Raw genomic sequence first — 57,671 nt, forward strand, 5'->3', positions numbered from 1 at the left:
CAGGGAGGGGTTAGGGGTGGGTCCTCTGCTCAATAAAATGTAGAAAAGTTTTTGATAAATGGTATTAGAGCTTCTCGATCTGTCCGCGCCCTTTGCTTAGACTGCTGTACTTAGTTACTAATATTTCACCGTTGAAAAAGTGCTGAGATATGAATACTCTAAGTAGATTGATTTAATTGTATTCCTGAAAATAATTAAGTTGGCGGAAATAATTAAATTCTTTCTGATGTATTTATAAGTACCAGAAATAAAGTTATGAACAATAAATTTGATTCTCTTTTATTGGTAGCACTTTTCACAACAGCTATGACTTTTTTACAAGAGGATAAAATACTAATAAGTCAGTTAAATGGTAGTTTTGTTAAAGCTGAAATAGCTATTATTCAACAACAAAAAAATTATCGAGAGGACAAAAAACCACCTGTTCCATATAAAGATGGTAGCAGCCGTTAAAATTAATTAGCAGAAGGAAGAAGGAATTCCGTAAAACGGAATTCAAAAGTCAAAAGTCAAAAGTTAAAAGTCAAAAGTAAGATTTTATAGGTCAAAACTTTGATGCTTCAGTAATTTCAGCAAATTATTCGACATCTAAAGTTTGGAACTATTTGTAACATTCTTTTTTCAAATTGGTAGAAGAAGGAAGAAGTAAGAAAAAAGAAGGAAGAAGGAAAAAGGATAAATAAGGCGTTTATTTATCTAGTATAGAAGGTTAATAATGAGTAGTAATGGCAGTTGCTAGCTGTTGCCTGTTGCCTGTTGCCTATTCCTTATTAAAAATTTACTTAATATGACAACTGATAACTGATAACTGATAACTGATAACTGAATTGACACTAGGAGAATATTCAACCATGACAATTACAAATCAAAAATCTATCAAAAATCGTCGCATTTTATCTGGAATACTTACTTGTGCAGCATTAGCTTTAGCTTATGCACCAATTCCAGGATTAAATCAAAAAATCATAGTAGTTAGTGGCACAGAATTTGCCGAACCACTCCAACAAATAGAAACTCAATTTGAGCAAAAATATCCCCAGATAGACTTAGAATTAAAATTCCAAGGTTCCCAAGATATAATCAACAATTACATAGACCAAAAAAACGACTTTAACCCTACAGTTTTAATCCCGACAAATGCAGCACTATTAGATGAATTAAACCAACGCTGGCAAAGTCAAAATAATACCCAAGCATTCTATCAACAACCAACAGCGATCGCCAAAACTTTCCTAGTAGGAATTGCTTGGCCTGAACGTGGAAAAATCTTATTTCCCAATGGCAAATTTTCCTGGCAACAATTAGAAAAAGCAATGGCAGCAGGTAGCTGGCAAAAAATAGGTGGTAAACAACAGTGGGGTAGTTTTGATTTCGTCACCACCGACCCCACTCGTTCCAATAGTGGGCAAATAACCATGAATTTGTGGGCAAAGTCAAAAGGCAACAACAACTTGAATACACCCACCGTTGAATCATTATTTAGTAAAGTCAAACGGTCAGTATATTTGCCTCCCCGTTCCACCGATATATTGTTACAAGAATTTATTGCTCGCGGACCTAATGATGCGGATGTAGCAACAGTTTACGAAAGTATCGCCCTCTATCGTTGGCAACAGTCAGGAGCAGCTCAAAATAAACCTTATCAAGTTTATTATCTCAACCCCACCGTAGAAACTGTAGCGACAGCAGCGGTCGTGCGTCGGGATGTAAATGGGGCAACTGCTAATGCTGCTGGTAAATTTGTAGATTTCTTGACTCAACCAGAACAACAAAAAGTATTTGTGCAGTATGGTTTCCGTCCCTCCCACGGCAATATTGATTTGCTCTCAGTTGCCAATAGTCCTTGGAATCAGAATATTCCAGGCGCTCAAGTTAACCCGCAAATTTCCACTTTACCAGCACCACAACCATCAGTTTTAGGAGAAATTCAAAGGTTGTGGCAACGGGTGCAGTAGGGGAGTAGGGGAGTGGGGGAGTGGGGAGTCGGGGAGTCGGGGAGTGTGGGGAGTGTGGGGAGTGTGGGGAGTGTGGGAAGTGGGGGAGTGGGGGAGTAGGGAAGTGAGGGAGTGGGGAGTCGGGGAGTCGGGGAGTGGGGCTCAGATGGAACGTTTTTTTAGGCCGAATTATAGCAATGAGCGCTGGTATATTTACAAATTGCAGGAGGGGCCAAATAGCTAAAAGTCTTATATTATCGTTTTTTTATTCCCCTCCCAGGAGGGGAAGTCAGGAGTCAGGAGGGAAGAGGGAGGAAGACTATTGAGCAAGAAAAAAACCTAAATTTCCTGTAGATATTCACTCTTGGGTTTACGCAAACAATAGCAACGGACATGATATTAACTCTGTCATTAAATACAGATATTAATGGTAGCTCAATGAGGAATTAAATGCGATCGTAATATAGCAAGGAACGAGTTGGTTAGGACGTAGATTGATAATGAACCTGAGACATAGAAAAGCTTTTGTCCCTATTCCCTATTCCCTATTCCCTATTCCCTAGCGTGTAGCGCTATATAACCTGCGGAATGTGAGTTAAAACTATAACCAAAACCAATATCAATTAAAACTATGACAACTAGCACCAAATATAAATATGTACATCTCGACGAAAAAAACGTCCTTGTTATTACAGGAAGCACTATAAAAGTAGTCGAGTTAATTACCTCATTCAAAACTTACAGTCAGAAACCAGAAGAATTGCAGAAAAACTATCCTCATTTGAGCATGAGTCAAATTTATTCTGCCTTAGCTTATTATTGGGATAATCAAGCAGCAATAGATGCAGATATAGAAAAGCGTTCTCAGTATGCAGAAAAATTAGCCCAAGAAGCAGAAGAGTATTCCTTAGGCAAGGAACCGAAGGCAGAGAAAAATAGAACAAATATCAAGCTTAAAAAGAAGTTTTATGTTTTGCTAACTGTATTAACAATAGTATTAGTATTAGCAATTAACTACCTGGGAGTTCCTCCTAATAGATCGGATTTTATCAGACCTGTAGGTCATGGGGTAATAACTAGCGAATTCGGTAATAGACTCCATCCTATCTATAGAACAATGAAATTACATAAAGGCATAGATATAGGTTACTGTAATGGCAAACCAGTCTTTGCTTCAGCTGATGGAGTTGTGAATATTGCTAGTTGGATAAGTGGGTATGGTAATTTTGTTGAAATCAATCATAGTAAAGGTGTTCAAACTGCCTACGCACACATGGAAAAGTTTTTTGTGAATAAAAATGATTGGGTCAAACAAGGCCAGATAATCGGTATTGTGGGAGGAACAGGAGGAGTTACTGGTCCGCATCTACACTTTGAAGTGCTAAAACATGAAAAATTTATAAATCCACGCAAGAAAGTCAATTTTCCTAGGTTGGGTGTCAGTTTTTGACATATTATTGCTACATATCCTTGAGAGTAGGGAGCAGGGTTCAAATACATAAGATATCTTTAGTTTAATGCCGATAATCGTTACAAACATTACCGAATTATTAATTATTAATTATTAATAATTAAATAATTATGGTTTAAAGCCTCCCCTTTTAAGGGGAAAAAGAAATAATATTTCCTTATATTCAATCCTCTCGGTTAAAACCCGAGGTAATTATCAATTATCCATTATCAATTATCAATTAATGAATGAACCATTATTATTACTTAATAGCTAAAGTCGCATCGGAAGTATAGCATTAATGCATGGAAATTGGTATTAAAGAGTCTCAGAGATAGAAAGAAGGATTTTGCATATCTAAAGATAGCAGAGAAATATACTGTATTTAGACCGTCAAAATGTTGATTTAATATCATTTTAACTGGACATTGTCAGTTTGAGATTAGGAAAATTTGCTTTGTACTGTAACTTCCAGTATTTTTACATCTAGAATATTGTTTTTCAAAATTCTAAAATATAATTACAGACAAAAAATAAATCTCATACAAATATACATTGCGTAAGGATACTTAGGGAAAATGTTTTTTCTAGGAATTGGATTCTTGATTATAGGTCTAATATTAGCAATAGTAAGCGGAATATGGGGCTTAGTTCAAGCTTTTAGTGAAGGCACATTATGGGGTGTTGCTTATTTATTTATTCCTTTTGCTTTTGTCATTTTTTATCTTAAAAATTGGAGTAAGACAAAAATCAGAAAAAATTTTATCTTGATGATAATTGGTTTAATTTTATCTCTTGTAGGGAGTGGAGCATTAGGAAATCATATAACTAATAATTTTGTAGTTAATTCTGCCAATATTCCAGAAAATCCAACTATTACTACTAATTCCGAAAATACTTCAACAAAGATAGAAACAACCGAAGTTATTTCGGAAAAACAGATAGAAACAACCGAAGTTATTTCGGACCCATTTAGAGATGGAATAAATGCAGCAACAAAAGCAGCCGAACTTGCCCAAACAGCTAATACTCAAACACAGTGGAATGAAGTAGCAATGACTTGGCATCAAGCTTTAGTTTTAATGAAAGAAGTTCCTGAATCTCATACTAAATATGAAGTTGCCCAAAACAGAATTGATTTATATCGAAATAATCGAGAAATTGCTAAGAAAAAGGCTAGCTATTAATGAGGTCAAAAGTCAAAAGTCAAAAGTCAGAAGTTAGAATTTATATAGAATCCGGTTATATAATATATGTTGATAATTCTATAATTTCTTCAATATCCCCTTTATAAAAATATTTCACCTTAAAAGGCAAAATTTTAGACTCAATTACTTTGATAAATTAGGAAAAATCAGGAAATGCGTAAATCTAAATTAATCTTAGCCACAATTGTCTCATTATTTTTGGTTAATGAAGTTAGTATTAATCCCCATAGTAATGACATCAGTGAATTAATTAATACAGAGACCTCCATTGCTTACGCAGGAAGAAGAGGAGGAGGAGGAAGAAGTAGAAGTAGTTCTGGAAGTTCGAGTAGAAGTAGAAGTAGGAGTAGTTCCCCCAGTCGCAGTAAACCAGTCCGTTCGCAGTCTCAACCTCGTAACTCAAAACCCAAACCTAGCAGAAATAATTTAGTTAAACCGACCAATAACACTCGCCCCACAACAAAACCAGTCCCCTCTTCCGGTAGTAACTCTCAGCGCAGTGGTTCATTTTCCAAACCCAGCAACAATACCAAACCAAACAATACTACTCGCCCCACTACCAATAACACCAACACTGATGGACGGACTCGCAGTGGTTCCTTTGCTCCAACTACAAAAAAACGTTACTCTGTGGAACCTGCTACCGGACGACGTTATTATACCCGTCCAGGAACTCAAGAACGTTATTATCAGGAAACAGGTACAGGGCGATTTTATTATGTAGAACCAGCAACCCAACGACGTTACTACATTAATATTGATAATGGGCAACGTTATTTTATTGATAGTAGCGCCGGACGATATTATTATGAGCAACCAGGTACAGATAGATTTTATTATGTGCATCCAACTACGAGAGTCCGCTACTACTACGAACCTACTGTCCGCGAACGAGTTGTTTACAGCTACTACGATGGACCAGGAATATTTTTAGAAGAGTATCTTACTATACTTTTAATTGGAATTTTGCTGGTATGTATTTTTTATCTTTTAATTATGGCGATCGCTTCTGCTTTTGGTGGTCGTCGAGAAGTATTGGTAGCTGAGGAAGATGAATATATAGAGGTTATTGAGGAGTCACCAGGATATGTGGAAGTGATTGAGGAAACATTGCCAGTAGCAACTGTACCAGAAGATTTGGTTAATGATATTGTAACTGTGAGTAAGTTACAGGTAACAATGGTTGCACCAGCAAATAATATTCAATCTAACTTAGCAAAAATGAGTGAGGAGATCGATATTGATACCCCAGAAGGTAGAGTACAATTATTGTTAAGCTCGGCGATCGCTCTGCTGCAAACGGAGGAATATTGGACTGATGTTGCTGCTAGTTCAGAAACTGTGGAGACTAGACAGGAAGCTGAAAAAATTTTTGAGCAGTTATCTTTTGCTGAGAGGTGTAAGTTTGAGGTTAATACTGTTGATGATAATGTGGAAGTCGATAGTCATATTCTTGTGACTTTGTTGTTGGGAACGGAGGATGATTATCCTTTATTTGGTGAAGTTAATGATGGAGAAAGTTTAAAGCAAACTTTGAAAGAGTTAGGCAAAGTTACCCCAGATTATTTATTAGTATTTGAGTTACTTTGGACTCCAGTAACAGAAAGCGATCGCCTGATATCCATTTGAATAAAAAATGTTATGGCATTACTCATAAAGATGAGGTACATTTACGATCCCCCTAAATCCCCCTTAAAAAGGGGGACTTTGAAATATCCCCCCTTTTTAAGCGGTTCCCCCCTTACTAAGGCAGGGCTAATTCATTGTAGTCAGAGAATATTTATATGGATATGAAATACAAAAAATTGTGCAAATAGCAAATAGATATAAGAATCTCCCCATCTCCCCATCTCCCCATCTCCCCATCTCCCCATCCCCCATCTCCCCATCCCCCCATCCCCCCATCTCCCCATCAATTTTTCTAAGCGTGACAATAAATTGACCCTACCTTACTAAGGGGGGTTAGGGGGGATCTAAAACTGTATCTCACCAATTTGAGAAACGCTATATAAAATTGTGTCGCTCTGGAACAGGAATTTAATCAGTAGACCTCTCCAAAATAGAAATTAAGGTAAAATTGTAGTGCCCAATTATATATATGCTGTCCCCAAATGAATAATATATTAGAATATATTTATAATCATCCACTCATAAACAAAAAGGATTATTGGTATTACAGATAAACAACTAATAAAATTAATAGAAAATGCTCAAAAAGTTGAAGACAAAAAAAGACAGGCGATAATGCTCCGCATCGCTAACGCGAACGCCAGTGAAGAAAAAAGATTTAAATAGGGAGGAGGAAGAAAAAAGTCTTTAGGCAAGGCGGAAGAGATAATGTTGACATTATATTATTTGCATCATGTACCAACATTTCAACTGCTAGGAGCAACCTAAGCGAGTTAGTGAATCAACAGCAAATAATATTTTTCGCGCTTTGGAGCGATATTTTGAGGGAATTATTACCATCTAGTTTACTAGAGGAATTCTCGGGAAAAGAAAACGAATATTTATGGATAAAAGAAGCTTTGACAGAAATAGAATTGAGAGTTAATAGTACTTCAGCAGGATATATTCAGGTCAAAAAATGATGAAAAGCAGAAAAAATATTACTCAGTCAAGCCAAAAAGTCATACGTTAAAAAATCAAATAGTAATCACTAGCTTTGGGAAAAGAAATAGTTGATGTAATAGTAGGAGAAAGAGGTCCAGAGAGTGATATAAATTTATTCAAAAAACGTAAGCATTCAGCTATCAGCAGTCAGCTATCAGCAATTAGTAATGAATAATTACTTCTGAGGTTTTGTCCAGGAACTTTGGTAGTAACTTTTTATTATTTTTCAATTTCAAAGGTTGCTTTTACCTTCCCTAAAATTAATAGCTGATAGCTAATAGCTGACGGCTGTTTGCGCAGCATTCCGGAGGAAATGCTTACCAAAAAACAACAAAAAAAGTTTGATAAAGAACAAAGATTTCAAGGAGATAAAGGTGATCAAGGTGGGGAAAGAATTGACAAGCCAAAGAAAAAAAAAGAAACCATAAAATGTCATACAAAGTCAAGAAAGAGAATCAAAAAAAAGCTCAAAAAAGAAGATTTGTAGAACATGTAATAAGACTGATAAAAATCTGCGCGAGTGGCACGAGAAAGATTCAGATTAAAAGAGAGTAACCCGTGAAAAAGTAATTTTAACAATATGTGGTTTAGTGAGATTAAGAATAGGAACACTAATGTTAACATAAATCATAACTTTAGGTATAGTAAAAAGCCAGAAATAATTACATAAAAATGCTAAATAATTAACAATAACTATCTGTAATACTATAAATCTCATAAAAAATGACTATCTGGAGGAGCTGGCGATCGCTCTCTCAAAGATAGTTACAGTAAGTGCTTGATAATTTTTGGAGATGTCTAGTTAACAGTAAAAAGTGGCTTTGTTGCACAAAAGGTGATGTTTAGGATATAAATAGCATCAAGATGTGACAAATGTACCTCACAAAAGGTGAAAACTGCCATAGTAATTTAAAATAATGACAAATTTACCATTGTATTTACCAAGGCCAAAAAAAGCAGCAGGCACTTATCTAAGAATAGTGTCAATAAATGACGTTTACGACATCAAAAATTATCCCTATGTCGAAACAGTTATTCGATGCCTAAAACAGACAGCAGAAGATGCGATAGTGGTGGCCGTCCTCAGTGGCGATTTTCTTTCCCCTTGTTTACTAACGTCGTTGGATGGTGGTAAATCAATGTTGGATGTTTTAAAAGTAGTAGATATTGATTACATTTGCTTTGGGAATCATGAATTCGATGTCAATCTAGATGTGCTGCAAGAACGATTCAAAACTTACCAAGGTAAATGTCTAAATAGTAATATTCCTAACTTACCAATTGTTGGCCCAGAAGGCAATCCTCTGCCAAAATATGACATTATAGAAGTAGGAAACCACAGAGTTGTATTTGCTGGATTTTGCACTGATAACACCGATATTTTCAGACCTGGAACAAACTTAGCCATTGAACCTATTTTTGATGCCTTAAAATCTACCTGGTCTGAATGTGCAGAGGCAGCAACTATACTCATTCCTCTAACCCACCAAACCATTGTAGAAGACAGACAACTAGCGACGCAGATTGAGCAAGATGACCAACTCAAAGGCAAAATCCCAGTAATTATCGGTGGCCATGAACACGAAATCTACATTGAAGAAATTGCTCAAAGCTTTATTGTCAAAGCTGGTTCTGATGCGAAAAATGTCATAGTGACAGATGTGTGGTGGTCTACCGACGGTCAAGTGAATACTGCAGTTCATCTGTTGCCAGTTAGCCACTTCGATGCAGACCCCAATGCACAAATGTTCGTGGAAACAACACAAAAATTTCTGGGTTCTCTGATGGATGTAGAAATTTTTCAGGTCAAAGAAACCATGTCCTCAAAAAGAACCCGATATCAGCCGGAAAAAGTGGCATCAACTTTATGCTCTTATATCAAGAGAAGCTTACAAAATATAGATATTGTCATGCTTCAGGGAGGATGTGTCAGAGGTCAGGGCGACTATGAACAAGGTACGTCTTTTACTTATGGCGATCTAATGGAGGAACTGCCGTTTGAAACAGAAATTGCAACTATCCAAATACCAGGAAAAGTATTACAGGAGGCGATCGCTATTACCCGCAGTACCCCAGAGCAGGAAGCACCGAATTATTTACACACAGATATAGATGTCGTTATTGAAGACTACCCCAGTTTGAAAATAGTTAGTATTAACCACGAAGCTTTCGACCCCAACAAAATGTATAATGTGGGAATTTATCAATTTTTGCTGACAGGTTTAAACGAAATTAAACCACTTCTTGATTACATCAATGCTTATAGCAAAGTACCTCCTTTAGAACAGTGTCTTCCTGCTAAAAACTTAATCGTGGAAACTTGTATGAAAGATGCGTGGCGAATTTTAGTTAATTTTGATGAATGGGATAGCAACCACGATGGGTACATTTCTCATACAGAACTCGAACAAGCAGTAAAAAAAAGCATTTGCATATCTGGATAAAAACCAAGATGGACAGATTTCCCCAACCGAATTACAGGAAGCTCTGGCACAGAGGACAGGAAATACAGACAATGGTTTGCTCAATATGATGTTTAAGTCTCTCGATGCCAATAACGATGGTATGGTATCTATGGATGAGCTAGCATCCTTAGCGATCTAGGTAGGGTTTGCTGAAAAAAGCAAAGTATGGGAACCCACCCCTAACCCCTCCGGTGGAGGGGAAGACAGAGAAAGTAGGAGGAATAATTGTTCTTTGATTTTTCTGCCATACTCACCCCAAAATACTCACTTTTTTGAGGGTAAGTGAATTGAAACAGGCACACTTTTTTCGATTATAAAAAGGCCAATACCTTCCAAGAGCTAAAAGTCTTATACCAATTCCCAAAAGTATTGCTATACTTGAGCAATACTTCAGTTATCAATTAATCAGCACAAGCAAAATCACTTTTTTGCTAATTTTAGCTAAATTAATCTTAATTATTCTTATGTTTGCTTCCCCTCCCAGGAGGGGTTAGGGGTGGGTTTCCTGCTCAACAAAATGTAGAAAAGTTTTTGAGAAATGGTCTTATATTATCGGTTTTTTATTCCCCCAGATGAGCTGTTGCCAGATGAGCTGTTGCCTGCGCACAGCGCTATATAATGCTTTTGTATTATCTCAGGAGAAAAAAAAATGGTTAATGCTCAAAGTTCCCCTCGTCCAATTATTATTGATACAGATGGTGGTGTTGATGATGCTTTAGCAATTATTATGGCTCTAAATTGCGATCGCTTTGATTTGAAAGCTGTGACTGTACTGGCAGGAAATATTGATGTCCATCAAGCTGCTAATAACGTTCTGCGAGTAATTGATATTGTACAACCCGAACATCCTCCTTTAGTTGCGAAAGGTTGTGAAAAACCTCTGCTTCGCCCTCCATTTAATGCTGCAGGTATCCACGGAGCTGATGGTCTCGGAGAACTCCATCGTTTCAAAAATGCTGACGGCACGGATCGCTATCCTCAACTTACTGTACAACCTTCTTCAGAGAATGCTATAGAAGTATTGCTCAAGGCGGCTGAAGAGTATGGTAAGGACCTAACAATTGTAGCTTTAGGTCCTTTAACTAATATTGCTACCGCACTACAAACCAACCGCAACACTATGCAAAAAGTAGGGCGCATTATAATTATGGGGGGAGCAGTGATAGTTCCTGGTAATATCTCGGCAGCAGCAGAATTCAACTTTTTTGTCGATCCAGATGCAGCTCAAATAGTTATGGAGTCAGGTATTCCCCTAACTTTGGTAGGATTAGATGTGGCTATGAAAGCTCCTCTATCGCGCCAAGCTGTTGAAGAATATGCCAAACAGCATCCTTCTGTAGTTTCTCAGTTTATTGCTGACTGTACCGAAATTTACATGGCTTTTTACCGAGATAATGAAGGATTTTATGGTTGCTACCTGCACGATCCTTTAGCAGTTGGGGTAGCGATCGACCAAAGTCTAGTGTCCACTGAGTCAGTTTACATGGTGGTGGAGACAGAAGGAAAGTTTACCTCCGGTATGTCATTAGCAGACCGACGCGATCGCCGAGATGAAACAGCAGATCCTCCCAATGTGGATGCTTGTCTGGATGTAGATGCCGATCGCTTTCTTAAGCTGTTATATGAATTGATATAGCGTTTTCCGTTGTTATTAGATATCTCCAGAAAAAAGGGAATAGGGAATAGGGAATAGGGAATAGGGAATAGGGGGAAATAATTGATAATTTATGTGGGATAATTGATTTGATTTTTATTATTGGAGATGTCTAATGGTTGGTTAGCAAGCAGTTTCTCATGCTCTTTAATTAGGATAGACATCTCCAGAAAATAAACTTGCCCTTTATTTGCTATAAACTAGAGTGTAATAACTCAAAAAATTATTTTCTGTGTTTTTTTCCTAAAAACATCTTCCCTATTCTCTACTTTTACAAAAAGTCTATATTTTGGAGATATCTAGTGTATTTTTATCAAAATAATTGGGTCGCGCAACCCCACCTTTTACAGGGGTTTTCATTTCAGTAGACCACAGTAGGGGCGAATGGCATTCGCCCTTACGGCGTTGCACAGTGACGAATGATTTGAGATTTTTGATGAACAAAATTTTGGATTTGAGAATTGGTAGATTAATTAATGGTTTTTTTAGTCAAAATCTAAAGCAATTTTTTGCAGTATCATTCCATAATGTGCAACCCCGCCCTTACAGGGTTTTGGTTATGACGATGTGGTTTATCAATCAGCAAAAGCGCTGTAAGGCGAAATATTTTTGGAGGTTTGCTCAAGTCTCCGTTACAAAAATAACTTCTGACTTCTGACTTCGTTAAATTCTTTCTAGTTAGGAAATACAACAAATGCTTATTACTTTTGGGAGGTTGACTCATCGCCTCAAATTTTTATTACTGTTGCTGACATTATTAATCACAAGTTGTCAGCAAAAACCGATGGAAGTTAAGGTTATACAAAATCTTGTTTATGGAAATTATAATTCTCAAAATCAGGAAAAAGCACTGCTTTTAGATTTATATTTACCAGAAACAAAACCAGATAAACCTTTACCTTTATTAATCTATATTCATGGTGGTGGTTGGTTACGAGGAACTAAAGAATATTGCCCTGGAAAAATTGTGGCACAAAGAAATTATGCCATGGCTTGTATTAGCTATAGATTTAGTAATGAAGCACTATTTCCTGCCCAAATTCATGATGTTAAAAAAGCTGTTCGTTGGCTGCGAAAAAATGCAGATAAGTACGATATAGACCCTAACATTTTTGGTGTTTGGGGACCTTCTGCTGGGGGACATTTAAGTGCTTTATTAGGAACATCAGCAGGAGTAAAAGAATTGGAAGGAACAAATAACCCAGAAATATCTAGTGCTGTACAAGCAGTTTGTTCATGGTATCCAGTTACAGATTTTACGAAAGTTACTCCCGCTTTTGACGAACCTATTACTCCTGCTGTTGAGGAAAAGTATAAAGATAAAGAATGGTATGGTTATACTTTAGTAACTAATAAGTTATTAGGAGGACCTGTCTCGCAAAAATTAGAATTAGCAGCACTTGCTAACCCTATTAATTATATTGATGCTCAAGATCCACCTTTTCTGATTATGCACGGAGAAAAAGATAATGTTGTACCAATGAGTCAAAGTGTTTTATTAGCAGATGCTCTATCAGAAAAAGGTGTAGAAGTTCAGTTAGAAAAAAAAAACCTGATTGGGGACATTATCATGGTAGAAGTGAAGCTTTTGACCCTGCTTTAATAGATATGGCAATGGTTTTTTTTCGATAAACATTTGAAATATAGCAGGGAACAGGGAACAGCTGTGCGACCCCGCGACGACGACAGTCGCAAGGGAATGCGCACCAAGAGAGGGAACAGGGAACAGTGACAAAAGCTTTTCTGGTGTCTCAGGTTCATCATTAATCAGGGAACAGGGAACAGTGACAAAAGCTTTTCTCTATCTCAGGTTCATCATTAATCTATGTCAAATACCAACTCATTCCTTGCTATAATAAATAACTTAAGCATTTCGCAAGAAATGCTCCGCAAAGAGCTATTAGCGGTCAGCTCTAACTAAAAGTAATAGCTGATAGCTGATGGCTGACGGCTGAATGCTTACTAAATAACTGATGAACTCAAACTCCCAAACTCAAACTCGCAAAGCAGACCATCTTAGAATTTGTCTGGAATCAGATGTCCAATTTAACAACATTACTAATGGCTTAGACCGTTACCGTTTTACCCATTGTTGTTTACCAGAACTAAACCGCAACGAAATAACTACAAACACTACATTTCTGGGAAAACAATTAGGTGCGCCATTGTTGATATCTTCAATGACAGGTGGCACTGAACAAGCAAAAATGATTAATTATCGGTTAGCCAAAGTTGCTCAAAAGTATAAAATAGCAATGGGAGTGGGTTCTCAACGAGTGGCCGTGGAAAATTCTCAAGTGGCCGATACTTTTGCTGTGCGATCGCTCGCTCCGGATATTCTCCTATTTGCTAATCTAGGGGCAGTTCAACTAAATTATGATTATGGTATAGAGCAGTGCCAACAAGCGATCGACATCCTACAAGCAGATGCTCTGATTCTTCATCTTAATCCTTTGCAAGAGTGTATTCAAACTGAAGGCGATATAAATTTTCGTGGATTATTTGACAAAATATCAAAATTATGCTATAGGTTGCCAGTGCCAGTTATTGCCAAAGAGGTAGGTAATGGCATTTCCGGAAAAATGGCTCAAAAGTTAATAGATGCTGGAGTAGCAGCAATTGACGTAGCTGGAGCTGGGGGGACTTCTTGGGCAAAAATTGAAGGGGAGCGAGCCACAGATATACGTCAGCGTAGGTTAGGAGAAACTTTTGCCAACTGGGGAATACCAACAGCAAAATGTATTACTGACATCCGCGCCTTCAACTCAGACATTCCGCTAATTGCTTCTGGAGGTTTGCGGAATGGGGTGGATGTGGCTAAAGCGATCGCTCTGGGTGCAGACCTCAGTGGGCTAGCTTGGCCATTCCTTCAAGCTGCGGCTGAATCAGAAGAATCTCTCAATATATTAGTAGATATTTTAATAGCGGAAATTACAACAGTCCTCTTTTGCACGGGTAATGCTAATTTATCTGAACTGAAAAAATCTGGCAGTCTAGAAAAGAGGGAGTAGGGAGTTAGAAGTCAAAATTCAAAAGTCAAAAGTCAAAAGTTAGAAACCAGTCTACTACTGGAATGACATAATGGGACATGGGGCGGGTTTATCTAAATTTAATGTTGAGCAATTAACTTAACGCGGAACCTGCCCCTACTATTGCAATATTTTGGCGGCATGGGGCGGGTTTATCTAAATTTAATGTTGAGCAATTAACTTAATGCAGAACCTGCCCCTACTATTGCAATATTTTGGCGGCATGGGGCGGGTTTATCTAAATTTAATGTTGAGCAATTAACTTAACGCGGAACCTGCCCCTACTATTGCAATATTTTGGCGGCATGGGGCGGGTTTATCTAAATTTAATGTTGAGCAATTAACTTAACGCGGAACCTGCCCCTACTATTGCAATATTTTGGCGGCATGGGGCGGGTTTATCTAAATTTAATGTTGAGCAATTAACTTAATGCAGAACCCGCCCCTACTATTGCAATATTTTGGCGGCATGGGGCGGGTTTATCTAAATTTAATGTTGAGCAATTAACTTAACGCGGAACCTGCCCCTACTATTGCAATATTTTGGCGGCATGGGGCGGGTTTATCTAAATTTAATGTTGAGCAATTAACTTAACGCGGAACCTGCCCCTACTATTGCAATATTTTGGCGGCATGGGGCGGGTTTATCTAAATTTAATGTTGAGCAATTAACTTAACGCGGAACCTGCCCCTACTATTGCAATATTTTGGCGGCATGGGGCGGGTTTATCTAAATTTAATGTTGAGCAATTAACTTAATGCAGAACCCGCCCCTACTTTAGACTATCACCTACCACCTAAAACCTACCACCTGGAAACATGAAAGACTTCTTCAAATATACTTTTGCCAGCTTGATTGGCAGTTTACTGGGAATTGCTCTAATTATCAGCTTAGGATTTGGCGGACTAATATTTCTTGTTGGCTCCATCGCTAGTAAGGCCAAAGACATCGGGCCACAAGTTAAAGATAAATCGGTCCTAGTTTTCGACCTCGCTACGAATATTACAGACACCAGACCCATCTCCAGTACCGGGGAAGCACTCCAAGAAGCTCTCTCTGGAGACCAACCCGCAACTATTACTCTCCGAAAAGCAATTAATGCTCTTGATGCTGCTGCCCAAGACGAAAAAATTATCGGTCTTTACATTAAAGGTAGCAGTACACCAGGAAGAACAGGACTGGCAAATTTACAAGAAATACGTCAGGCACTGCAACGGTTCCAAGAAGCAGGCAAAAAAATCATTGCCTACGATGTAGACTGGACAGAGCGAGAATATTATCTGGGTTCGGTAGCAGATGAAGTTGTCATTAACCCCATGGGTGTCTTAGAATTCAATGGCTTAAGTTCGCAGACTATGTTCTTAAGTGGGGCGTTTGATAAGTTTGGTATTGGAGTACAAGTAACGAGAGTGGGTAAATATAAGTCCGCAGTTGAGCCTTTTACCCGAGAAACAATGAGTCCGGAAAACAAGGAGCAAAATCTCAAATTGTTACGGGATATTTGGGGTAAATACCTGCAAACAATAGCCCCCAGTCGTGGGTTAACAATACAGCAGTTACAGGCGATCGCTAATCAGCAGGGTATTTTGATGGCGGATGCTGCGGTAGATAGTAAATTAGTAGACCGATCTGGTTACTATGATGAAGTGCTAAGTGAACTAAAAGTGCTAACTGGCAAAGAAGAAGATGACAAAACTTTCACACAAATTAGTCTCAGCAACTATACAAGAGTGCCAGAAGTTGTAGAAGTTGCCAGCGCAGATGTTAATAGTAAAAATAAAATTGCTGTAGTTTATGCTGAGGGAGAAATAGTTAATGGTACGGGTACTCCTAGACAAATAGGAGGCGATCGTCTAGCAAAAGAATTGCGACGACTGCGATTTGATGACAAAGTTAAGGCTGTGGTTTTGCGAGTTAATAGTCCTGGTGGAAGTGCTTCAGCATCAGAAGTTATTGGTCGAGAAGTCAAACTTACGGGGGAGAAAAAACCTGTAATTGTATCTATGGGTAATATAGCTGCTTCTGGTGGATATTGGATTTCAATGAATGCGGACAAAATATTTGCTGAACCTACTACTATTACAGGTTCAATTGGAGTTTTTGGTGTTTTGTTCAATATTCAAGAGCTGGGCAATGAAAATGGTATTACTTGGGATACAGTGAAAATTGGTCAATTTGCCGATCTTAATAATAATTCTCGTCCTAAAACGGAGGAGGAGTTAGCCTTAATTCAAAATATGGTGGATTCAATTTATGAGCGTTTTATTACAGATATAGCAACTGCTCGTAATTTACCAAAGGAGAAAGTAGCTGAAATTGCTCAAGGTAGAGTTTGGTCTGGTGTTAATGCTCAAGAATTAGGTTTGATAGATGAGATTACTGGAATAGAGGGTGCGATTAAGTTTGCTGCAGAAAAAGCGGAATTGGGAGATAATTGGAAAGTTGAAGAATATCCTAAGTCTCGTAGTTTGGAGCAAAGAATTTTCCGCAGTCTTTCTGGTGTGGAGGCTGAAATATCTACTTCTCCTGTAGACCCACTGACGGCAGAATTTCAAAAGTTGCAGCAGGAGTTAGCTAGTTTGAGAGCTATGAATGACCCTTATGGAATTTATACTCGTTTGCCTTTTAATCTCAGAATTGAGTAAATAGGCGTTCAACAATTAATTATTAATTATTAATTATTAATTATTAATTATTAATTATTACCTCTCCTTGAAAGCGGATAGGATTGAGAGGTTGTCTGAGAAGTCCCATTTGCTACATCGCTCGCCCCCGCGCATCCCCCTTTCAACAAAAAGCGCAGCATCCTCTAGCTTCCCCCGATCCTGCGGGGGACGGGAGGGCAGGGTGAATTTATTGTCACCAGAGAAAAAAGAAGTAGGGGAGTGGGGGAGTGGGGGAGTGGGGAGTAGGGGATGGGGGAGCATTTGTCAATTCATCGTCCAGAGAGAAAAATTGTATCCTTTGAAATTTTGAAATTTTGTGCATCTTGCTAGTGAGTTAACCAAAAATATACAGTTGTAAATATTCTAGGCGCGACAATGAATTAGCCCTGGGACGGGAGGGGGATTAGTAAAGGGGGACTAGAGCAAGCAAATTGTCTTGTTCCCCCCAAAGTTGGCTTGCTCGGGGGGCAAAATTTAGTATCAAAAAACTTTTCAGATATCCTCTAACTCAAAGGAAAATGTTTTTCTTATTTCTACTTTAAAGAAGATACTTTAAACCTTAATTATTCGGTAACTATGGCAACTGATAACTGAAATGACTATCCCCATCCAATTTTTCCAAAAAGGTCAGTCCTAAATCTTTTTTTTCCTTCTTCCTTCTTTCTTCTTTCTTCTTCCTTTTTCTTGAATTTCAATGCTAGAAAATCTTAATATCAGAACAGCAAACTTATCAGAAAATTATATAATTGCCGAGCATTTTTATAAAATGTGGCAAGATATGAGTGTACCTACTGATTCTATAGAATCTAACTGGTTAGAAATTACAAGAGTGCATATTGATAATGCTAGAAAAGAACTATCTTATCAAGGTTTTATTGCTGAAGTAAATAATACAATAGTTGGTTCAGTTAGCTGTCAAATATTTGCTGGTTTGTCTCCCACTGTTCTTAAGCCGGAATATCGAAAATATGGTTATATTTGGGGTGTTTATGTTGAAGCAAATTATCGCCGTCAAGGAGTTGCTAAAAAGTTGATGGGAGAAGCGATCGCTTACCTTAAATCTCTTAGTTGTACTAAAGCTGTTCTTCATGCTTCGCCTGAAGGCAAATTTCTATATTCTCATCTTGGCTTTGATGAACATAATGAAATGTGGTTAGACTTGTCTTAGAATAATTTTTTCTTCTTCCCAATCTTTTCTTTTACAGGTTTAATACCATGTCCGGATAATTAATCATCAAAAACCTTCTCCCTTTAAACCTTTCTTTTCCTTCTGCCTTCTTCCTTCTTCCTTCTTCCTTATTAAAAATGTCAAAAAAACAAAAGTTTCCTCATCTTGTTGGTTCAAAATGGACAGCCAATCAAAAAACTTGGGGATGGCGACATTTCCAAGTAGTAAATCGTAAAAATCAAGGTCAATGGGTATTTGCTGAAATGGTAGCATCCTGTGACTCTAGTGTGAGATTTTGGTTAAATGCTAAACAACTCAAAGACCGCTCTCTTTGGAAACCTGGATGGCAATCAACACAAGAATTAGAAGCCATTGAATAATTAATAATTAATTATTAATTATTAATTATTACCTCTCCTTGAAATTCGTATTACTTCTTACTTATTACTTTTGAATTTTGACTTATAAAGGAGAGACTTTAAATCTTAATTATTTGATAAGTAGCACAATTTTTGTATTTCATATTACTTCTTATTTTTTACTTTTTACTTTTGACTTTTTAATTTTAACTTATAAAGGAGAGGCTTTAAACCTTAATTATTCGATAAAAATGGATTATGAACATCTCAAAAAAGCAATTCAATTATTAACAAATGCCACCCAAAAATTAGAAGATATTGTCAGTGAAAAATCGACAAATCAAGCTAATAATCAAACAGTTGAATTTGCTCAAGAAACTATCAAAAAAGCTATGGCAGAAATCTCTGCTGCCATTAATCCTCCTATCATAAATCATATACCAGATGAATTTTTAGCTAAAGCAGAAAGTTTAGGTATTCCCTTAGATGATATTGAGGTTATAGTCGCTATTTCTGAACATCATCCTAGTCAATTATTAGGTGTATTAACAGAAATTGAAAATCGAGCTGAAAATATCAGACGTAGACGAGAATATTTTCTCCTACGATTACCAGAAATGCCAATAGAAAAATTAGGTTCTCGACTACCAGTTATCAAAGCTAGCGATTTGAATTGGCCGGAAGAACCGATTTCTCAAGAATATCGAGAGGCAATTAAAGCTAAATACAAAATTAATCGACTGATGAAAAAACGACCTTATTCTAGGGCAACAATTTTTGAAAAAATTAAACAGGCAGAGGCAGTTTTTGCCGAATCTCAAGCACGGGAAAATGAGTATGATTTAGATGAAGAAATTCCGTTTTAATTTTTCTATGTTTCCAGAAAAAAGGCAATATTAATGGATTTATATCAATTTTATGTGAGGCTGCACAGAATTATGAAATTTGTGAACTTGTCTATCTTAATCTACAGTAAACTCTGATTAAAAGATTATTCTATGCAACTTCATATTAATTTGGTATTAAACAGTTAAAATACTTCATTAAAAGAGTTAGCTAAAAGCGATAGGGTGTAGGTTTATCTAAACTTCAGCAACTAAGTAACCTTGATTATTCAATACAAGACTATCCTTTCTTTCAAAAAGAGTTTGAATGAACAACGGGCAATTCCGATAACAAAAAACGACTTCTTTTTTACCTAAAATACTGACACTGTTCAAAAACAAAGGTAATTCTGCTAATAGATATTTAACAGCAATTTATAACCGATAATCACTAAGGTCTGTTTGAGTTTCCACTACCTGCTTAGAAGTTTCGAGACAGTTTATTCTAAATTCACTATCATTAGCATATTTATCTTCATAAAATTTGAGTGCTGAGAGATAATTTGTGTTTTTGTTCAAATACCGAAAATCTAATATTAGTTCTTTGGCTTCATTTATTGATAGGTCTAATCCTGTTAAGGCTCTGAGACATTTATTTCTTAAATAATTAGCTTGCCTTTTAGCTTTTTTGGTAGCTTTAACTTCATCATATCCTAAAACCATTAGTGTATACACATAGGGTTCGTCTGGGATAAAAAAATTAAAACTCTTAAAATTATTCATCGCCCAGTTTGATAAAATCGCTATATTTTTCTGAAAAATAGCTATTAAACGGACTAATACCTAAAAGTACGTGTTCTCCTCGTTCATATAATAATTGGCAATTGCTGGTAATCGGATATACTTTAGTTATTAGTTCTAATTCCGTCATATTGATAGAAATTATTATGTTATATGAGGCATTCTTGGGTTTTAGAGCTGATTTATCAAGTAAATCTTAAATTAACTAATCCCTCGAACGTTAGATGAATCTAGTGCTGCTACCCGGAAGTTAAAAATAATGCATTTAAAAGTCAATCATTTTTGATTGGTAAGGCTTTTATACCAATTTTATATGAGGTTGCATAGAATGATGAAATTCATTAAATCGATCTATCTTTATCTACGCTTACCTACGGTCAATTATGCTTAAAATATTATTCTATGCAGCTTCATTTCAATTTGGTATTAGGATTTTGTAACTGGTTAGTTATTTCTGCCATCCTGCACTAGGTTTTTGCAATATAATAATTGTTGAAGATATCTTCTGGAATTTGTTGAATATCCACATTGATAAACCCTGCTTCATTTAACATTTTCAGTGCTTTTTGTTCCCCCCACATTGCACCAAGTCCTGCCCCATTTTGCCCTAATGAAACAGTCATGCAATGCATACAAGATGTTGTGTATAACCACGATCCTAAAGGGTTGTCCAGATTTTCGTGTAGATGACTTGATGCTGCTAAATCAACCATTAAAAAAGTTCCGTCAGGTTGAAGTGAATCAGCAATTAATTTCAAGACTTTAGCTGGTTGTGCCATATCGTGGATGACATCAAAAGCTGTAATTAGTGCGTATTTGTTTGGTTCATTGAAAGTTGTCAAATCTTGAACTTCTAAATTAACATTGGTTAAACCAAGAGATTGTGCTTTTTCTCTGGCAGCATTAATCCCATTTTCTAAAAAATCATAGCCTGTAAAACGACTGTTGGGAAAGGCTTTTGCCATGAGGTTAAGTACATGGCCATCCCCACAACCAATATCAAGAATATCAACACCTTGACGCATCTTTTCAACCACATCAGGTATCAAAGGTAGAATTTTTTGGGTTATGGTGGCGTCAAATCTATCTGCATTAATTTCAGCCCACAAGTTCATGAAGTCTGGGTAAGCAGAATAGGAAACGCCACCACCTTTGTGAAAATGATTAACAATAGCCTTTTGGACTGATGCCAGAAATGGAATAACCAGTGTCAACCGTGCCATGTTATTGGGTCCTGCAACCTTTGTGAGGACAGAAGCGTGTTCGGCGGATAAACTATAGGTATTGGTTGTGGGGTCATAGTCGATGATTTGCCCAACGACCATTGCTGCCAACCATTCACGGACATATCTTTCTTTTAACTCAGCCACTACAGCTATTTGTTCGCTAGTAGAAGGTGGCAAATTAGCCATAACTTCAAACAACCCAGTCTGATACCCAATACCGATCGTCAGACTTAGCATAGATCCATTTAGGATATCGAGCATTTTCTCAGAAAAGGCATTTACCTTTGCTTGGTCTAGATCATTCATTATTGTTTCCTCATTTCTGCTTTAGCATTCTAGTATTAAGTTGTCGTGTATCTAGATTTTATCATCTAAAAATAATAAAGTAGTTCATTAATGGATAATGGATAATGGATAATGGATAATTACCTCTGGTTAAAACCGCTCTTGATTGAATATAAGGAAATATTATTTCTTTTTTTCCCCTTGAAAGGGGAGGCTTTTAACCAGAATTATTTAATTAATAATTAATAATGATTAATTATTCGGTAAAAACCTGGAGTAAAAATGCTAGCGCTCAACTACCTTAGTTAGGAACAACGTCAAAATTTACTGATTTTTTTTTGAGAAAGTGAAAGTTCCCTTATTTAGAGATATAGCTAATACCATGTATGAAAAAAGAATGTTACGAATTAATTTGCACCATAAAAAGACTTTCAGATAAAGCCTGTTTCACGAAAAAGGTAATTTGCAACATCAAAAATGGTATTAAATATATCCCCAAGTGCATTCTAAATTCGCGCATTCGCGCATTAAAATAAATACCCTAACTATTTGTAGCAGACATTTATCAATTTGGTATAATACTATTTGCTAAAAATAACTTATTTTGTTGTTCATAAAGTTCAATCGCTTGACTATAAGCTGACTCCATTGCCTGTAATTTTTGAATCTATCCATGAGAATTTTTAATATTTAATACCATGCATGAAAAAAGAATGTTACGAATTAATTTGCAGCATAAAAAGACTTTCAGATAAAGTCTGTTTCACGAAAAAGGTAATTTTAAACATCAAAAATGGTATTAAATATATCCATTATGCATTCTAAATTCGCGCATTCGCGCATTAGAATAAATACCCTAACTATTTGTAGCAAACATTTATCAATTTGGTATAACAACACCCACCCTAAATTATGATAAGCTTCTGCATAAAAAGAACATATTCCATATTTGAAGCCTCCTTATTGCAGAGGTACTGATAACTGATAACTGATAACTGATAACTGAAATTACCACTTTTTTTATTAGCTAAAATCCAGTTTTTTAATCCTAATGCAAAAGCAGAATTACTATCTATTTTTAAGGAGCGATCGCATACTATTAATGCTTCTTTCCATCTAGATAATTTTGCTAAACTCCAAGCATAGTTAGCCTGTATCCAAGATTCTTCTGGAGATAAATTTACAGCTTTTTCTAACTGTTGAACTGCCTCTGCCCAATTCTCTAGACGACAATTAATTAATCCCAAAACTCCATAACCTCTACCATCATTGGGATTAATTTTAATAGCTCGCTCGGCAGCCAAAATAGCTTGGCGATAGTCAATATAAACTAATATCATTGCCAGTTCTACAGCAGCAATACCATTATCAGATTCTTTTAACAAACATTGTTGATAAGCAGTGACTGCTTCTGTCAAATTTCCTTGTTTTAAAATCTGTCTAGCTTGCCTTAACTCTTGAGAAACAAACTTACCTTTCAGTGCATCAATTAATTCCTCAGCACTTTGAAAACGTTCCTCTATTTCCATCTTCATTCCTGTTAAAATAATTTGTTCTATCTGGGGACAAATTGATGGTTCTATTTGACATGGAGAAATCAAAGTTTCTGAACTTAATCTACCAGGTGATGCTACTGGTAATTTACCTGTTAAAGCATGATAAATTGAAGCACAAACAGCATATAAATCTGTACTAGCATTGGGTTTACCGAAGTTAGTATATTGTTCTATTGGTGCATATCCAGGTGTCAGCATAGAAGTCATTTTATTCGTGAGACCTGCCAAAAATTCTCTGGCGGAACCAAAATCAATGAGGATAGCTTTATCTAGGGAATTAATAATAATATTATCTGGTTTAATATCGCGATGTAGGAAGTTATTGGCATGAACCAATTGTAAAGCTTCGGCAATTTGAATAAAATATTTTTTGACAATATTTTCTGGCAGTTTACCTTTTTCTTGCAAAATTTTAGATAGGGGTTTACCTTTGACAAACTCCATTACTAAATAAGCTGTATTGTGAGCCTCAAACCAATTAATGACTCTGACAATATTGGGATGGATACATTTTTGTAAATATTCTGCTTCTGTCTTAAATTTTTGGATTTGTTCCTGCTTAATTTTGGCAGTAATAGAGGGAGGCCAAATAATATTTATGCCATGTCTCAGAAATTTATCTGGGCAAAGTTCTTTAATCGCAACATCGGTAAAATTTTCTAAATCAGTTGCTTTGTAAGTAATGCCAAAACCACCCTCACCTAATGTTTTTTCTATTCTATATTTACCTTGCTGAAGTAAAGTGCCACTAGGAAGTTGATATCCTACTGAATTTATATTAGTTAAAGGGAAACCACAAGCGCGACAGGTAATGGCAGTATCAGAATTTTCTGCGCCACAAACTGGGCAGTTTATCGACATTTTTTTATCCTTATTTTGCTGGAGAAGGAAGAGGGAAGAAGGAAGAAAGAAGAGGGAAGAGGGAAGAGGGAAGAAAGAAGAAGGAAGGAAGAAGAAAAAATGACCTTTTTATCAGAGTTTTAAAAAAGAATCTTACTAATAATAAGGGCGTTCATTAATTGATAATTGATAATGGATAATTGATAATTACCTCTGGTTAAAACCGTTACGGAATTGAATATAAGAAAATATCCTAGAACTTTTCTCTTGGTCGATTGGATATGGTTAGGAAACCCATCCATCCCTCGACCGCTTTTTCCCCTTAAAAGGGGAGGCTTCAAGGCGCGAATTATTTAATTATTAATTATTCGGTAAGGGCGAATAGCCATTCGCCCCTACTTTACAGCTCCTGACTCCTAAATTAAATATATAAATTAAATATACAGGACTTACGCAAATTGACTTTTAAACCACCATCTGTAGGGTGCATCTCAATGCGTGAATAAAGCAAAAAATTTATCGCTTTTAGGGAACAGGGAACAGGGAACAGGGAACAGGGAACAGGGAACAGGGAATATATAGGAAAAAAGTATTTTTGCAAATATGAGATGCACCCCATCTGTAGGGGGAAATAGTATTCTCGATCGCTATATATATATAGAGTCTCTGCGTAAGTCCTGATATATTTAAACAATCAGAAATAGTAATCGAATTTTACCTATAGCAATTTCATCTCCTGAGTTTAATATTTCTGGTTTATTCATCCGGTATCCAAACCTAGTTTTACCCATAGGTTTAATATAAATACCATGAGTAGAACCCATGTCTTTTATCTGCCATTGATTATTTTCAAAATAGATTTCTGCATGGGTAGAAGAAACTGTTTCATCTCCATAAAATCCATCTAAATCAATTTCTACAGGACCGATATTCGGGTCAAATTTACCAATCAGAGCATTGTTACTATCGATAATAAATTCTGGTACGGGCGAACCTACTTGTTTTGGAATAAGTTTAGCAATTGTGCCAGTAATTACAGTAGGATTAGCAGAGTTTGTAGGTAAAATATTTGCTTTTTTAGCAGTTTCTAGAGTTGGAGGTAAGCTAGTTTGAATATTTGTATGAACTGGTGCAGTGACAGGATTATTGTTAATATTTTGATTAATACTTTGATGAAAATTTACTGGTTGTTCATCTGTTTGTAAAACAGTTTGTGTTTCTCCCTCTTGAATTCCTTTTTCTGTAGCCTCAAACAAAGTGATTGATGGTTGTATTTCTGAACCACAAACTTCGCAAAATTGATTTTTGTCAGAATTTCTATCGTAGAAACATACATTACAATTAATAGCCATAATTATCCTCAAAAATAAATTTAGGTAGTGGTGCAAACTTCAATAATTTAGAATTTAGAATTTAGAATTTAGAATTACTTCTTCTTGAAAACGGAATTGATTGACTAATCATGAAAATCTTTTCTCTCTTGGTCAATTGGATATGGCGAGGAGACCCGCTCTTATCAGAGCCGCTCCGCTTTATATGTTGCGGAGCAAAACGCCATCCCACCCTACGGGAAGCTGTGCTACGACCGCTTGTTTCTCCTTTAAAGGAGAGGCTTTAAACCTTAATTATTCGGTAATGGTAGAGGGAGTAGGAGAGTAGGGGCGAATGGCATTCACCCGTACAGGAGTAGGGGAGACCTGCAGTGGAAAAAACTCTGAGTAGGAAAGAAACCTAAATACATTAATTTAGAATTTAGAATTTAGAATTTAGAATTACCTTTCCTTGAAAAGAAGAGGATTGAATCAAAGGAAAAATTTTTCTTGTTTCTCCTTTAAAGGAGAGGCTTTAAACCTTAATTATTCGGTAATGGTAGAGGGAGTAGGAGAGTAGGGGCGAATGGCATTCGCCCGTACAGGAGTAGGGGAGACCTGCAGTGGAAAAAACTCTGAGTAGGAAAGAAACCTAAATACATTTTCTCTCTTTTAATTCGAGCTGAGGTAATAATAGCTAACTAGATAATTTGTCCCCTGTTCAATCAATACTATTACGGTTGCACCGACTGCCAATTGATTTTAATTCCCTTCAGGACTTACACACGGGCGCTAAATTTAGTGAGCGCCAATGCCATTCGCCCCTACAGATGGCATTTTCAAGGTTAATTTGTGTAAGTCCTGTCCCTTTCTACAACATAATTTTTAATTTGATGTTTTTGTTTAGTAACAGTCTTGAGCTAACTACCTTCTTCCTTTTTGTCCCTTCATTCTTTCTTTAAAAAGCATTCAGCTTTTTAGGCTGATAGCTGATAGCTAATAGCTGATAGCTAGTTAAGAAAAATCTAAGGGGGGTAAGGCACCAATTTTTGGTTCTATATCAGATAAGTCTGGATAAATAAGTTGAGGAATTTCTTGATTTCCTGATTCTTTGAGACTGTTAATATTTTGATGATTAATTTTAGGTAAATCTAGAAGAATATTACTATCTCTATATCCTTCTTTGATATCTTGAATCCATGTTTTGATAATTATTTGTAGGTACATATCATTAATATGACAGCTACTTTTACTTTGTAGTTCATTTCTAATTTTATTGCACACTATAGGGGTAAAAAAACTGGCAGGCTGATTTTCATAATATTGTTCTAAATCTAAAGTATATCTAGATATTTGATTAGTATTTTTGTTTGTAAGAGTCAAAGAATATTTTACCATAATAATTCTAACTAATTCAGGCTAACTGTATCTATATTCCATTTTTTATCTGTAGAATTCCAAACTAAAAATAACTCCAGAGATTGAGCAATATTTTCTCCTGATTTTTTTGTATATTTTACCAGAATATTTACTGTAGCCGTGTCTGTACTTGTGCTGACCTGCTTAACATCTTGAATAGCAATATTACTAATTCCTGTCCACCAATCATAATAGGAATTATAACCATCTGGATGTAGTTGTTGATTATCTTGAAAACTTGTTGATAGTTGATTCCAAGCTTGCTCATATTTACCTTGATTAAGATTAGAGTAGTAATTTTTTACTGCTGTTTCACTAGAAGTTTTAGAGCTAGATTCTTGAGGTGTCGTTTCTGATTTTGGCGTTGATGAAGTTTCGTCTATATTAACTGTAGAAGGTTCTGGTGTTGGTAAATCTCCTAAATTCATTTCTAGGTTAAATTCTGTAGATTCACTAGGACTAGAAACTTGCACAATATATTCTCCTGTTAAGGGCAAGTCAATAGACATTTGTTCTCCAGAAATTGGTGAATCACTCTGTTCAGCGATGATTAATTCTCGACGTTGTAATAGTTTCGTATCTGGAGAAAATATCCAAATACAAACATTGCTAGTAATTCTATAGTTAAAGTCTTTGCCCCTTCTGGCATAGAATTTATAACTAAGTTGTTTTTCAGAGTTAACAGTATCAGATATAGTAATAATATTTTCAGTTAAAGATAAAGATTTAGCATCTGTTTTATCCAGACGAATTATTGGTTTTTGTGGGCATTCTACAAAGGTAGGAGTGGGCGATGTGCTAGACAAGTCTAATTGATTTTCAGCAGTAGATAAGTCACTGCACCCACAGATGATTGAAACCGTCAAATATAGTAGTAATTTTTTCATATAATTATTTGTGCATAGATTGCATAAAATAGATTAGTAAAAAATCAGATTTGCTGTTTTGATTTAATAGGCTTAATTAGCAGTAAATGATTAATTTTGATTAGCTTGCTTTATCTAAGTTCAAACATAAATTATCTGACTATTTTAGTTTTAGTTCTGCTAGATTAATTGAAGCATAAATCTGGTAGATTGTAATAATTTTTGTTGCCAGACACAGTAGTGGGAGCATCTTGCTCCCTTACTCGTATCTTGCTCCCTTACTCGTATCTTGCTCCCTTACTCGTATCTTGCTCCCTTACTCGTATCTTGCTCCCTTACTCGTATCTTGCTCCCTTACTCGTATCTTGCTCCCTTACTCGTATCTTGCTCCCTTACTCGTATCTTGCTCCCTTACTCGTATCTTGCTCCCTTACTCGTATCTTGCTCCCTTACTCGTATCTTGCTCCCTTACTCGTATCTTGCTCCCTTACTCGTATCTTGCTCCCTTACTCGTATCTTGCTCCCTTACTCGTATCTTGCTCCCTTACTCGTATCTTGCTCCCATGAAGCACCGTTGTTCATCTACATATCCGGACTTACGCACGAGGCACGAAAAAGTAGCGTTTGAGATTGCTTTCCGTTCCGGAATGCTCCGCAAACCCTATCGGTCGCTGCGGACAGAAATACGTTCTACTGGATAAGTCCTACATATCAGGACTTACGCACGGACACTAAATCCAGTGAGGGCGAATGCCATTCGCCCCTACATATGGCGTTTTAAAGATGAATTTGCGTAAGTCCTGATATATCATTACCATGCAGAACTACCGGGAGTAGAAAAGAAGAAAAACAGCCGTACCTCAGTAACTTGAAAAACGCTATATCTAAAATTGCTTGGCGTTTGTAGACACGGGTAGTCCTGCTCGCATAATGGTAGATGCTAGATGGGAATGAACAACACCACTTTCAGGGAGCAAGATACAATTAATAATTAATAATTAATAATTAATAATTAATAATGGCTTTGTTGCATGAAAGTATATAGCTGCCGCACTTGCTCCAGATATGTACTTCATAATGTGCGGAAACAGCTATAACTATTGGACAATAGATAATATAGAACATCAATATTTTACAGAAAAAGGTTGAAACTTTTACCAGTAAAGGCTTTGAAATTTAATCAGCATAGTAATAACTATTGGACAATAGATAATATAGAAGAGCAATAATCGCGATCGCTATCTTTCGCGAATCAGCACAGCAATAACTATTGGACAATAAATAATATAGAAGAGCAATATTTTCCAGAAAAAGGTTGAAACTTTTACCAGTAAAGGCTTTGAAATTTAATCAGCATAGTAATAACTATTGGACAATAGATAATATAGAAGAGCAATAATCGCGATCGCTATCTTTCGCGAATCAGCACAGCAATAACTATTGGACAATAGATAATATAGAAGAGCAATATTTTCCAGAAAAAGGTTGAAACTTTGACCAGTAAAGGCTTTGAAATTTAATCAGCACAGCAATAACTATTGGACAATAGATAATATAGAAGAGCAATAATCGCGATCGCTATCTTTCGCGAATCAGCACAGCAATAACTATTGGACAATAAATAATATAGAAGAGCAATATTTTCCAGAAAAAGGTTGAAACTTTGACCAGTAAAGGCTTTGAAATTTAATCAGCATAGTAATAACTATTGGACAATAGATAATATAGAAGAGCAATAATCGCGATCGCTATCCTTCGCGAATCAGCACAGCAATAACTATTGGACAATAGATAATATAGAAGAGCAATATTTTCCAGAAAAAGGTTGAAACTTTGACCAGTAAAGGCTTTGAAATTTAATCAGCACAGCAATAACTATTGGACAATAGATAATATAGAAGAGCAATAATCGCGATCGCTATCCTTCGCGAATCAGCACAGCAATAACTATTGGACAATAGATAATATAGAAGAGCAATATTTTCCAGAAAAAGGTTGAAACTTTGACCAGTAAAGGCTTTGAAATTTAATCAGCACAGCAATAACTATTGGACAATAGATAATATAGAAGAGCAATAATCGCGATCGCTATCTTTCGCGAATCAGCACAGCAATAACTATTGGACAATAAATAATATAGAAGAGCAATATTTTCCAGAAAAAGGTTGAAACTTTTACCAGTAAAGGCTTTGAAATTTAATCAGCATAGTAATAACTATTGGACAATAGATAATATAGAAGAGCAATAATCGCGATCGCTATCTTTCGCGAATCAGCACAGCAATAACTATTGGACAATAAATAATATAGAAGAGCAATATTTTCCAGAAAAAGGTTGAAACTTTTACCAGTAAAGGCTTTGAAATTTAATCAGCATAGTAATAACTATTGGACAATAGATAATATAGAAGAGCAATAATCGCGATCGCTATCCTTCGCGAATCAGCACAGCAATAACTATTGGACAATAGATAATATAGAAGAGCAATATTTTCCAGAAAAAGGTTGAAACTTTGACCAGTAAAGGCTTTGAAATTTAATCAGCACAGCAATAACTATTGGACAATAGATAATATAGAAGAGCAATAATCGCGATCGCTATCTTTCGCGAATCAGCACAGCAATAACTATTGGACAATAGATAATATAGAAGAGCAATATTTTCCAGAAAAAGGTTGAAACTTTTACCTGTAAAAGCTTTGAAATTTAATCAGCACAGCAATAACTATTGGACAATAGATAATATAGAAGAGCAATATTGATTGACTAATCATGAAAATTTTTTCTTGTTTCTCCTTTAAAAGAGGAGACTTTAAACCTTAATTATTCGGTAAGGGAACAAGATGCTCCCACTGTTTTTGTCCTTGACCAAAATAATTACAATAGACCAAAATTACAATGCACCAGCATCTAGACAAGTCACTTGTCGAAAACTCTCTTCATCCACTTTTCCCTTTTTCTTTGCTATAAGATATAGCAGTAGCATTACTATATTTGACTTATGGAATAGTTTAAACAACCTAATATTATTTAATCTTCTATCCTAGATAACTAAAGCCTTCCTCCTTCCTCCTCCTTCCTTAATTTGACTTATGGAACATCTAAAACAACGAAATATCAACCTTCTTCCTTCTTCCTTCTTCCCTCTTCCTCCTTCCTTCCACTATGTCTCAAAACTTCAGAAATATGGGTTTAGACTAATTCTGGCACTGTGCATCTGTTTATTATCAATATTTTTATTCTCTCCCGTCCTAGCAGAAGATGCAACAAACGTAAAAGCTCCGGTAGTATTAGATGGTCGAGAGCTTATAGAAGTTGGCCCTTTGGAAAAAGTGACAGCCCAAGAGAGAGCGGAATTAATCACATCAACTCTAAAATCAGCCTTAGCTGAGAGTATTCAACGAGGAAAACCACCACAGATAAAAGTAGTTCGCTCTAATCAAGAAGTAGTATTAAACATCGATAGTCGTCCCTTAGTGCAGGTGACAGAAGCAGATGTCCTCAACTCCATGTACTCAGAAATTCAAGTCCAAATGTGGCAGGAAAAACTCCAGCAGGGTTTAAATCAAAGTTGGCGGGAACGCACGCCAGCTTATACCCGTTGGGCAATCAAAAAGCTGATAATTGCCTTTTTGATTACTCTGTTACTTCAGGGGGGACTCGTATTACTATTTCGTTACATTCAACGCCAGAAGCTCCAAAATCCTCAGAAACGCTGGAACTCCCTACAACTATTAGGTTTACTATTATTGCAAGTGGGAGTATGGGCAACATTTATCAAGTATGGAATTCAACTATTTCCCATAACTAGAGCTTGGTTTTATGAAGCTTTCAAACTTCTAGACAGTACATTTAATTCCAGAATGTTTCAACTGGGAGAAGAAAGCATTTCCCTGAGCAGAATATTAGCGATCGCCTTAACCATAGTCGCACTTTGGGTAGTGGTAAGCTGGTTTGTGAGTATTCTCAAATCTCGCTTCCTACCCCTCACAGAAGCAGACCGCAGTCATCAAGACACGATCGCTTTTTTTGTTCAATACGGACTACTTTCTATAGGAGCGGTCTTAATTCTCAATGCTGGAGGAGTAGACTTTCAGTCTCTAGCTATTTTGCTTGGAGCGCTCGGAGTAGGAATTGGTTTTGGATTACAAAATATTGTTAAAGACTTCGTCTGTGGGTTAATTTTGATTGTTGCTCGTCCGGTCAAAGTTGGAGAATTAGTTCAAGTTGGAGAATTTCAAGGTTTAGTCCAACGCATCGGTGCCAGAACAACTGATATTTCTAATATCGAACGCTACATTATTACCATTCCCAACTCTCGGTTTATTGAAGGGGAAGTCCTCAACTGGAACCGCAGTGGTATAACTAGGGTGAAAACTTATGTGAAAGTTCCTCATGGAACAGATATTGATTTTGTCTACAAAGTTTTGCTTGCTTCAGCTCAAGTAGAACATCCAGATATTCTCCGTCATCCACCCCCCAAAGTTAAATTTCGGGAATATGCAGAGGATGGGTTACAGTTTCGGGTAGTAGCTTTTATCCGCGACCCTCTCAAGCAACCGAAGGTGAGAACACACTTGTATAACCAGATAGAAAGATTTTTGCGAAAGTATGGAGTAGAAGTAGCTCGTCCTCAACAAGACTTACATCTCAAAGACCTCGACCCAGAAATCTATGCTTGGTTGCGGTCACAAACTTCTGTAGAGCATCGACTTCAAGCTCAAGAAACTCCTTCTATCGAACCACCTGCTATCAAAGAAGAGTACGACTGGGAAGCGATCGCCAATGCGATGCGTGGAGCTAACGGAGTTTCTATCAAAGACCGCAAATTTCAATTTAAGAAATTTGAAAATGTCTTTTTTGGGTCGGATGCAGTAGAGTGGTTAATGATTCACGAACGAGCTACTAGAGAAGAAGCTATTTTAATGGGTCAATTAATGTTAGAACAGGGGATAATTCACCATGTTTTAGACGAACATAATTTTAAAGATGAGCCTCTGTTTTATCGCTTTTATAATGATGAGATTGAAAGTAATCTTAGCACTAATTCTCAGATGAAAGAGAATAGTCAACGGGAAACCGATCCAGATGCTAGGGGAATTGATTTAGAGCCACAAAATAATTCTGATGAATAGCACAATTGTAGGGACGGGTTTAGCCGAAAGCCTTGATATTTCTGTAGTCCTAAAAACCTGCCCTCTAATACCATTTCTCACGCAAGAATGCTATGTATGATTGGGTGGGGACCCACCCTCGCCCCTCCCTCCCAGGAGGAAGTGTGGGAAGTGTGGGAGGTGTGGGGAGAGGTTAAAAGTAGGAAAAATCTATACTAACCGACTAATAATTGTCAAAAAAAGACTTTGAATCTTGGTAAATATTTGACTGTTGAAGTATAACTGAAGTATAGCATTACTGTTGGGAATTGGTATCATACCATTTCTCAAAAGTTTTGCTACATCTCCTTGGAAGTAGGGAGTAGGGAGTAGGGTTAAAAGGCATAAGATATTTTGGATTAATGCCGATAATCCTCTACATTCATTACTGAATCATTATTATTACTTAATAACTGAAGTTCATCGGAAGTATAGCATTATTTTTGGGAATTGGTATAAATAGGATTTGCTGAAAAAAGCAAAGTGTGGGGAGGGTGGGAAGACAGAGAAAGTAGGAGGAATAATTGTTCGAGAGATTTTTCTGCCCCCTCACCCAAAAATTCTCACTTTATTGAGGGTAAGTGAATTGAAATAGGCGTACTTTTTTCGATTATAAAAAGGCTAAAACTTTTATTGACAAGTACTTTGATATTTAATCAGCAAGCCCTAAATAATTTCTTTAAATTTTTGCACTATATTTTTAACTACTTGTTTCTTTCGATTCATTTGTTTGACTTTCTCATAAGTTTTATTGAATGTTTGAATACAGAGATTCAAGCGTTGATTAAATTCATCTATACTCATTTTTTCTACATATTCAAATAATTCATTGCTATCTCTAAACTCGGTATAGTCTAAAAAACTATTTTTTTCAAAATCTTCATAAATCGTGCTATTTTTGCCCCCATAATAAATAGGAAGACAGCCACTGATGATAGAATCCCAAATTTTTTCCGTACAGTAGTAGTCAGCAATAGTATTTTCAAAACAGAGATTAAAATGATATTTTTGCAATATCTCTATTTTTCTTTCTTGCCATCTTCCTGAGCGAGAATTTTCTATAACAATATTTTCTTGCCATCCTTTGCCATAAATATCAATTTTATCTAACTGATAACCCTGTAAAGCAATTTTTTTCTTAATTCATATAAATCTAATTCCCGTCCATTACAAATCAAGGATGTATTCCAATTACAATTTTTGATTAAAGCTGCAATCTTTTTATGTTTTTCCCTAGCAAATTTTTCAACTTGATAATCTGGTATTTTACATATATTTTCTCGCCAAAAAAGTAATAATAATTCAAATAAATATCCCCCGTGTAAATGTTAATTATATGTACATCTACTCCTTTCCAGGATACTTTGTGATTAAAATGAGTATCAAACCTTGGTTCGTGAGTCCAAACTAGGTATTTTTTAGACGAACCATACTGAAGAATCAAAGGTTTTAATTTTTGAAAAAATCTAGTGACAAATACATCGCAATCTTCTTCTCTATCGCTAAACACCATTTCATCGCCAGCAAATTTTTCAACTTGCCGAATAAAAGGAGTACACTCCATATTATCTACTTTAAAAATTTCGATCATTTCTCTTTTTTTTCACCTACAATTGTAGTCTGGAAGCGCTAGTATGGTGAGCAAATATTGAGTTATATCATGTCTGGTTGAAAAGCGCTCTGCAAAAAAACTATCCTGTCTATAAAGAGTAAATCTCTCTCTACTTCCTATTCCCTACTCCCTATTTTCTGGAGATGTCTAATAAAAATCCTTTTATATTCTGACTCCTGACTCCTGACTCCTGACTCCTTCTTGATTATTTATATGCTAAAGTAAGCTATGTCTATTAAAACCGTATAGTTTGCAGGATTAATCAAACAACCAATGGCAACTGAAACAATCGTTTTATTATCAAAAAGAGAAATAGAAAAAATGCGTCGAGCAGGACGTTTAGCAGCAGAATTATTACATCATCTTGAACCTCTTGTCAAGCCAGGGGTAAGCACTCTAGAACTAGATGAAGAAGCAGAACGTTGGACGCAAGCTCATGGCGCTCGTAGCGCTCCCCTTGGTTATCATGGTTTTCCTAAGTCTATCTGTACGAGTATTAATGAGGTAGTTTGTCACGGTATTCCTAACAAAAAACAAATCTTAAAAGAGGGAGATATTATTAATATTGATGTGACTCCAATTCTTGATGGCTATCATGGGGATACTTCTAAAACTTTTTTCGTAGGTGAACCTTCTCCATTGGCTAAAAAATTAGTTGAAGTTACAGAAAAATCTATGTATTTAGGCATTGCTGAAGTTAAACCTGGAAATAAAATTGGGGATATTGGAGCTGCTATTCAAGAATATGCTGAAGCAGAAGGTTTTTCTGTAGTTAGAGATTTTGTTGGTCATGGTGTGAGTAATATTTTCCACACTGCACCACAAATTCCTCATTATGGTACTAGAGGAAAAGGGAAAAAGTTGCGGACTGGAATGGTATTTACTATTGAACCGATGATTAATGAAGGTACTTGGGAAGCAAAGGTGCTGGACGATGGTTGGACTGCTATTACTAAGGATGGTAAATTATCTGCACAATTTGAGCATACTGTTGCTGTTACTGAAACAGGGGTAGAAATATTAACTCAATATGAAGGCTAAATTCAACAATTAATAATTAATAATTAATAATTAATAATTACTTCTTCTTTTCAAGGAGAGGGTTGACTAATTATGAAAATTTTTTCTTGTTTCTCCTTTAAAGGAGAGGCTTTATATCATGTCCGAACGCAATCGTTTGTGTAAACCCAAGGGTGAATATCTACAGGAAATTTAGATTTTTTTCTTGCGAGGGTAGCCTTCTTCCCTCTTCCTTACCTTTGCTATACAATACCGATGCTACCGGACATGATATTAAACCTTAATTATTCGGTAAATTAGTAGTCCTAAAATTGTAAAGGCGCTTAAATGTGGGTAAGTAAAAGATAATATTCAAGCATCTTACTTGAGCAAGAGAAAAGAAAATTAAGTATTTCAAGCCTCCTGCTTTCCTAGGTCATGCGGCGCAAATAGTAGGAGGTACTGTTAACTATTAACTGATAACTGTTAACTGAAGTCCGCAGTTACGACCTTATGGGGCTAACTGATAACTGAAATGACCATCAACTAATAGCTGTTTGCGCAGCATTCCGCAGGAAATGCTTAAAATCATAGTTTTCATTGCCCTGATACTGTAGGTGGAAAATCTGATAATTGGTTTATTTCAGAAAGAATAATTTCTGGTTTATCTCTATACATCTGTAGTTGCCCAGTAATATAAACATATCCTCTACCTAAACCAAAGTAACGATTTTTTAATAGCTGTAATAATGGCTTCATTTCTTCAGTATTAGTATTTGGAATCCATAATTTTAAACGGTGGTCTTTAGTTCCATCATAAATTAAAGCACCATTATCTAACCACTTAGAAACTCCTCCCTGTAAATCATAGAAAACTGTTACATATTCTTCAGCTCTTGCTGCTGCTAAAATCTTGGGAAAATCTAATCTCACTTCTAGAACTCCAGAAGCTATTCCATAGGTACGATAATTATCTACAATGGAAGCTCTTAATGACCACCAAGGTACTAGCAAATTATAATTTCTTTTACGTTTACCTCGATTTATTTGAGGGTTCCAAACACCAAGATTATTAGCTTGAGCTTCTATTTCTGCAGCTATCATTTCTTGATGATAAAGTCTAGAATTTCCATATTTAATAAAATAGGGACTCCAGCCTTCTTTAATTAGTTTAATATTAAAATTTTCTCCATTTTTTTGACATAAGCTATTAAACGACCTTGATGGTCGCGATATTTTTCTAAACAATTTTCTACAGGGTCGTCTGTATCAAATTCAATATCAACTTGAGCAAGTTCACCATCAGATAATATGAAATATTTCATTGCCATTTCTGATGCAGCTTTACCCATGTCTGTCACTGGTTTGGAATATTCAGAATAGCTTTCTTCAGCATCAACATAATCCATTCTGATAAATTCTCGTTTATCGTTTAATAAAACTTTAATTGTGTCACCATCAACTACTTTTGTAACTTGAATATTTTGAATTGTTGTGCCTTTTTTTTATTAGTTAAAGTTTGAGATTCCATGATCGGTAGCTTTTATTTTTTTGATTATTGCAGAAGAAAGAAGAAAGAAGAAAGAAGGAAAAATCTTACCTTGTCTGAGTTTTAAAATTTTTAACTGTTCTAACCTTTGGTTTGAGTGTATAACTAAAATAATATAGTATCGTACATTGAATCCGTCAAAAAGTAAATGATATAAGTAAGTAGGAAGGAAGAGGGAAGAAGGAATAAATATTGAAAAACAAATACAAATGATAAATGTAGCTTGATAAAATGAATTTGAGAAAATCTTTTAAGGATATATTTCGAGACGCACCTTTTTGTGGAATTATTTTTTCAAGCTGGTTTAAGTAGTTACGCAAAATTAATTAATTTGTATATTTGATGATAGTTTTCTCAAGGAATATCTGGAAGTATATTTTCAGCCCAAAGTTTATTTCCGTTCTTCCTCCAGATTGTGAATAAAATATCTATGAAGAGAGTAGAAGTCAAAATAGTTGATGAGGAAATTATTTAGGGTTTGCGTATGGAAAGTCTTTTTGCTGTGGTAGGAGACAGCTATACTGGAGACAGGAGAAACGGGGAATGAGCGAGGAAGTAGGAGCTAAGTTTTGTCCCAAGATTGTTCTGCCCAACTATGAGCCTAAAATACGCTCCATGCATGAGCGTGAAGAGCTGAAAACCAAGGTATTACAGACCCAAAAAGACACTTGTCTTTATATGTCAATGCTTTTAGATTTAATCAGCAGACCCTATTTAGTTATATTGCATCTCTAACAATTAATAATTAACAATTACCTTTCCTTGAAAACAAGAGAATTGACTAAAATGATTTTTTTCTTTTCTCTCCTTGATGTGTAAAAGCTTTAGACTTTAATTATTCGGTAAATTTTTTTCTTAATCAATTTCATCTACCGTTATATTACTTAAATTATCAAGATATTTATTTGATGATTTAAGTTTTAGGGATTGTTCTTAGATAGGGTGCATCTCAATGCAAGAATAAAGCCAAAAATTTATCGCTTTTAGGCAAAAGCTCCGAAAGGCAACAGCGGTCAGACCCCGCGCCGCCGCCAGGCGCAAGCGGTCGGACCCCGCGACGACGCCAGCTCGCTTGCGGAACGCCGACCAAGAGAGGGAATGCTGACCAAGAGAGGCAACAGGGAATATACAGGAAAAAAGTATTTTTGCTTGCTATGAGATGCACCCCTTAGATAAGGTGGAAAAATTTGGAGATAAGGTGGAAAAATTTGGCTATAAGTATCTATGGAATTAATTATAAAAATTATTTATTTATACACCTTCTAAAATTGCCTTTAAAGTAGTTAGCCATTGTTGACAAGGTTCATCAATAGGTGCAATATTACGGCGTTTCTGTGCCAGTGATTCAGTATAAGCAATTAACCATGCACTTGCTAACTTTTCTTCTGTCAGAAAACCCTCTTTTATTGCTTGATTAAATTTGTTTTTAATCCAATCTGTAAATGTAATTATTTCTAGAGAAATGCCAAATTATTCTTCTAATTCTTGACAACGAGAGATTAATTCTGATTGTCGCTGTAGTTTAACACTTGTAACAAAACCCGCCAATGTAACATTAGGATGACTTAACAACTTATCTGCTAGTTCCTCAATTTCATCTCGTAAATAAGCCTTACCGAATAATTAATAATTAATAATTAATAATTAATAATTAAATAATTCGCGCCTTGAAGCCTCCCCTTGATCGGGGAAAAAGCGGTTGAGGGATGGCGAGGTCCCCTCGCCATATCCAATCAACCAAGACAGCGGTCGTTTGCGCAGCATTCCGTAGGATGGGATGGCGATCTTCGGAGCGGCTCTGTCACTCTTCGGGTCTCGGAGCCATATCCAATCGACCAAGAGAAAAGAAATAATATTTCCTTATATTCAATTCCGTAGCGGTTAAAACCCGAGGTAATTATCAATTATCCATTATCAATTATCAATTAATGAACATATTTAGCATCCCAGGCTTCAATAATATTACCTTTTTCTAATATCTCAATATCGCCAATATTACCGTGCTTCTTATTTGCAGAACGCATTTGCGATAAAGGCTTAAGTTCACAATCTGGAAATAGTTGATTTTCTTGCATTGCCTGCATAAGACTATGTATAGCAATTTCCATAATACGTGCTGCATAATCAGATTCTTCTATATGTCTCCATATTAAGTCAGTAATAATTTGCTGATTTATAATTTCAGTTGATTCTAAAAAATGTTGAACTGAATCAAGAGTTTCTGTAGCTAATTTTTTAAATTCTCTAGCATTATTGAGTAGTTGTGATAGTAAGTAATGTAGAGCATTTTCTGAGTTTATTTGATTAGCTTCAATTAATTCTACAAGACTAAGCCATTCAAGACGCGCTCCTCTAATATTTGCTTTAGAAACAGGTGAATAAGGATAATTTTCGGCTAAACTGCGCGTCATCATAAATCCATCGGCATTGAGTTTTAAGAGTTCATATTTGCGCAAAATAGGAGTAATATATTGTTTGTCTAAAGAACGCATTGGTATTCCCTTTTGCCATGAAAAAGCATTTCTGTTTGTGCTGTTTTTATGTAGCCTAATACTTTATTTTTGTTCAATACTTTTTACACACAATAGACATCTTCAGAAAAGAGGGAATAGGGAATAGGGAATAGGTATGGAGGGGGAAATAACTGATAATTTATGTACGATAATTGATTTTATTTTTGATTTTTGGAGATGTCTAATTGTAAAATTGTCAAACCAACTAATGCTTTACCAACTTCACTGGTAACTGCATTAACAAGTATATTCAAATTATTTATTTGATTTTATTCGAGTTGATATACATCACTCATAGCACGTCAGCATTCAGCATTCAGCATTCAGCTATGAGTTATTAGCTCATTATCGCACCGAAGGAGGAATTAGTCTCCAAGGAGTGAAATATGTTTGCTTCCGCATTCCGTACCGAAAGAAAAAGGTTATCTGATAACCTTAGCAAGTCCTGTACGTTTAAAAGCTGATAACGCAGTTCCTCTGTAAGAGGCTAGCTGACTGCTAATAGCTGTTTGCGCAGCATTCCGTAGGAAATGCTTACCATAGCACTCTGGTCACGACAAGCAATAATTTGTTTTTCCAAGTAATCATTTGCAATTCCCTGGGTAGTTTTTTGATATCTGAGTCTAGTTTTATGGCTCATTTTGCCTTCCAAAAAAAGCTGTTCTTTGCCATTGCTTTCTATCAGTTAACTTTGATTTTTAAACACTCTTAAATATATATCACTCATTACCGAAAAATTCATGTATAAAGCCTCTCCATTCATGGAGAAAAAGCGGTCGAGGGATGGCGAGGTCCCCTCGCCATATCCAATCGACCAAGACAGCGGTCGTTTTGCTGGCGCACAACTCCGTTAACGCTACGCGACATGTTTGCGCAGCATTCCGTAGGAAAAAGCGCAGCGCACCCGTTGGGTGGGATGGCGAGGTCTCGGAGCCATATCCAATCGACCAAGAGAAGAAAAAAAATCCTTTGATCCAATCCTCTTATTTAGGGTTTGCGTATGGAAAGTCTTTTTGCTGAGGTAGGAGACAGCTATACTGGAGACAAGAGACAGGAGAAATGGGAATGAGCGAGGAGGTATACCCATTTGATAAATGTTTGCTACAAATAATTTTCTAGGTGTTAGGTGGTAGGTGGTAGGTGGTAGGTGTTATACTAGATTGATAAATGTTTGCTACAAATATCTAGGGTATTTCTTAGGAGTAAGTTCTCAGTCCTCAGGAGTCACACGGTAATGGCTTTAATACCATTTTTTAGGGTGTAAATTCTCTTTTTTGTCAAAGGGACATCTTCTGCATTTGTCTTTTTATCCCTCTTACTATTCGTAACATTCTTTTTTCAAATTGGTAGTAGGAGTAAGAATTCTAAGAATGATTTTTCTGCCCAACTATGCGCCTAAAATACTAGCTTTTTGAGCGTTTTCAACTGAAACAGGGGCACTGTAATTCGACCCTAAAAATGTTCAAACCTTTATATCTCAATACTTTTATAATTGATCGGTCAGCCCTATTTATAAGAAGAGGTAATTCTAAATTCTAAATTCTAAATTCTAAATTTTTTCTTAATTGCACACTTTTAGGATTTAAAGTCGGAAAAGTATAAGGAATTAAATATTCTCCAGGAATAATTTGAGGGTTTGTATTGTGATTCCTCACTTCATAACCAATTTTTCGTAAACATTGCATATACTGAAAAATATCCTCAGTATTAACTCCCCATAAAAAAGCTAATTTTTGAGTAGATAGTTGAGTTTTTACACCTATACCTTTAATAATAGATTCCACTACCCGCCAAATAGAATTAGTCTCTAATTCCCTAGAAAAACTCATTGTCATTTTAATCTTTGGTTGATACTGATAATATCCAGATAACTGAACTAAATCTGCTTTACCTGTTATTTGTCTCAGCTTTTCTTCAAATGCTTTCCATAATCCTGTAAATACTTCTAAATCCCAATCAGAAGCAATTAATTTTACTCTTTCTGTATTTAAAACCCAATCTGGGAAATTTGCTGAAGGTATTATATCTATAGAATATTGATTTTTTTTGTCTCTCAACTGACTCTTACCTGCATCTATTAGCCAACAACTAGAATGTAAATCATAGTTTAGATAAATTTTGACAGAATTACTTTTGGGTAAATCATGCCAACCAAAGTCTGTAGACAAAAATTTCTCTATATTTCTTTGATTTGGGTAATTATTGATTGATAGAGATACTGTTTGTAATTTCTCTAGAGATTGAGTAGAGAATTTAGCGATCGCTTCCTCAGCTTTTTCTGCATATCTTTTTGTTAACTGACGCTTTCTTTGTCTAAATCCCAGTTTTTGAGTTGGAGATAAATACTGCATGGAAAATGGTAACTTCACTCCCATAACTTGCTCCAAAATACCCAATGCTAAAATTCTGCCTAATTGTGGTGGTACAGAGTTACCAATTTGTTCAATACAAACTGAACGATTACCAACAATTTCATAAGCATCGGGAAATGTTTGAAGTCGTTTTAATTCTGCTATTGAAAACCGTCGATTTTCCCAACTAAAAGGTCCTGTATATTGCCCTCCTTGTGCTTTAATAGTTCTCACTGGCATTTCTGGGTCAGCCTTATAAAGAAAGTCAGAAAATTTAGAACGCCAACTAAAAATTGGCTGAGGATGACCCATTTTATCAGTGTAAAAACTATAATTTAATCCTGGTGGTATATCTGTTAATAAATGCCCATATTTACCTTTTATTTCTAACTTTTTCTCTGAGATATTAATATCTTTTACTGCTGCTAATGCTGTATAAAAAGGTTCTTTGCCAATAGAATCAGGTCCATGAGTAGGAGCAGGAAATAGGTAATTTCCTGTTTTTAATCCAACAATAAATAGTCGTTCCCGATGTTGTGGTACACCATAGTCTGCTGCATCAAGTATGCGATAGTAAATTGTATATCCCGCTTCTTGAAATGCGGTTTGAATTGTTTGCCATGCTTTGCCATTTTCAGCACCAATAATTCCATAAACATTTTCAAATAAAAATCCTTTTGGTTGTAGTTTTTTTAAAATGCGAACGTATTCTAAAAATAGTTTTCCTCTAGTATCATTTGTTCCAGGAACACCAGATGCTCTTCTACCTGCTGCTGAAAATGTTTGACATGGTGGCCCCCCAATAATAAAGTCTATTTCTAATTCTGGAGAGGGAAAATAGTCTCTGATATTAATGCAGATAGGTTGACTGTTTTCTAAGTATTTTCCTGGCTGAGAATTTGTTTCTAGAGTTTTAATATATTTTGGTTCTAGTTCAAGCATTTTGATTATTTGAAAACCGCAGTCATGGAAGGCAATATCTAGTCCTCCACCACCTGTAAATAAGCTTAGAGTTTTGATAGGAGAATAAGATTTTTTGGTGCACCAATTATGAATTAATTCCCCAAATTTATCAGGCCATCCAGGAGAATTTGTCATGTTCAGAGTTTTAAGTATTTCTTGAAATTGTGAGGTTGTTTTTGGTTCGGTATTGAGTATGTTTAAGGGTAGAGATAGTTGCTGCATAATTGGGGAATTACTCAATAAATTTATCTGAGATTTTATCATGTTCACAACAGATTTACTCTGAGCGATCGCCCACTTATTAACGAAGTCAGAAGCGAGTGTGTAATTCTGAGGTCCCCTAAGAATTTCATTAATTGATAATTGATAATGGATAATTGATAATTACCTCGGGTTTTAACCGCTACGGAATTGAATATAAGGAAATATTATTTCTTCTCTTGGTAGATTGGATATGGCGAGGAGACCTCCCCATCCCTCGACCGCTTTTTTCCCCTTAAAAGGGGAGGCTTCAAGGCGCGAATTATTTAATTATTAATTATTAATAATTAATAATTCGGTAAGACACACTTCATTACAGTCAGAAGTTATTTTTGTAACGGGGATGTGTGAGCAACTCTCCAAAAATATTTCGCCTTAAAAGGCGGGGTTGCGCGACCAATATTATTTTAATAAATTGAGATAATTTTTAATCTCAACAACAATTTTAGTTTGTGGATAGGATGCGCATTTATACAGAAAATTGTCAATGGGCAAAGCCAAGAATTAACTTAACAGAGGTCTGTAGAAAAGTGAATAGATAGGGAAGTGATCGACACAATACGCAAAGGCTAGGTTCAACAATTAATAATTAATAATTAATAATTAATAATTACCTCTTCTTTTCAAGAAGAGGATTGACTAATCATGAAAATTTTTTCTCTCTTGGTCTCATGAATATGACTCCGAGACCCGCTCTTATCAGAGCCGCTCCGAATGGCGTCATCCCACCCTACGAACTGCGCTACGACCGCTTGTTTCCCCTTTAAAGGAGAGGCTGTAAACCTTAATTATTCGGTAAAGTATTTAATACTATCAAATTTAATCAATACTTTTTAGCCTTAACTTATGCTATGAATTTTTAGAAGTTACCAATAATCAATACCTGAAATAAATCCATTAAATCAAAATAATATCAAAGATAAAAATGGGAAAGGCAGGAATAATTTGGCACTTATTGTAGAATCACATTATTATCTGCCTTACTCCACCAAAATTGAATACCTAATTGAATTGCTTCAATAAAATCTTTTTATAGGTATTTTTAAATCTAAAGCTCTCCTGCACCAACACGATTTCGTAAATTAATTAATTGTTCAATAGTTGTTTGAATAGAATGAAGAGCTGTGGCATCTTCTGATGCTTGCTTTGCTATATCTAATAAATAAATTGCTTCAGAAAGTTGATAATAAACTTCTTGGCTTCTAGTATTAATTTGGCTGAAGTTGAAATGATACATAGTTGAATACCCCTAATACTCTACAATTTCATCATCTCCTAACTCGTGGAAAACCACATCCTTCGACTGGTTCATCCTATTGGGTGATTATTATTTTGGATTAAGATTCAATATCGAGCATCACGCAAAAATATTTGATATTTTCTTAACATTGCCAATAGTCGTTAGCTGAATCGCCGAGAAGCCTCACGCCATAATGTGCAGATTTGGTGGATGAATCGGTGGCAAATTGAATGGGTTCGATGCCCATTCAATTTGCATGCCATCCCAGCAGAAGCTTTCGCCCTAGTTGAAAAACTTGTATTATTGTCTTGCAATAACCCCGGAAATTTTCCACCATGGGCACTGCCTACCAATATAAATTAAGGCCCAACAAAGAACAAATAGCCACAATAGAATTGTGGTTGGAATTGTTCCGTCAGCAGTACAACTATCGTTTGAGTGAAAGATTCTCATGGTGGTCAGAAAACCGTTGTCCAGTTAACGCTTGCCCCAAGGTGCATGCCAATTCCTCAACTCAGAGAAATTCCAGATTATTACTCTCAAAAACGAGATTTGGTCAATACCAAAGACAAGTTTCCTTATAAAAAGGTCGCTGATAAACGTAAAGATTTTCATTTTAAAACAGCCAATGAATTGTTATCACTCATCTGAAGTTATCCAATACGAAAACTTAAACATTAAAGGCCTAACAAAGACTCGTTTAAGTAAATCAATTAACGATGCGTTCGGGGGGACAATTCCTAACTATTTTAACTGTCAAAGCCGGAAATGCTGGAGGTGAAAACTATAGCAGTGAACCCCAAAAATACCAGCCAAGATTGCTCAAATTGTGGTGAAAAAGTCCCCAAAGAATTAAACATACGAACTCATTCTAGTCCGCATTGCGGTATTGTAATAGACTGCGACTTGTTTGCGTTTGCGCAGCATCCCGTAGGGAAGCATTCCTTAGGAAATGCAGCTATAAATATAAAAAATAGGGCGGCAGGGCATTCCGTCCTTAAAGCTCGTGGAGCCCGACGGAATACCGGGGCTACGAAACGAGAAGCCCACACTATAGTGCCAGCTTAGTGTGAGAGTATGTCACGATCGAGAATGTCAACAGAAATATATTATTTAGAGAAAAATAAATGGATCTAGTCAAACTCCAAAATTCATTGGACAATATCTCCTTTGCCATCTTGTTTGCCACAATGCTAATTTATTGGGTGGGTGCCGCTTTTCCTCGTATCCCCTATCTCTCGGTCTTGGGTTCTACCGGAATGGCGACCGCTAATCTCTCTATTGCAACCCTATTAGGGGCACGTTGGCTAGAAGCTGGCTATTTTCCCATTAGTAATTTGTACGAATCTCTATTTTTCCTGACTTGGGGACTTACTACTATTCACCTCATAGCTGAAAATATGAGTGGAAGTCGCCTGGTGGGAGTTTTTACATCTCCCTTGGCAATGGGTATTACTGCTTTTGCTGCCCTAACTTTGCCCTCCGGTATGCAGTTATCAGAACCTCTTGTGCCTGCTCTAAAATCTAATTGGTTGATGATGCACGTCAGTGTCATGATGTTGAGCTATGCGACTTTGATGGTTGGGTCTTTACTGGCGATCGCTTTTCTCATTGTTACCAGTGGCCAAAAAGTAGAGCTTAGTGGTAGTTCCTTTGGTACTCGTTCTGGAAGAAATAATCATTCTGTGAAGCTCTCAAAAAATTTGCAACTTCAAACAGAGGGAGCTACCCTGAACGAAATTGAGAATAACCATCAATCTTCTCCTCTATCTATAAACAATGGCCACAGTCAAACTGCCGTTTTAGAAATGGCTAGACCTACTCAAGTAGTCGAGACAGAAGTAACTCTTTCTCCTCAACGTTTGAGTATTGCCCAAACTTTAGATAACATTAGTTATCGTATTATTGGCTTAGGATTTCCTTTGCTGACTATTGGGATTATTGCTGGAGCAGTTTGGGCCAATGAAGCTTGGGGTTCCTATTGGAGTTGGGACCCGAAAGAGACATGGGCCTTGATTACTTGGTTAGTATTTGCTGCCTATCTCCATGCTCGTATTACTAAAGGATGGCAAGGAAGACGACCTGCTATTTTGGCTGCTACTGGATTTGCTGTAGTCTGGGTATGTTATTTAGGGGTAAATCTTTTGGGTAAGGGTTTACATTCCTATGGGTGGTTTTTTTAGTTAAGTGTTAATGGCGTACAACATGAACGGGACTTACGCAAATTGACTTTTAAACCACCATCTGTAGGGGCGAATAAAATTCGCCCTCGCCATAAGTAGAGTTTATGCGTAAGTCCTGATGAATTTTAACCATGGAAATTAATTCTTGTTGTGCGTTAATTATCAAGGTAAGATTGGCAAACAAAAAATATTAGTGTTCAATAATGGATAATTTATAATTGATAATTACCTCTCCCTAAAAGGAAGAGGATTGAATAATAAGGAAAATATTTTCTCTCTTGGTCGATTGGATATGGCTCCGAGACCCGCTCTTATCGGAGCCGCTCCGAATTGCGCCATCCCACCCTACGGTTCGCTTTGAAGATCGACCGCTTGTTTCTCCACGGTGAGTGAGAGGATTTTTACCTTAATTATTCGGTAATGGGGATAAATTTAGGATAATTAAATATGGAAGCTGAAGTTACTTTACTAAATAATGATGATGTTTTGTCTACAAGTGCTAGTCTTTTAATGTTTCAATGTACATTTCAAGTCAGTGAATATATAACGATGATTTTAGCTAGGTTGGAGTCAGAAAATTTATTTGAAGAAGGGCTAGAATGTCAATTATTAAGACCTGGTGATTATTGGAAAAAAGGAAAAGTGAAATTTCGTTTAGAATTTTTTCCAGAAACTGAAAAAGATTTATCTGAAGCTGTCGGTCCTATTTCTCAACCTTTAGCTGACCCTATACTAACTTCTGATGAACAGCCACAGAATGTAGGAATGTGGAGTTAATATTCAAGCAATTTTTTCAATATAGCAATTCCCAAAAAGCGTGAAGTACAAAATTCGTTGGCTTTAGGGAACAGGGAACACCGGATCTGGGAACAGAAGACAAATAAAGATAGGTGTACTCCATTAGGCTGAGAAACGTTATAATTAACTAACAATAGACATATCGAGAAAAGAGGGAGTAGGTCATTTCAGTTATCGGTTATCAGTTATCAGTACCTCTTCAATAAAGAGGCTACGAAAATACGGAATTCTCTTTTTTTTATCCCCTTAAAAGGGGAGCTTTAGACCAGGATTTTTCGGTAATAGAGAGTAGAAAACAAATTTTTTGTAGTTTAATATCAAATTCATCAGAAGTTGCATAGGGAAATATATCGAGGTTGACTGTAGTGGCGTGACACACCTAAAATGTTGCAATAGTAGGTGCGGGTTCCACGTTAAATTAATGAGTCTTAACCAATTAGATGAACCCGCTCCTACCCCAATAGAAATCTCCCGCAAAAGAGGGAATAGGGAATAGGGGGAAAGAACTGATAATTTCTGTACGATAATTGATTTTATTTTTGATTTTTGGAGATGTCTAATAGTCTAGCGCACAAAATTAGGTGTGTCAGTCCAGTAGATCGAGATAGATAAGTTCTTGAACAAGGAAGAAGGAAGAAGGAAGAAGGAAGAAGGAAGGAGGAAAAAATAATTCTGTGCCACCTCACATAAAATTGGTATAACACCAATTTGATAAATATTTGCTACAAATAGTTAGGCTATTTCTTAGGAGTCAGGAGTCAGGAGTAAGGAGTCGTATGGGAATTGCTTCAATACCAGTTTTTAGGTCGTAAATTCTCTTGGTGCGCGTTCCGCAAGCGAGCTGGCGTCGTCGCGGGGTCGCACCGCTCTCTTGGTCGATTGGATATGGCGAGGTTCCCTCGCCATCCCTCGACCGCTTTGTCAAAGGTACATTTCCTGCAAAATCTTTTTATCGCACTTATTATTTGTAACATTCTTTTTTTAAATTGGTATAACATCTAAAACCTAAAACCTAAAACCTAACGCCTAAAACCTAAAACCTAAAACCTAAAACCTAAAACCTAAAACCTATGGCATTTAGAGATATTTTAGCAATGGAAAATCAAGATAACTTTCAAGAAAAACGTTGCTCAGAACTTTTACTATATTTGGCTTTAAATATAGAAAATTTCCAAATATTACCCAAAATAAAATTAGAAACAGACCTGCCTCAGACAATTATAGATGGGATAAGAAAGTATTTTTTGACTTATCAATCTGCCTGTGAATATGCTAACCAGATCTTCCTAGAAATTTACCAATCTGGTGCAATAAAAAAATACTGTCAACAAAGCAAAATAGGCAAAAAATTACCAACCGCTTTTTATATTCATATCTCTGCTTTAGCACAACTTCATCCTTTACTACAACTCTACGAAAATTTAGCTCATCGTTTATATCTCAAAGCAACTTCTCAGCAGAAAGTTGATGCAAAAACCACCACATTAATTAAATTTAACTTTGATAAACCCACAATTTCTTATCTCCACTATCCAGACTTCGACACCGACCCTCATCCAGCTTTAAAAACTAGCATTTCCATCAACATGAATAGTGGAAAAGTTGAGTATAGAAACTACCAAAATAGTAAAAACCCCCCTGTGCTGCATCGCAAAGAAACCTTTGTGAATACTGACTATCCCCACTACAAAAAATTTGCTAAACTGACCAGTGCTGAAGTGAAATTAGGACTGTTAGATAATACTCGCTTAATTGGCACTCGCCAAGGATGGTTCACACACCTAAAAAATCATGGAATTGAAATTAAAGACCATCATGTAATTCAAAATACTATTGAAATACCAATTCCCAAAATAGAACGCCACAAAGCAGCGATCGTTCGTAAAAAAATTTCTAAACCAGTACGTTTGGGTTTAGAAGCAAATCTCTTTACAGAAGGTACAACCTTTTTTGATTATGGTTGTGGTCACGGTGGGGATATTAAACATATTGCTCAAAAAGGTTATCAAAGTGCAGGATGGGACCCCTATTATTCGCCCAATAATACTTGTATATCTGCTGATGTTGTCAATCTTGGTTATGTAATTAATGTAATTGAATCTTTAGCAGAACGTAGGGAGGCTTTGATTAAAGCTTGGGGGTTGACTAAACAGGTTTTAATTGTTTCCGCTATGGTATTAATTAATGACCAGAAAACCAAGAATAAACTTGCTTATGGAGATGGCATAATTACAGCTCGTAATACTTTTCAGAAATATTATGAACAGGAAGAATTAAAGTCTTATATTGACCAAGTTTTAAATGTAGATTCTATCCCTATAGATTTGGGTATTTTCTTGGTATTTAAAGATGAAAAACAGGGGCATAATTTTCGAGCATCTCGATTAAAAACTCGTTTATCTAGACCTAGAATTAACTCCAAAAATCAGCAATTTGTAGATTATGAAGAACAGCTTATACCTTTGATGAATTTTATGAGCGATCGCGGTCGTCTTCCGGTCAGAGGAGAAATTGCTGAAGAGGCAGATTTAATTGCAGAATTTGGTAGTTTTCGTCGTGCATTTCGAGTAATTCTGCAAGCTACAAATGCTGTAGAATGGGACCAGATAACTGACAAACGTCGCCAAGATTTATTAGTATATTTAGCCTTGAGTAAATTTGGCAACCGTCCTAAATTATCCCAATTAGCAACAGTAGTTAAAAATGATATTAAAGCTTTATTTGGTAGTTATAGCCAAGCTTGTACATTAGCCGATATATTGTTATTTAGTTTGGGTAATTCTCAACTAATTAATAAATGTTGTCAAAATAGTTCTATTGGTTATAAATTTTATAATTCTCTGTTAGTTCATGTTTCTGCTGTAGCAAAACTCGATCCGTTGTTACGACTTTATGAAGGTTGTGCTAATCGTACAATTGGTAGATTAAATGAGGCAACTATCATTAAATTTCATACAAAATTACCGATAATATCCTATTTATTTTATCCCGATTTTGACACAGAAGCTCACCCAGTTTTGCATACAAGTATGCACATTGATTTACGAGATTTAAGTGTCAGTTATCAGAGTTATACAAATGAATATAATCCGCCAATTTTACATAGAAAAGATGCTTTAGTAACACCAGATTATCCAGACTATGAAAAATTTGCTAAACTCACACAACAAGAAGAAGATAGAGGACTATTAAATGACTGGAAAAATATTCAAAACCGAATTAGTTGGCTCAAATGTTTAGAAGAAAATTGTACAGAAATTAAAGGTCATCGTGTTTATTGGCAAACTAATGTTGACCCTTATCGCTTAAAAATATTAAAGTCTGCTCATGCTACTAGGAAGCGGGAAAGAAAAAAACAACTATAGCGCGTAGCGCTAGGGAATAGGGAATAGGGAATAGGGAATAGGGAACTTTCATCAATTCATAATGGATAATGAATAATGGATAATTACCTCTGGTTAAAACCGTTACGGAATTGAATATCAGGAAATCTGATTTCTTCTCTTGGTCGATTGGATATGGCTCCGAGACCTCGCCATCCCTCGACCGCTTTTTTATCCTTAAAAGGAGAGGCTTTAAAGCGAATGGATTAATTATCAATTATCAATTGTCAATTATCCATTGTAAAAGGGTTTTTTCCTGTATAGCGCTACGCGAACAGGATTGGAAAATTTCCTAACCAATTCTTGTAATGCTATAAATCAGGAATGAATAAGCTAGTGACTGAAGATGTTCTATAGTGTTTATCAAGTTTCTGAAGTACAATTTTTTTATTATTTTCAAGGAGAGGTAAGTAGGCAGGTGTTAAAATTTATTGTGAGATGAAGGCAGGAGACAGAAGGCAGAAGGGAAGAGGTTTTAGAGCTACTTTACTTTTTGTTACATACTTAGTTTTTTTGTGCCAACTTACTCAATTATTAATTATTAATTATTAATTATTAATTGTTGAATACTTCCTGCTCCCTAAAGCAGTAAAACTTTGTACCTCATCAACTTGATAACTACTGTAAAATAGTTAAGAATAAGTCAACTATAACCAGAAAGCAATGAATAAATTATTTGAAAAAATAAATACCCAAGTAACGATTTTAGGAAGTCTTATTGCTATCCTTTGGATTGTACAAATTATTAATTTTGAATTTTTAGCAGGAAAATTGAACTATTATGGCGGAATTCATCCTCAAAGTTCTACAGGACTTACGAGTATTTTTTTAGCTCCATTTTTGCATGGTAGTTATGGTCACTTAATGGCTAATATTCCCCCATTAATTATTCTCGGTTGGTTAATCATGTTACGGGGAGTTCGTGATTTTTTCTTTGTGAGTATCGTTACTATAATAGTTAGTGGTTTAGGTATTTGGTATTTCGGTGCGCCTAATTCTGTTCATATTGGTGCAAGTGGATTAGTTTTTGGTTATTTTGGGTTTTTGCTACTCCGAAGTTTATTTGACTTCAGTGTTTTATCAGTAATATTCGCCTTAACTGCTGGTTTTCTTTACAGTGGTTTAATCTGGGGTATTTTGCCTTCCGATCCTAATGTCTCTTGGGAAGCACACTTATTTGGTTTTCTTGGTGGGATATTGGCAGCTCAACTTTTGGGTAAACGTAAACAAAATAGTTAAAGTAGAATTGATAGGTATTCAATTTCGGTAATTATGATGATTTATGATGCGAGCAAGATGCTCGCACTAATTGCCCTAATCAACCGCCAGGTTGCTATAAAAGAAAGAGGATATATATCGGTTTATTTCCTAAGAAAATCATGTCCGGTTGAATACTTACAAATAAGGCAGTAGGAAGCAGGGAGAATAAAGATATTAGCCATGCAACTGACAGTTTTAGTTTTTTTCATCACTAATTATCCAGACATGACATCACAGTTTTTTCCACTCTCCTACTCCCCTACTCCCTTACCGAATAATTAAGGTAAAAATCCTCTCACTCGCCGTGGAGAAACAAGAAAAAATTTTCACGCTCCGCGTTAATCCTACCCGTTTTCAAGGAGAGGCAATTGTTAATTATTAATAATTAATTATTAATTATTAATTATTAATTATTAATTATTAATTATTAATTGTTTAATCCCCTAATCCTACTCCACAGACCTAGTCCTACCACAAAAAATAACCCGCTAATTAAAGTAGGTTCAGGTATCCCTGCATAATCTTTAACCTCATCTGTTGATTGACAGTCGGTAGTAGATTTTTGAGAATATTGAGATGTTTGAGTTAAAAATTGCGATAAACTAGAACTCCCAGAAGAATTACTATTGGTAGCTAAATTACTATTATTGTCGTTAGAATCTATTACAAAAGCTTCTACAGGTAACCTAGCAGAAAATCCTACACTCATAATTGAGCTAACCACAACTACTTGTAAAAATTGATTAATTTTCATTGATTTATACTCCAGATTAATTCAAAAGTCAAAAGTCAAAAGTCAAAAGTAAACAGGACTTACCGAATTATTAATTATTAATTATTAGTAATTAAATAATTCGCGCCTTAAAGCCTCCCCTTTTAAGGGGAAAAAAGCGGTCGAGGGATGGCGAGGAAACCTGCGCCATATCCAATGGACCAAGAGAAGAAATAATATTTCCTTATATTCAATTCCGTAACGGTTAAAACCCGAGGTAATTATCAATTATCCATTATCAATTATCAATTAATGAAGCACGGACACTAAATCTAGTAGTGGCGATTTCCTACGGAATGCTTCGCAAACGCGAATCGCCCCTACATCTGGCGTTTTTTAAGGTTAATTTGCGTAAGTCCTGAGTAAAGAAAGTCAAAAGTCAAAAGTAAAGAAAGTTAAAAGTTGTAGGGGCGAATGGCATTTGCGTTCCGCAAAGCTCCGAATTGCGCCCTCACAAGATTTAGTGTAAGCATTCAGCCGTCAGCTATCAGGTATCAGCTATTAATTTTGGGGAAGGTAAAAATAATTGAGAAATTGAGACAGAATAAAAGTTACTGTTAAAGTTCCCTCCCTAAATCTTAGAAGTAAAGTTACTGTTAAAGTCCCCTTCCTAAATCTTAGAAGTAATGAATAATTAGGGTTTGCTGATAGCTGACTGCTAATAGCTGAATGCTTACGATTTAGTTTCCATGGGTAAGTCCTGAGAAAGTCAAAAGTCGTAGGGGCTAATGGCATTGGCGTTCCGCAAAGCTCCGAATTGCGCCCTCAAAGTCAAAAGTAAGAAAAAGATGAAATTGCTGGTAAAAATTCCCCAATCCAATTCCCAACTAACCATAACATATAACCCAAAACCAAAACTGTATAAATAATACTAAGAGGAGCATAAATAGCTAAAATGGCTTGGTCAGATGTTTTTTCAGGCGAAGGTTGACGGCGCAATAAATCAAAATAAAATTCGAGCGATCGCCTCCTCAAATTATTAATTCCTGTCATGGCCACCAACAAGTAATAACCATCAAAAGCATTTAATGGATTGAGATTTAACACCACCGTTACCAGAGCAGCACTCATCAATAAATAACTATTTTGCTGCATCAAACTCTGGGGAGGAGAAGCTAATAATAACCACAAAGCTAACGCCCAAATAACTATTTGAACTATTACCCCCGCAGCTACAACTAAAACTCTTTGTTTCCGTTTAACTAAAGAATATTGGTCGGAAGTATTGGTGTACATTCCCGGCAGAAAACACATAAATAATAAACCAATTTCCGGTATAACACCCCCGAAATGTTTCAGAGTAAAAGCATGACCTAACTCATGGAGAAAAATCACCAACATAGTCGCAAAACCTAACTTTAATAAATTAGTAGGAGCAGTAGTAAAATCTCCCCAAACTTGTTGATGAGCAGAAACAATATCTGTGGCATAAGCTAACCACAAAAAAACTGTTTGACCGAGGAAAAAACAGAGTAAAAACCCAAAACCCGCCGTCCAAATCCAACGAAGTTTATCTATACTTTCTGTTAACCATTCATCAGGTTTGAACAGAGGGATTTTGAAAAATAATATTTGCGCCAAAGAGAATTTTTTCGGCGGTGGTTCCGTACCTTCTAACATACCTGTTGCTGCCAATTTTTGTAATAGTTGTTGAATGTCTTGGAGGGTTAGATCGTATTTATTAGTAATAGCAGGTATTGGTCTTTTTCCTAATAGACAAATGACATTTTTATCAATATTATCTACTTGGAGAAACGTTGGATATTCAGGATTGCGTAATATCCAATAACCATCTGGATGTTGAATCCAATGCACCTCTGATTTTAGTTGCATATATTTATCAAATTGAGAAAATACTTTTTGCTAATAAGTAGTTTTTAAGTAAGCATTCAGCCGTCAGCTAGCCTCCTATGGTCGGAACTGCGGACTTCAGCTATTGCTTTTCGTGTGGCTTTAAAGCTGTATTAATTGAGCTAGAATTAATCTTACTACAAAAGTTGTTAAAGTCTATATTCATTTAAACTATGTCCTTAAAAGCAGGGTCTTATTGCGCTCTAGCTGACTACTAATAGCTGTTTGCGCAGCATTCCGCAGGAAATACTTACGAAAATATAGTATAAGTTAAACGAATTTTTACTTCATTCTTTAAAAAGCTGACAGCTGACCGCTAATAGCTGAATGCTTACGTTTTTAATACTATAAAACCGTGAGTATACTGATGTATTTGCGAACAATTAATTAGTCCAGTAGTGGCGTGACGCACCATAAAATATTCCAATAGTAGGGGTGGGTTCCGCGTTAAATTAATGGTGTTACAAATAATCTGATAAACCCGCCCCCAACCCAAGGATATAATGCACTATTTTAGCTGCGTCAGTCCAGTAGGGTTCCTTAGAAAACTAAAATCTAAAATAGATATTTAAAAATCTGTCATAACACCCCATTTTAATTGTGTAAATCTGTCAGGACTTAGAGGTTGTTTCTAGAAAGATATAAAATTTTTTTGTTTATTATGGCATAGTTTTTTTGTTCTGGTTGTCGAAGATCGACAAAACCTCAAAAATATTTCTGTCGAATTTAACCCGGTCTAACTGGAATAGTATGCGTTATATGACTTTCAGCAATAATTTTTTTTTTGCAGTTCAATCAATTTTGTCGATCTTCGACAAAACCTCAAAAATATCTCTGTCGAATTTAACCCGGTCTAACTGGAATAGTATGCGTTATATGACTTTCAGCAGTAATTAGTTTAAAAATTCAATCAATATTATCAATATTGTCGATCTTCGACAAATTTTTTTTTTTGACCTATGTTACGCTAAGTTATTAAGTAATTAGTAATTTAAGTTATTAGTTAGCCTCCTATTTAGGAGCTTTCTTTTGGAATGCTTTGCCAACCCTAAAGTCGATCGATAAATCCTCGGATGGAGAAGTTTAAGACCTTATTTATTTGGTTAAAATCATAAGTTTATCTATATATTTTCTGAGGTATTACTTATATAGAATTAACTGCGATTGAAAAATTAAAATGTAGGTCCTTGTAGAACGAAGTATTAGAGTCGCTTATCCGTAGAATAAACCCAATAACAATATGGGTTTGTTTGGTTGGCTTTGGTTCCTTAGCCCAACGTACTGGACTGTTTCATCTTAAATGTTGCATTAGAAAATGGGGTGATGGGGGATGGGGTGATGGGGGATGGGGTGATGGGGGATGGGGTGATGGGGGGATGGGGTGACGAAAAAAGCTAATGCACTATTTTAGGTGAAACAATCCACTACTGGACTGACACATCTAAAATGGTGCATTAGAAAATGGGGTGATGGCAACCCACCTCTAACCCTTCCCAGGATGGGAATTGGGGGGTTACAAAAAAAGCTAATGTACTATTTTAGGTGAAACAATCTACTACTCTTATTCCAACAGAATAGGCGTGTCACAGAAAAAATATTTAAACAAATGCCAATCAATAATTAGAGGTGCAAATTATGGTATTGTTTTGGAATAAAAAGACTCAACAAAAACCACAAAAAAAATCTGCCAAAAAGCCAAGAAGTAAAACTTTTATTTTAGAAGAAATTATTAGTCCTGGTGCTTATTGCCCCATACCAATAGATGACTCCCTCGTTAACCATCCCATCTTTGGATTATTCACAGAACAAGAATTAATTTCCACGATTTTAGGAACTGACGCTCCTCCAGATATTGCAGATATAGACACAGAAATTTTAGTACAAGATTATTGGAAAAAAATCGACCAATACTTTCAAGAAAATCCCAATGAAGCTAATAGTTTTGATTCAGAAGATTTGTCTACTTGGCCAACCCTAGAAGCACTGATAAATCCAGGACAACCAAGTGTAGAAATACCTGATGTGGGTGGGGCAGTAGATACCTTACCCCCTCCAGTAACGATACCAGTAGACCCCCCTAGAAATAATCCTGGTAGTGGCACTCAAGGCCCAATTCCAGTAGACCCCCCCAGAAATAATCCCGATAGTGGTACTCAAGACCAAATTATTGATACTCCTCAACCACCTACCTTAATTAATTCTATTTCAGACATTACTCTGACACCGCAAATATCCTCTCAAACTATAGATATTTCTCAGGTGTTCGCTACTCCAGATGGGGGACAACTGAAATATGAAGTCATAAGTGGCAATGGTGAACTTCTCAATATCAACTTAGAAAATAATCAACTATCTATAGAAGCACTACCCAAAACAGGGTCAAATCAAATTACAATTCAGGCAACTAATGATGCTGGAGGTGTGGCAGCTCATACTTTTAAGGTTTTCAATAATTATGTTCCACCAGAGTCGGCGGCAACTATTAATAGTAGTTTAACTGAGTTACAACATATTATTGATGCTAACCCTGATGAATTATTAGCACGTTTGGATACTCCAGAAGCAAAAACAACTTTGGAAACGTTAATGACTGAGTTAGAATCTAACTTCGGTAATATTGCCAACACTATCCAACAACCAGAAACTCTGACAAAAGCAGGAGTGTCTCCCGAAGCTGTTGCTACCCTGGAACAACTTTTGGCAAGTGAAGAAGTAGGGGCAACTTTAGGTTTGCCAACTTCTGTGGAGTCAGCTTTGACTTCGGATGATTTTCGGACTTGGGATAAGTATTTAGTTAATGCTACGGAAGCTGCTTCTATCCTTTTACCTGATGCTCCTCAAACTAATGTGGCATTTTTGGATTTTGCGGGAGGACATGGGGAAAATGTGACAGAAGTATTTGAGTCTGTTAACCCCAATGCTGAATATGAACGTTTATCTATTAATAATGGTAATTGGGCAGAACCGTTGGTGCGGGTTGTGGAGCAGTTAAAGGCGAAGGGCGATCGTGGCGGTTTAGTGAATTTGAGTTTGGACTTGACTGCCATCGACTCGGAAGGTCGGGTTACGACTCGTTATGAGTTGACTGCGGAGGAACAGGAGGCCATTC

General features: G+C 36.1%; 43 protein-coding genes and 2 pseudogenes (1 of these 45 only partly in view). 27 read left to right on the forward strand and 18 right to left on the reverse strand.

The features are described from left to right. The first annotated feature begins 255 nt into the window (after positions 1–255). The 5 genes from SAGCYANO_RS22895 to SAGCYANO_RS22915 all read left to right on the forward strand — a co-directional run bounded on the left by SAGCYANO_RS22895 (position 256) and on the right by SAGCYANO_RS22915 (position 6,221). Positions 256–453, forward strand: coding sequence for a hypothetical protein (locus tag SAGCYANO_RS22895; protein ID WP_202222186.1), 198 nt, complete (start codon positions 256–258; stop codon positions 451–453). Between the two features lie 398 nt (positions 454–851). Further along, positions 852–1,955, forward strand: coding sequence for a substrate-binding domain-containing protein (locus tag SAGCYANO_RS22900; protein ID WP_202222282.1), 1,104 nt, complete (start codon positions 852–854; stop codon positions 1,953–1,955). Positions 1,956–2,565: 610 nt separating this feature from the next. After that, positions 2,566–3,384 (forward strand): peptidoglycan DD-metalloendopeptidase family protein, encoded by an 819-nt coding sequence (locus SAGCYANO_RS22905; RefSeq protein WP_202222187.1) that lies wholly within the window; start codon positions 2,566–2,568, stop codon positions 3,382–3,384. 602 nt (positions 3,385–3,986) lie between these two features. Then, entirely contained in the window at positions 3,987–4,571 is a 585-nt protein-coding gene (locus SAGCYANO_RS22910) for a hypothetical protein (RefSeq protein ID WP_202222188.1), read from the forward strand. 174 nt (positions 4,572–4,745) lie between these two features. Continuing rightward, positions 4,746–6,221: a DUF1517 domain-containing protein gene (locus tag SAGCYANO_RS22915; RefSeq protein WP_202222189.1), complete on the forward strand. Its 1,476-nt coding sequence runs from the start codon at positions 4,746–4,748 to the stop codon at positions 6,219–6,221. A 140-nt stretch (positions 6,222–6,361) separates the two neighbouring features. Here the strand turns inward: SAGCYANO_RS22915 and SAGCYANO_RS45385 are convergent, their stop codons facing one another. After that, complete coding sequence (locus tag SAGCYANO_RS45385) at positions 6,362–6,526, reverse strand: hypothetical protein (protein ID WP_237396550.1); 165 nt, start codon at positions 6,524–6,526, stop codon at positions 6,362–6,364. Between the two features lie 471 nt (positions 6,527–6,997). Between SAGCYANO_RS45385 and SAGCYANO_RS45390 the strand changes: the two genes are divergently transcribed. From SAGCYANO_RS45390 to SAGCYANO_RS22980, 12 genes are all read left to right on the forward strand, one after another. After that, positions 6,998–7,183 (forward strand): hypothetical protein, encoded by a 186-nt coding sequence (locus SAGCYANO_RS45390; RefSeq protein WP_237396551.1) that lies wholly within the window; start codon positions 6,998–7,000, stop codon positions 7,181–7,183. A 335-nt stretch (positions 7,184–7,518) separates the two neighbouring features. After that, on the forward strand, positions 7,519–7,692 hold the full coding sequence (locus SAGCYANO_RS22930; RefSeq protein WP_202222290.1) for a hypothetical protein: 174 nt from the start codon (positions 7,519–7,521) through the stop codon (positions 7,690–7,692). Positions 7,693–8,122: 430 nt separating this feature from the next. Continuing rightward, positions 8,123–9,649 carry a 5'-nucleotidase C-terminal domain-containing protein gene (locus SAGCYANO_RS22935; RefSeq protein WP_202222190.1) on the forward strand — a complete coding sequence of 509 codons (1,527 nt, stop codon included), beginning with the start codon at positions 8,123–8,125 and terminating at the stop codon, positions 9,647–9,649. Then, positions 9,642–9,809 (forward strand): EF-hand domain-containing protein, encoded by a 168-nt coding sequence (locus SAGCYANO_RS22940; RefSeq protein WP_202222283.1) that lies wholly within the window; start codon positions 9,642–9,644, stop codon positions 9,807–9,809. Before SAGCYANO_RS22935 ends, SAGCYANO_RS22940 begins: the two co-directional genes overlap by 8 nt. 510 nt (positions 9,810–10,319) lie before the next feature. Next, entirely contained in the window at positions 10,320–11,306 is a 987-nt protein-coding gene (locus SAGCYANO_RS22945; RefSeq protein WP_202222191.1) for a nucleoside hydrolase, read from the forward strand. A gap of 340 nt (positions 11,307–11,646) precedes the next feature. Next, on the forward strand, positions 11,647–11,982 hold the full coding sequence (locus tag SAGCYANO_RS22950; RefSeq protein WP_202222192.1) for a hypothetical protein: 336 nt from the start codon (positions 11,647–11,649) through the stop codon (positions 11,980–11,982). A gap of 36 nt (positions 11,983–12,018) precedes the next feature. Next, complete coding sequence (locus SAGCYANO_RS22955; RefSeq protein ID WP_202222193.1) at positions 12,019–12,927, forward strand: alpha/beta hydrolase; 909 nt, start codon at positions 12,019–12,021, stop codon at positions 12,925–12,927. 370 nt (positions 12,928–13,297) lie between these two features. Then, positions 13,298–14,335, forward strand: coding sequence for a type 2 isopentenyl-diphosphate Delta-isomerase (gene fni / locus SAGCYANO_RS22960; protein ID WP_202222194.1), 1,038 nt, complete (start codon positions 13,298–13,300; stop codon positions 14,333–14,335). A gap of 837 nt (positions 14,336–15,172) precedes the next feature. Further along, positions 15,173–16,999 (forward strand): signal peptide peptidase SppA, encoded by a 1,827-nt coding sequence (gene sppA / locus SAGCYANO_RS22965; protein WP_202222195.1) that lies wholly within the window; start codon positions 15,173–15,175, stop codon positions 16,997–16,999. Positions 17,000–17,714: 715 nt separating this feature from the next. Further along, complete coding sequence (locus tag SAGCYANO_RS22970) at positions 17,715–18,188, forward strand: GNAT family N-acetyltransferase (RefSeq protein ID WP_202222196.1); 474 nt, start codon at positions 17,715–17,717, stop codon at positions 18,186–18,188. Positions 18,189–18,325: 137 nt separating this feature from the next. Beyond that, positions 18,326–18,568 (forward strand): TIGR02450 family Trp-rich protein, encoded by a 243-nt coding sequence (locus SAGCYANO_RS22975; RefSeq protein WP_202222197.1) that lies wholly within the window; start codon positions 18,326–18,328, stop codon positions 18,566–18,568. Between the two features lie 230 nt (positions 18,569–18,798). Further along, positions 18,799–19,413 (forward strand): hypothetical protein, encoded by a 615-nt coding sequence (locus SAGCYANO_RS22980; RefSeq protein WP_202222284.1) that lies wholly within the window; start codon positions 18,799–18,801, stop codon positions 19,411–19,413. A 216-nt stretch (positions 19,414–19,629) separates the two neighbouring features. Here SAGCYANO_RS22980 and SAGCYANO_RS22990 read toward each other — a convergent pair. From SAGCYANO_RS22990 to SAGCYANO_RS23020, 6 genes and pseudogenes are all read right to left on the reverse strand, one after another. Then, positions 19,630–20,302: pseudogene (locus SAGCYANO_RS22990) on the reverse strand (tRNA-dependent cyclodipeptide synthase). A 337-nt stretch (positions 20,303–20,639) separates the two neighbouring features. Then, the gene (locus tag SAGCYANO_RS23000) at positions 20,640–21,704 is read right to left on the reverse strand and encodes a class I SAM-dependent methyltransferase (RefSeq protein WP_202222201.1); all 1,065 of its coding nucleotides are present in this window, start codon (positions 21,702–21,704) and stop codon (positions 20,640–20,642) included. Positions 21,705–22,588: 884 nt separating this feature from the next. Beyond that, positions 22,589–24,100: a serine/threonine-protein kinase gene (locus tag SAGCYANO_RS23005; RefSeq protein ID WP_202222202.1), complete on the reverse strand. Its 1,512-nt coding sequence runs from the start codon at positions 24,098–24,100 to the stop codon at positions 22,589–22,591. A gap of 665 nt (positions 24,101–24,765) precedes the next feature. Then, positions 24,766–25,431 carry an FHA domain-containing protein gene (locus SAGCYANO_RS23010; RefSeq protein ID WP_202222203.1) on the reverse strand — a complete coding sequence of 222 codons (666 nt, stop codon included), beginning with the start codon at positions 25,429–25,431 and terminating at the stop codon, positions 24,766–24,768. 972 nt (positions 25,432–26,403) lie between these two features. After that, entirely contained in the window at positions 26,404–26,772 is a 369-nt protein-coding gene (locus SAGCYANO_RS23015; protein WP_237396552.1) for a hypothetical protein, read from the reverse strand. Positions 26,773–26,798: 26 nt separating this feature from the next. Further along, positions 26,799–27,695 carry a hypothetical protein gene (locus SAGCYANO_RS23020; protein ID WP_202222205.1) on the reverse strand — a complete coding sequence of 299 codons (897 nt, stop codon included), beginning with the start codon at positions 27,693–27,695 and terminating at the stop codon, positions 26,799–26,801. Positions 27,696–30,766: 3,071 nt separating this feature from the next. On the opposite strand from SAGCYANO_RS23020, the gene SAGCYANO_RS23025 reads away from it, so the two are divergent. After that, a complete protein-coding gene (locus SAGCYANO_RS23025) occupies positions 30,767–32,809 on the forward strand; it encodes a mechanosensitive ion channel domain-containing protein (protein WP_202222206.1) in 2,043 nt (680 codons plus the stop codon). Between the two features lie 684 nt (positions 32,810–33,493). On the opposite strand, the gene SAGCYANO_RS23030 is transcribed toward SAGCYANO_RS23025, so the two are convergent. Further along, positions 33,494–33,970 (reverse strand): glycosyltransferase family 10 domain-containing protein, encoded by a 477-nt coding sequence (locus tag SAGCYANO_RS23030; RefSeq protein ID WP_202222285.1) that lies wholly within the window; start codon positions 33,968–33,970, stop codon positions 33,494–33,496. Positions 33,971–34,031: 61 nt separating this feature from the next. Then, positions 34,032–34,418: a hypothetical protein gene (locus tag SAGCYANO_RS23035; RefSeq protein WP_202222207.1), complete on the reverse strand. Its 387-nt coding sequence runs from the start codon at positions 34,416–34,418 to the stop codon at positions 34,032–34,034. Between the two features lie 294 nt (positions 34,419–34,712). Between SAGCYANO_RS23035 and map the strand changes: the two genes are divergently transcribed. Next, entirely contained in the window at positions 34,713–35,480 is a 768-nt protein-coding gene (map, locus tag SAGCYANO_RS23040; protein ID WP_202222208.1) for a type I methionyl aminopeptidase, read from the forward strand. 555 nt (positions 35,481–36,035) lie between these two features. On the opposite strand, the gene SAGCYANO_RS45395 is transcribed toward map, so the two are convergent. The 7 genes and pseudogenes from SAGCYANO_RS45395 to SAGCYANO_RS23065 all read right to left on the reverse strand — a co-directional run bounded on the left by SAGCYANO_RS45395 (position 36,036) and on the right by SAGCYANO_RS23065 (position 44,312). After that, the gene (locus SAGCYANO_RS45395) at positions 36,036–36,542 is read right to left on the reverse strand and encodes a hypothetical protein (protein ID WP_237396573.1); all 507 of its coding nucleotides are present in this window, start codon (positions 36,540–36,542) and stop codon (positions 36,036–36,038) included. A 9-nt stretch (positions 36,543–36,551) separates the two neighbouring features. Further along, positions 36,552–36,614 (reverse strand): annotated as a pseudogene (locus tag SAGCYANO_RS45400) (hypothetical protein); the annotation flags it as partial. Further along, entirely contained in the window at positions 36,605–36,847 is a 243-nt protein-coding gene (locus SAGCYANO_RS45405; RefSeq protein WP_237396553.1) for a hypothetical protein, read from the reverse strand. The gene SAGCYANO_RS45405 and the pseudogene SAGCYANO_RS45400, both read right to left, overlap by 10 nt. A 2,065-nt stretch (positions 36,848–38,912) precedes the next feature. Continuing rightward, a complete protein-coding gene (locus SAGCYANO_RS23050; protein ID WP_202222209.1) occupies positions 38,913–39,479 on the reverse strand; it encodes a hypothetical protein in 567 nt (188 codons plus the stop codon). A 508-nt stretch (positions 39,480–39,987) separates the two neighbouring features. Further along, complete coding sequence (locus tag SAGCYANO_RS23055; protein WP_202222210.1) at positions 39,988–40,140, reverse strand: hypothetical protein; 153 nt, start codon at positions 40,138–40,140, stop codon at positions 39,988–39,990. A gap of 895 nt (positions 40,141–41,035) precedes the next feature. Further along, entirely contained in the window at positions 41,036–43,054 is a 2,019-nt protein-coding gene (locus SAGCYANO_RS23060; RefSeq protein ID WP_237396554.1) for a DNA cytosine methyltransferase, read from the reverse strand. Between the two features lie 1,069 nt (positions 43,055–44,123). Further along, on the reverse strand, positions 44,124–44,312 hold the full coding sequence (locus SAGCYANO_RS23065) for a hypothetical protein (protein WP_202222211.1): 189 nt from the start codon (positions 44,310–44,312) through the stop codon (positions 44,124–44,126). Between the two features lie 338 nt (positions 44,313–44,650). Between SAGCYANO_RS23065 and SAGCYANO_RS50590 the strand changes: the two genes are divergently transcribed. The 6 genes from SAGCYANO_RS50590 (at position 44,651) to SAGCYANO_RS23095 (ending at position 51,918) form a co-directional block, all read left to right on the forward strand. Continuing rightward, the gene (locus tag SAGCYANO_RS50590) at positions 44,651–44,899 is read left to right on the forward strand and encodes a helix-turn-helix domain-containing protein (protein WP_375339977.1); all 249 of its coding nucleotides are present in this window, start codon (positions 44,651–44,653) and stop codon (positions 44,897–44,899) included. 193 nt (positions 44,900–45,092) lie between these two features. After that, positions 45,093–45,383 carry a zinc ribbon domain-containing protein gene (locus tag SAGCYANO_RS50595; RefSeq protein ID WP_375339978.1) on the forward strand — a complete coding sequence of 97 codons (291 nt, stop codon included), beginning with the start codon at positions 45,093–45,095 and terminating at the stop codon, positions 45,381–45,383. A 59-nt stretch (positions 45,384–45,442) separates the two neighbouring features. Next, positions 45,443–46,498, forward strand: a complete 1,056-nt coding sequence (gene ccsB, locus SAGCYANO_RS23075; protein WP_202222212.1) for a c-type cytochrome biogenesis protein CcsB — start codon at positions 45,443–45,445, stop codon at positions 46,496–46,498. A 447-nt stretch (positions 46,499–46,945) separates the two neighbouring features. After that, the gene (locus SAGCYANO_RS23080) at positions 46,946–47,275 is read left to right on the forward strand and encodes a KGK domain-containing protein (RefSeq protein ID WP_202222213.1); all 330 of its coding nucleotides are present in this window, start codon (positions 46,946–46,948) and stop codon (positions 47,273–47,275) included. A 1,115-nt stretch (positions 47,276–48,390) separates the two neighbouring features. After that, positions 48,391–50,661, forward strand: a complete 2,271-nt coding sequence (locus SAGCYANO_RS23090; RefSeq protein WP_202222287.1) for a DNA phosphorothioation-associated putative methyltransferase — start codon at positions 48,391–48,393, stop codon at positions 50,659–50,661. Positions 50,662–51,342: 681 nt separating this feature from the next. Beyond that, the gene (locus SAGCYANO_RS23095; protein WP_202222215.1) at positions 51,343–51,918 is read left to right on the forward strand and encodes a rhomboid family intramembrane serine protease; all 576 of its coding nucleotides are present in this window, start codon (positions 51,343–51,345) and stop codon (positions 51,916–51,918) included. 448 nt (positions 51,919–52,366) lie between these two features. Here SAGCYANO_RS23095 and SAGCYANO_RS23100 read toward each other — a convergent pair whose 3' ends face one another. Then, the gene (locus SAGCYANO_RS23100; protein ID WP_202222216.1) at positions 52,367–52,693 is read right to left on the reverse strand and encodes a hypothetical protein; all 327 of its coding nucleotides are present in this window, start codon (positions 52,691–52,693) and stop codon (positions 52,367–52,369) included. Between the two features lie 789 nt (positions 52,694–53,482). Next, entirely contained in the window at positions 53,483–54,544 is a 1,062-nt protein-coding gene (locus SAGCYANO_RS23105) for a site-2 protease family protein (protein WP_202222217.1), read from the reverse strand. A 1,268-nt stretch (positions 54,545–55,812) separates the two neighbouring features. On the opposite strand from SAGCYANO_RS23105, the gene SAGCYANO_RS47940 reads away from it, so the two are divergent. Continuing rightward, a complete protein-coding gene (locus tag SAGCYANO_RS47940) occupies positions 55,813–55,947 on the forward strand; it encodes a hypothetical protein (protein ID WP_255502667.1) in 135 nt (44 codons plus the stop codon). Positions 55,948–56,197: 250 nt separating this feature from the next. Continuing rightward, positions 56,198–57,671: the 5' end (the start) of a S8 family serine peptidase gene (locus SAGCYANO_RS23110; protein WP_202222218.1), read on the forward strand. 11,066 nt of this gene lie beyond the right edge of the window; 1,474 of the gene's 12,540 nt are visible here — the first part of the coding sequence; its start codon is at positions 56,198–56,200; its stop codon lies off the right edge, out of view.

Source organism: Okeania sp. KiyG1, assembly GCF_014132355.1.
In the GTDB taxonomy this organism is placed as follows: Bacteria; Cyanobacteriota; Cyanobacteriia; order Cyanobacteriales; family Microcoleaceae; genus Okeania.

Coding starts and splice junctions, on each gene's coding strand:
- SAGCYANO_RS23080 (WP_202222213.1), top strand. CDS start 46,946: ATGGAAGCTGAAGTTACTTTACTAAATAATGATGATGTTTTGTCTACA.
- SAGCYANO_RS22915 (WP_202222189.1), top strand. CDS start 4,746: ATGCGTAAATCTAAATTAATCTTAGCCACAATTGTCTCATTATTTTTG.
- map (WP_202222208.1), top strand. CDS start 34,713: ATGGCAACTGAAACAATCGTTTTATTATCAAAAAGAGAAATAGAAAAA.
- SAGCYANO_RS22970 (WP_202222196.1), top strand. CDS start 17,715: ATGCTAGAAAATCTTAATATCAGAACAGCAAACTTATCAGAAAATTAT.
- SAGCYANO_RS23105 (WP_202222217.1), bottom strand. CDS start 54,544: ATGCAACTAAAATCAGAGGTGCATTGGATTCAACATCCAGATGGTTAT.
- SAGCYANO_RS22905 (WP_202222187.1), top strand. CDS start 2,566: ATGACAACTAGCACCAAATATAAATATGTACATCTCGACGAAAAAAAC.
- SAGCYANO_RS23005 (WP_202222202.1), bottom strand. CDS start 24,100: ATGTCGATAAACTGCCCAGTTTGTGGCGCAGAAAATTCTGATACTGCC.
- SAGCYANO_RS23010 (WP_202222203.1), bottom strand. CDS start 25,431: ATGGCTATTAATTGTAATGTATGTTTCTACGATAGAAATTCTGACAAA.
- SAGCYANO_RS23100 (WP_202222216.1), bottom strand. CDS start 52,693: ATGAAAATTAATCAATTTTTACAAGTAGTTGTGGTTAGCTCAATTATG.
- SAGCYANO_RS22895 (WP_202222186.1), top strand. CDS start 256: ATGAACAATAAATTTGATTCTCTTTTATTGGTAGCACTTTTCACAACA.
- SAGCYANO_RS23020 (WP_202222205.1), bottom strand. CDS start 27,695: ATGAAAAAATTACTACTATATTTGACGGTTTCAATCATCTGTGGGTGC.
- SAGCYANO_RS22900 (WP_202222282.1), top strand. CDS start 852: ATGACAATTACAAATCAAAAATCTATCAAAAATCGTCGCATTTTATCT.
- SAGCYANO_RS23025 (WP_202222206.1), top strand. CDS start 30,767: ATGGAACATCTAAAACAACGAAATATCAACCTTCTTCCTTCTTCCTTC.
- SAGCYANO_RS23050 (WP_202222209.1), bottom strand. CDS start 39,479: ATGCGTTCTTTAGACAAACAATATATTACTCCTATTTTGCGCAAATAT.
- SAGCYANO_RS22955 (WP_202222193.1), top strand. CDS start 12,019: ATGCTTATTACTTTTGGGAGGTTGACTCATCGCCTCAAATTTTTATTA.
- SAGCYANO_RS23035 (WP_202222207.1), bottom strand. CDS start 34,418: ATGATCGAAATTTTTAAAGTAGATAATATGGAGTGTACTCCTTTTATT.
- SAGCYANO_RS45405 (WP_237396553.1), bottom strand. CDS start 36,847: ATGGATTATGTTGATGCTGAAGAAAGCTATTCTGAATATTCCAAACCA.
- sppA (WP_202222195.1), top strand. CDS start 15,173: ATGAAAGACTTCTTCAAATATACTTTTGCCAGCTTGATTGGCAGTTTA.
- ccsB (WP_202222212.1), top strand. CDS start 45,443: ATGGATCTAGTCAAACTCCAAAATTCATTGGACAATATCTCCTTTGCC.
- SAGCYANO_RS22945 (WP_202222191.1), top strand. CDS start 10,320: ATGGTTAATGCTCAAAGTTCCCCTCGTCCAATTATTATTGATACAGAT.
- SAGCYANO_RS50590 (WP_375339977.1), top strand. CDS start 44,651: ATGGGCACTGCCTACCAATATAAATTAAGGCCCAACAAAGAACAAATA.
- SAGCYANO_RS23065 (WP_202222211.1), bottom strand. CDS start 44,312: ATGTATCATTTCAACTTCAGCCAAATTAATACTAGAAGCCAAGAAGTT.
- SAGCYANO_RS22975 (WP_202222197.1), top strand. CDS start 18,326: ATGTCAAAAAAACAAAAGTTTCCTCATCTTGTTGGTTCAAAATGGACA.
- SAGCYANO_RS22980 (WP_202222284.1), top strand. CDS start 18,799: ATGGATTATGAACATCTCAAAAAAGCAATTCAATTATTAACAAATGCC.
- SAGCYANO_RS23055 (WP_202222210.1), bottom strand. CDS start 40,140: ATGAGCCATAAAACTAGACTCAGATATCAAAAAACTACCCAGGGAATT.
- SAGCYANO_RS45395 (WP_237396573.1), bottom strand. CDS start 36,542: ATGATAGCTGCAGAAATAGAAGCTCAAGCTAATAATCTTGGTGTTTGG.
- fni (WP_202222194.1), top strand. CDS start 13,298: ATGAACTCAAACTCCCAAACTCAAACTCGCAAAGCAGACCATCTTAGA.
- SAGCYANO_RS22935 (WP_202222190.1), top strand. CDS start 8,123: ATGACAAATTTACCATTGTATTTACCAAGGCCAAAAAAAGCAGCAGGC.
- SAGCYANO_RS23095 (WP_202222215.1), top strand. CDS start 51,343: ATGAATAAATTATTTGAAAAAATAAATACCCAAGTAACGATTTTAGGA.
- SAGCYANO_RS23000 (WP_202222201.1), bottom strand. CDS start 21,704: ATGAATGATCTAGACCAAGCAAAGGTAAATGCCTTTTCTGAGAAAATG.
- SAGCYANO_RS23090 (WP_202222287.1), top strand. CDS start 48,391: ATGGAAAATCAAGATAACTTTCAAGAAAAACGTTGCTCAGAACTTTTA.
- SAGCYANO_RS22930 (WP_202222290.1), top strand. CDS start 7,519: ATGCTTACCAAAAAACAACAAAAAAAGTTTGATAAAGAACAAAGATTT.